Source organism: Pseudomonas sp. LAIL14HWK12:I10 (assembly GCF_900184205.1).
Classification (GTDB): domain Bacteria; phylum Pseudomonadota; class Gammaproteobacteria; order Pseudomonadales; family Pseudomonadaceae; genus Aquipseudomonas; species Aquipseudomonas kermanshahensis.
Genome location: NZ_FXWU01000014.1, coordinates 64,702 through 113,923 on the forward strand (window position 1 = coordinate 64,702; position 49,222 = coordinate 113,923).

Below are 49,222 nucleotides of genomic sequence, written 5' to 3' on the forward strand. Positions count from 1 at the left end.
CCTGTATGACTACCAGGGCCGTGGGCGCACCTACACCCTGACCTGGAGCATGGCTTACTGACAGCTATGGCGGGTTTCAGGTAGGAGCAGCCTTGCGCTGCGAAGAGGCCGGTGCAAACAGCGAAAATCTATGCTGTTGTCACTGGCCTCTTCGCAGCGCAAGGCTGCTCCTACCCGAATCGTGCAGGTCGCGAGTGGTGTGGACTACAGTGACGGACAGCTCCCTTTGCCGAGGTGTCCGTCATGCGTCGATCGCTGTGCCTGCTGTCCCTGTGCCTGGCCCTGCCGCTGCAAGCCCAGGAGAAGGTCGTCAACCTCTACAGCTGGGCCGACTATGTCGCCCCGCAAACCCTCCAGCGCTTCGAGCGCGAAACGGGCTACAAGGTACGCTACGACACCTTTGACACCACCGAGGTGCTGGAGACCAAGCTGCTGACCGGTGGCAGCGGCTATGACGTGGTGGTGCCGTCATCCACCGTGCTGGCCCGGGCGCTCAAGGCCAAGGCCCTGCAGCCGCTCGATGCCCAGGCCATGCCCGGCTATGCCAACCTCGACAAGGACTTGCTGGCCAAACTGGCCGAGGCCGACCCCGGCAACCGCTACGCGGTGCCTTACACCTGGGGCACGCTGGGCCTGGGGGTGAATGTCGAGGCCGTGCGCCAGCGCCTGGGCGATGTGCCGCTGGACAGCCTCGACCTGTTGTTCAAACCGGAGTACGCCAGCCGCCTGAAGGATTGCGGCATCGCCATGCCCGACTCGCCGCAGGAAGTGATCGGCCTGACCTTGAACTACCTGGGCAAGGACCCTTACAGCCAGAACAAGGCCGACTTGGACGCCGCGCAGGCACTGCTGAACCAGCTGCAGCCCTCTGTGCGCTATGTTGCCAACGGCCGGCAGATCAGCGACCTGGCCAATGGCAGCGTGTGCCTGGCGCTCACCTACAACGGTGATGCGGCGATGGCCGCCGACCAGGCACGCCGTGCTGGCAAACCGTTCGAGCTGATCTACCGCATCCCCCAGGAAGGCACCTTGGTCTGGCAGGACAACCTGGTCATCCCCAAGGACGCGCCACACCCCGAGGCAGCCCGCGCGTTCATCGCCTTCATGCTCAAGCCGGACTCGGTCGCCGCGCTGACCAACACGCTGTTCTTCGCCAATGCCAACCAAGCGGCCACCCCCTTGGTCGACGCTGCCGTGCGCAACGACCCGGACATCTACCCGCCAGCCCAGGTGCGTCAACGGTTGTACGCCGACCGCAGCATGGCGCTGTCCGACTTGCGCCAGCGTAACCGCCTGTGGATGGCCTTCCGCAGCGGCCAATGAGCCCGGCGGGGCTGCGCTGCAGCCCCTTGGGGTCCATACTGAAACATAAGGAATTATCTCCAGCCGCTTTCACACTTTTGCCGCGAACCCCTCGCGCCTTAGGCTATCCAACGCACAAGGCGCGGCATTTCGTACAGGAGGTGAAGCATGAACCTAGCACTGCCAATCCTGGCCATCGGCCTGGCGTTGTGCCTGCCCGCGCGCGCAGCGCCGGTTGCGCCCTTGCAACTCGCGGCCAGCAACAACAACCCCTACAACAGCCCGATCCAGCGCGCCAACCCCAATAGCCGCCAGGGCAGCATGCCGGCCACACCGCCCGTGCGTGGCCCGTCCACCGACCCCTACCAGCGCACGCCCTCGCTGGACAACCGCGGCATTGGCAACGGCGACAACCTGCGCCGCCAACAGCAAGCGCCCAATCTGGAACCCACCCGGCCGCCGCGCGATAACCCACGCGCGCCGTAAGCCCCGTCGAAAGGAATTCTGCATGACCCGAGCTACCTGGCTGACCACCTTGACCGCTGCCGCGCTGCTGCCCCTGTTGGCGCACGCGGCTTCCGAGCAGCAGTTCCCCAGCGAAGAAGGGCCATTGACCGTCAGCACCGTCGCCGATGGCCTGCGCAACCCTTGGGCATTGGCTTTCTTGCCCGGCGGCAAGGACATGCTGGTGACCGAGCGCCCCGGCAACCTGCGGGTAGTCAACGCAGAAGGTAAGGTCGGCCCGCCCATCAGTGGCGTGCCTCAGGTCTGGGCCGAAGGGCAGGGCGGGTTGCTGGACGTGGTGTTGTCGCCGGAGTTCGGCAAGGACCGCACCGTTTACCTGTCCTATGCCGAAGCGGGCAATGATGGCAAGGCAGGGACGGCGGTCGGCCGCGGTCAGTTGTCCGAAGACCGCGCACGGCTAGAAAACTTCACCGTGATCTTCCGCCAGCAGCCCAAGCTCTCGGTAGGCAACCATTTCGGTTCGCGGCTGGTGTTCGACCGAGACGGTTACCTGTTCATTGCCCTGGGCGAGAACAACCAACGGCCGACTGCCCAAGACCTCGACAAGCTGCAAGGCAAGGTCGTGCGGATCTTGCCTGACGGCGAAGTGCCCAAAGACAACCCCTTCGTCGGCAAAGACAACGTGCGCTCCGAGATCTGGTCGTTCGGCCATCGCAATCAGCAGGGCGCAGCACTCAACCCTTGGACTGGCAAGCTCTGGACTCACGAACACGGCCCGCGGGGCGGCGACGAAATCAACATTCCCCAGCCCGGCAAGAACTACGGCTGGCCGGTTGCCACTCACGGCATCAATTACTCGCTGCTGCCGATCCCGGAGGCCAAGGGCAAGCACGTCGATGGCATGGTCGACCCGCACCATGTCTGGGAAAAGTCCCCTGGCATCAGCGGTATGGCGTTCTACGACAGCCCGACGTTCAAAGCCTGGGACCACAACCTGTTCATTGGGGCGCTGGCTACTCAGCAATTGATCCGTCTGCAGCTCGAGGGCGACAAGGTGGTGCACGAAGAGCGTTTGCTGGGGGACCTCAAGGCGCGTATCCGTGATGTGCGGGTAGGCCCGGATGGGTATCTGTACGTGTTGACCGATGACAAGGACGGGGCGCTGTTGAAAGTGGGGTTGGGCGAGGGCTGAAGCGCTAGCTTCTGCCATGCACGGTTCGTGTAGGAGCAGCCTTGCGCTGCGAAGAGGCCGGTGGTGACACTTTAGATAGTTGTGGCCTGCACTGGCCTCTTCGCAGCACAAGGCTGCTCCTACACAGGAGCGGGGCTGGCTTGCTGAGGATGGGGCCAGTACCGATAATGCGGCATGACCGCCCAACCGCAGACCCTCTACCAACAAGCCCTGACCGACCACGGCTATGTCCATGACCCCGCCCAGGCCCACGCAGTCGATGCGTTGCAGGCCTGTTTCGAGGCGATCGAACAGGGCCGCCTGACCCAGGGTGTCTACCTCTGGGGCCCTGTCGGCCGGGGCAAGACCTGGCTGATGGACCAGTTTCACCGTTGCCTGCAACACCCCAGCCGGCGCCAGCACTTTCACCATTTCATGGCCTGGGTGCACCAGCGGTTGTTCCAGCTCAACGGCACCGCCGACCCGCTGCTGGCCCTGGCCCGTGAACTGGCCCGGGAGATTCGCGTACTGTGCTTCGACGAGTTGTTCGTCAATGACATCGGTGACGCGATTATCCTCGGCCGCCTGTTCCAGGTGTTGTTCGACCAAGGCGTGGTGATTGTTGCCACCTCCAACCAACCGCCCGACCAACTCTACCGCGATGGCTTCAACCGTGACCGCTTCCTGCCCGCGATTGCCGCCATTGAACGGCACATGCGGGTGTTGTCGGTGGCCGGCGAGCAGGACCATCGCCTGCATCCGGGCGCTGTGCGGCAACGTTACTGGGTCACTGAGGCCGGCGAGCGCGGCGTGCTGGGTGAAGTGTTCCACCAACTCAGCCCGGCTGACCCCGGCAGCGAGCAGCCGCTGGCCATTGGCTCAAGGCAGATAAACGTCATCCGGCGCAGCGAGCAGGCCATCTGGTGCCGCTTCACCGACCTCTGCGAGCAGCCCTTGGCGGCGATGGAGTTCATGGCCCTGTGCGACCGTTACCCGTCAATTCTGCTGGAAGGCGTGCCAGCGTTAGGTGGCGAGCAACGGGCCGGGCGGATTGCGCGCGGTACCGAGGATGGTGCGGCGCGGGTCGCGGCAGGGGACCGGGAGCTGCCGGCGCTGTCGCCCAAGGACGATGCGGTGCGCCGGTTCATTGCCCTGGTCGACGAATGCTACGACCGCCGAGTGGCGTTGTACCTGGAGGCGCAGGTGCCGCTTGACGCGCTTTATACCCAAGGGTACTTGGCGTTCCCGTATCAACGCACCTTGAGCCGCTTACGCGAGATGCAATTGCAACGCTTCGGCTAAGCCCCTGTGGGAGCGCATAAGTTTAGATTTTGCCCAAGGCAGTTTCGCCCACTCAGTAGGTTGGGGGCTAGCCCACTCAGCGCCCCAACCACTCGATCAGCGTCCGGTTGAACCGCATCGGCTCTTCGATCTGCGGCGCGTGACCCATACCCTCGAACGTCACCAGTTCACCCTGGGGGATCAGCTTGGCCACCTGTGGTCCCAGCACCTGGTATTTGCCCAAGCGTGCCTTGACCTCTGGCGGCGCGATGTCGCTGCCGATGGCCGTGGTGTCCTGGTCACCGATCAGCAACAGGGTCGGCATCTTCAGGTCCTTGAACTCGTGGTACACCGGCTGGGTGAAAATCATGTCGTAGATCAACGCCGAGTTCCACGCCACTGCTTCATGCCCCGGCCCTTGGTTGAGGCCCACCAGCATCTGTACCCAGCGCTCATACTCCGGCTTCCAGCGCCCGGCGTAATAGGTCTTGCGCTCATACTCACGCACCCCGGCGGCATCGAGCTTGAGCTCCCGTGCATACCACTGGTCCACCGTACGGTAGGGGACGCCCAGGGCCTTCCAGTCTTCCAGGCCAATCGGGTTGACCATCGCCAGGCGTTCGACTTGCTGCGGGTACATCAGCGCATAGCGGGTCGCGAGCATGCCGCCGGTGGAGTGGCCAAGCACAATGGCCTGCTTGACGCCCAGCTGGTCGAGCAAGGCGTGGGTGTTGTCCGCCAATTGCTGGAAGCTGTACTGGTAATACGCAGGTTTGCTTGAGGTGCAGAAGCCGACCTGGTCGGGGGCGATGACCCGGTAGCCGGCTTTGCTCAGTGCATTGATGGTGGTTTCCCAGGTAGCGGCGCAGAAGTTCTTGCCATGCATCAGCACCACGCTGTGGCCATTGGCCTGGCCTTGGGCGGGTACGTCCATGTAGCCCATCTGCAGGGCTTGGCCCTGGGAGCTGAAGTCGAAATGCTTGAGCGGGTGAGGGTAGCTGAACCCTTCGAGTTGTTTGCCGTAGGTGGGCGACTCGGCAGCAAGGGCCGGGCCGCCGACAAGGCAGGCAAGGGCCAGGGCGGTTGCGCGCAGCATGGGGGCACTCCGTGTAGGGCCATGTAGGAATAAGCGACTGTAACAGCCAGTTGACCGCCTGAAGCGGCAAAGGTGTTACCAGGCGTGAAACCAGCCCAGGGTGATCATCGCCACCACGGCGTAACGGCCGGCCTTGGCCAGGGTCACCAGCAGCATAAAGCGCCAGAAGGGCTCACGCATGATCCCCGCGATCAGGGTCAGCGGGTCGCCGATCACTGGCATCCAGCTGAGCAGCAGCGACCACTGCCCCCAGCGCTGGTAGCGGTGTTGCGCGCGTTCGAGCTGGCGGGCGCTGAACGGGAACCAGCGCTTGTCACGCAGGTGCTCGATGGCCCGGCCCAATACCCAGTTGACCACCGAACCGAGTACATTGCCCAAGGTGGCCACCAGCAACAAGGTCGGCCAAGCTTCGGGCTGGCGCAGCAGCAAACCAACCAGCACGGCCTCCGATTGCAGCGGCAGCAGGGTGGCGGCGCCGAAGGCGCTGAGGAACAGCGCCCACTCGCTGAGCATCAGTAGTTGGCGACCACGGTGTCCTGGCCATCCTGGGTCACACCGATGACCTGGTAGGCGTCTTTGTGGTCACCCATTTCCATCCCCGGCGAGCCCATGGGCATGCCGGGGACGGCCAGGCCCTTGAGGTCGTTGCGTTTGGCCAGCAGGCGGACCTGTTCGGCCGGCACATGGCCTTCGACGAACTTGCCGTCGATCACCCCGGTATGGCACGACGCCAGGCGCGGTGCCACGCCCAGGCGTTGCTTGACTGCGCTCATGTTCGGTTCGACGTGGTCGTTGACGGTGAAGCCGTTGTCGCGCAGGTGGCTGATCCAGGCCTTGCAGCAGCCGCAGTTGGGGTCGCGGTAGACATCGATGGCCTCGGCGGCCTGGGCCAGGCCAGTGATAGCCAGCAGCCCGAGGGTCAGCAGGTGTTTGTGCAGCATGGTGAAACACTCCTTTAGAAACGCAGGCGGATACCGGCCACCAGGCGGGTCTGGCCGGTGTCCTCGCCGTCTTCGCGGGCCTGGTCGGCGCGGTTGCCGTGCAAGCGATTGAAACTGACCCCGACGTACGGCGCGAAACCACGGCTGATTTCATAGCGCAGGCGCAGGCCGATTTCGCTGTCGGCCAGCCCCGTGCCTTGCTCGCGGCGCGCATCGTCGCGGCCAAAAACGTTGGCTTCCAGGGTGGGTTCGAGTACCCAGCGGTTGGTCAGCAGCATAGCGTAAGCGGCTTCCAGGCGCAGCGCGGTCTGTTGCCGCTCGCCGACGTAGGCAGTGGCCTCCAGCTCAACGCCATACAGCGGCGTGCCCTGGATACCGAAGGCTCCCCAGGCCTGCCCGCTGGCGGGCTTGAAGTCTTGGCGCAGGCCGCCGACCAGTTCCCACCAAGGGCTGATGGCGTGGCCCCAGAGCGCCTGCAGTTCGGCCTTGTGGGTCTTGCCCTGCTCGCGTTCGCCCTCGCTGCGCAGCCACAGGCGGTCGATGTCGCCGCCGACCCAGGCGCTGGCGTTCCAGTTCAACGCGCCGCTGCTGTCGAAGTGCTGGTATTCAAGCTGGTCGACGATCACCGCCCCGTTCAGCGCCCGGTCATGCACCTGGTGCCCTGGCAGCGGCGGGAAAGCCGCGCGACGGTCGGCGTCACTGATCACCGGCAGCGGCGTACGCGGTGGTTGCGCAGGCGGCGTTGCGTGGTACATCTGGCTATGATCCATGGGCATGGCGCCGTGGCCCATGTGCTGCAGGCCGGCGGCCATGGCGCGTTCACTGGCGAGCAGCGCCACCAGGGCCACACCGGTGACGATGCGACGGTTATTGAGCTCATTCATCGACGCGTACCTCGCGGAACATGCCGGTCTCCATGTGGTAGAGCAAATGGCAGTGGTAGGCCCAGCGGCCCAGGGCGTCGGCAGTGACTCGGTAGCTGCGACGGCTGCCAGGCGGGATGTCGACGGTGTGCTTGCGCACCATAAAGCGCCCCTGTTCGTCTTCCAGGTCGCTCCACATGCCATGCAGGTGGATGGGGTGGGTCATCATGGTGTCGTTGACCAAGGTGATGCGCACCCGCTCGCCATAGGCCAGGCGTAACGGTGCGGCATCGCTGAACTTGACCCCGTCGAACGACCAGGCAAAGCGCTCCATGTGGCCGGTCAGGTGCAGCTCGATGTCGCGTGAGGGTTCGCGGCCATCCGGGTCGGGGTAAGGGCTGCGCAGGTCGGCGTAGGTCAGCACGCGCCTGCCGTTGCCGCGCAGGCCGATGCCTGGGTCGGCGAGGTTGGGCCGTGGGGCCATGGTCTGCATGTCTACCAGTGGGTTGCCGGTCTCGCTGGGTGGGTGTTGCTGCAGGGCGGCCATGCTGGAATGGTCCATGCCGGCCATGTTGCTGTGGTCCATGCCTGCCATGGCGCCGTGGCCCATGTCGGCCATGCTCAGTATGGGGCGCGGGTCGGGTTGCGGCACGGGCGCCTGCAGGCCGTTGGTGCGGGCCAGGGTGCCGCGCGCGTAGCCACTGCGGTCCATGCTCTGGGCATACAGCGTGTACGCGGGCAGGTCGCCGACGGTCACCAGCACGTCGTAGGTTTCGGCCACGGCGATGCGCAGTTCGTCCACGCTCACGGGTGTCACCGGCAGGCCGTCGGCGGCGATCACGGTCAGTGTCAGGCCGGGGATGCGGAAGTCGAAATAGGTCATGGCCGAGGCGTTGATCAGCCGCAGGCGCACGGTTTCGCCCGGCTGGAACAGGCAGGTGAAGTTGCCATCCGGTGGTTGGCCATTGAGCAAGTAGGTGTAGGTGGCTGCGCTGACATCGGCCAGGTCCGTGGGGCTCATGCGCATGCGGGCCCAGCTCATGCGCTCGGCGACAGTGGTGCTCCAGCCATGGTCGGCCACGTCATCGATGAAATCGCCGAGCGTACGTTTGTGGTAGTTGAAGGCGTCGGACTGTTTTTTCAGGGTCGCCAACAGCTGTTCAGGGGGCTGGTCCGACCAGTCGCTGAACAGCAGCACATGGTCACGCTGGTACTGATGCGCCTCGGGTTCGCGGGGTTCGATCACGATCGCCCCATACACCCCGGCCTGCTCCTGCAGCCCGGAATGGCTGTGGTACCAGTAGGTGCCGCTTTGGCGCAGGGTGAACTGGTAAAAGTAGTCGCCGCCGGGCTCGATACCGGCAAAGCTCAGGCCTGGCACACCGTCCATGTTGGCCGGCAGGAGGATGCCATGCCAATGGATCGAGGTGCTTTGGGCGAGGCGGTTACGCACGCGCAGGCTGACGGTGTCACCTTCGCGCCAGCGCAGCAGCGGGCCGGGTAGGCTGTCGTTGACGGTCAGGGCGGTGCGCGGGCGGCCGGTGATGTTGACTGCGGTCTGGCCGACCGACAGCTCGAAGTGCTGGCCGGCCAGGTCGCGGCCGTCGGCGGCCTGGGCCAGTGGCCGCCAAAGCCCCAGGCCCGCCAGCGTAGTGGCGGCGCCCAGGCCTTTGACGAAGGTACGGCGGGAGGGGTTGCGCAACATGGCGTGGCCTCATGCGAGAGAGCCTTGATGTTGGCCGTTGCTGGCTGTCAGCCAGCTGAGCTGCGCATTACAGCGTTGTCAGGCGGCGGCCTCGTCGTGGCGCAGGTCACGCATCAGCAGGCCGTACGCCAGCGGGACCTGCTCCGGAATCGGCAGGTACACCACATGGCCGTCACCCGGCGCTACCTCGATGGCCTGCTGCTGGCGGTCGCACAGGCGGTGCAGGTCGAAATGGTAGTTGCCGCGCGGGGTCATCAGCTCCAGGTGGTCGCCCACGGCGAAGCGGTTCTTGACCTTGATCTCAGCCAGGCCGTCCACACGCGCGCCGGTCAGTTCGCCGACGAACTGCTGGCGGTCAGACACCGAGTTGCCACGCTGGTAGTTCTGGTACTCATCGTGCACATGCCGGCGCAGGAAGCCTTCGGTGTAGCCGCGCTGCGCCAGGGATTCGAGGTTGCCCATCAGGGCGCGGTCGAAAGGTCGGCCTGCCACGGCGTCGTCGATGGCCTGGCGGTAGGACTGCACCGCGCGGGCGCAGTAGAAGTGCGACTTGGTGCGGCCTTCGATTTTCAGCGAGTGCACGCCCATGCTGGCCAGGCGTTCGACGTGCTGGATGGCGCGCAGGTCCTTGGCGTTCATAATGTAGGTGCCGTGTTCGTCCTCGAACGCCGGCATCGCTTCGTCCGGGCGGTTGCTTTCCTGCAGCAGGAAGACCTGATCGGTAGGGGCACCGAGGCCCAGGGTCGGTTGCACTTCGCGCACGATGTCGCCGGTGGCATCCTCGCTGGCCGGCGTAGCGTCGTATTTCCAGCGGCAAGCATTGGTGCAGGTGCCTTGGTTGGCGTCGCGCTTGTTGAGGTAGCCCGACAGCAGGCAGCGGCCGGAGTAAGCCATGCACAGGGCACCGTGGACGAACACTTCCAGTTCCATGTCCGGCACGTGGTGGCGGATGTCTTCGATTTCTTCGAGCGACAGCTCCCGCGACAGGATCACCCGGCTCAGCCCCAACTGCTGCCAGAACTGCACGCTGGCCCAGTTGACGGTGTTGGCCTGCACCGACAAATGCACCGGCATCTGCGGGTAGTGCTGGCGCACCAGCATGATCAGGCCGGGGTCGGACATGATCAGCGCATCCGGCGCCATCGCAATCACCGGTGCGAGGTCCTTGAGGAAGGTTTTCAGCTTCGCATTATGCGGGGCGATGTTGATCACCACGTAGAAGCGCTTGCCCAGGGCATGAGCCTCCTGGATGCCCAGCGCTAGGTTGGCGTGATCGAATTCATTGTTGCGCACCCGCAGGCTGTAACGCGGCTGGCCGGCATAGACGGCGTCGGCGCCGTAGGCGAAGGCGTAGCGCATTGTCTTGAGGGTGCCAGCGGGGGCCAGCAGTTCGGGCTTGGCGGGAAGGGTCATGTGCGCACCGGGGCAAAAGGCCTGAATGCTATGGCTTGGCGGTTTTGCCGGCATTGACCTGAATCAACGGCGCGACGGCACTTTTACCCCTACGCCGCGCACTAACGTTCAGGACACTTGAGGATCCTTCATGAACGAAACCGCTTTGCAGAACAGAGCCTTGGCCGTGCTACTGGCACTGGTGACCATCGCCTTCGTGTGGATCTTGCTACCTTACTACGGGGCGATCTTCTGGGCGGTGATTCTCGGCATCCTGTTCGCGCCGCTGCAGCGCAGCCTGCTGATACGGTTTGGCAGGCGGCGCAACCTTGCCGCCGCCACGACGCTGTTGATTTGCCTGGTGGTGGCTGTATTGCCTGTGATCATCACCAGTGCCTTGTTGGTGCAGGAGGGGGCGACGTTGTACCAGCGCATCGAGAGCGGGCAATTGGACATTGCCGGCTACGTCGAGCATGGCATGAACATGCTGCCGGGGTTCGTGCAGCACGGCCTGGACAGCTTGGGCATCGGCAACCTGGAAGGGCTGCGCGAGAAGATCACCAAGTGGGCCACCCAAGGCAGCCAGGCGTTGGCCAGCCAGGCCTACAGCTTTGGGCAGGGCACATTCGAGTTTCTGGTGAGCTTCGGCATCATGGTCTACCTGCTGTTCTTTTTCCTGCGTGAAGGGGCCGAGGTCGCGCGTCGCGTGCGCCTTGCGGTGCCGCTGCCCGAACACCAGAAGCGCCGCTTGCAGCTGAAGTTCAACCGTGTGGTGCGGGCAACGGTCAAGGGCAACGTGTTGGTTGCCATTACCCAGGGCGCGCTTGGCGGCTTCATATTCTGGGTGCTGGATATCCCCAGTGCGTTGGTGTGGGCGGTGATGATGGCGTTTCTGTCGCTGCTGCCAGCGGTGGGGGCGGGGATCGTGTGGGCGCCGGTGGCGGCGTATTTCCTGTTGAGCGGGGCGATTCTGCCGGGGGTGATCCTCACGGCGTTCGGGGTGCTGGTGATCGGCCTGGTGGACAACGTGCTGCGCCCGATTCTGGTGGGCAAGGACACGCGCATGCCGGATTACCTGATTCTGGTGTCCACCTTGGGTGGGTTGGCGGTGTTCGGGCTCAATGGGTTTGTGATCGGGCCCTTGATCGCCGCGTTGTTCGTGTCGAGCTGGGCCATTTTTGTCGCCACCAAGCCGCAGGTGCAGTTGCCGCAGTAGGGCTGCTTTGCAGCCCATCGCCGGCAAGCCGGCTCCCACAGGTGCGGCGCTAACCTTGGCGTCTGCACAGATCCTGTGGGAGCCGGCTTGCCGGCGATGAGGCCTGTTACAGCCAGATCGCATCCCAGTGTGAGTAATCCCCAATTCGCTCTACCAAACCCGCCCGCTTAGGGTTCAAGACGATGTAACGTGCCACTGCCTGCACATTCTCCTCCCTTCGCAAGGCTCGATCATGAAAGCCTTTCTGCCAGAGCCGCCCACTGCGCCCTTGCAGTCTGTTGATCGCCAGCGTGCTACGAGACTTCACCCGGCGCATCAGGGTTTTCAGGCTCACCGGCCCCAGCTCAACCAGCCAATGAAAATGGTCAGGCATCACCACCCATGCCAGAGATTGAGCTGCGCCTTCGTCCTGCGCCTGGCGCAACTGAGCGACCAGCAAGCGGGCAGACTGAAGCTCATTCAGAAGCGGGGCTCTGTGTAGCGTTGTGCTGGTTAATAGGTATAACCGGTTGGGCTCTGAAAACCGACCGAGTCTCAATTGGTTAGAGCGAGGACTGTCCATGTTGCCTACTCCTGATGGTTTGCTCATCAGGCTAGTGACAGTGGGCTGTTGGTGCAGGCTGAATTGAGGCCCAATATTTCAAATTTAATGGACGCCGCTCCCATCGCCGGCAAGCCCCCCACAGGGATAGCGCTGGCCTTGAACACTGCGCATTTTTTGTGGGAGCCGGCTTGCCGGCGATGGGCTGCAAGGCAGCCCCGTTTGGGTCGGGTCAGGATGCCTGCGGCATCTCGCCCTTGGCCAGACGCCGGTTGATGTCGGCAATCACTTCGGGCAGCTCATTGATGGTGTCGATCAGGTAGTGCGGGCGGGAGCTGGCGAACAGCGCGTGAATGCGCGTGCGCTCGCGCTCCAGTTTCTCGGCACTCAATGCCCGGTAGCCTTCCCAGGTCAGCCCCAGGGCGTTGCCGGAGCACACCAGTGCCACCGTCCACATGCCTGCACGGCGGCCTTCGAGGATGCCCGGTACGGTGTCATCGACCTTCACGCAGGCGGCCACGTCATCGATGCCCAGGGCAATCACGTTGGCCAGGGCCTGGGCCGGCCAGGGGCGGCCGTTCGGGGTTTCGTCGGTGGCCACCACATGGTCGGCGACATAGCCGTTTTGGGCGGCCAGCTCCACCACCTTGTCCATCACCACCTTCGGGTAGCCCGAACACGAGCCAATCTTCAGGCCGTCCTGGCGCAGGCCGGTGAGGGTGTCCAGGGCGCCCGGGATAAGCGCCGAGTGCACGGCGATCTTCTCGATCTGCAGCGGCATGAAGCGGTTGTAGATGGCCGTGACGTCATCGTCGGTGGGCGTGCGGCCGAACACCTTGCGGTAGCGTTCGGCGATTTCCGGCACGTTGCACAGGGTGCGGATGTGGTCCCACTTGCCCATGCCCATCGGGCCTCGGGCTTCTTCGATGGACACCTGTACGTCGAACTCTGCGAAGGCTTCGACGAAGATCTGGGTGGGGGCGAACGAGCCGAAGTCGACCACGGTGCCGGCCCAGTCGAGGATGGCGGCTTGCAGCTGGGTAGGGTTGCTGTAGTTCATGTGCGCTATTTCCTGAATTGGGGTGGGCAAAGGGTCAGATGTCCAGCACTTCCATTTCCCGCAGCACCTCGGCCACGGCGTTGACCGCAGCCTGCATGCCCTCCGGCCCGACCACGCCGATGCAGCCGACGCGGAAGGTCTCGACCTGGGTCAGCTTGCCGGGGTAGAGGATGAAGCCCTTGGCCTTGACCCGCTCGTAGAAGTCTTTGAACTGGTAGCGGGTATCGTTTGGGGCATGGAAGGTGACGATGATCGGCGCCTGGATCTCGGCCGGCAGGAAGCTGCGCAGGCCGAGGGCGGCCATGCCGTCGAGCAGGGTTTTGCAGTTGTCGGCGTAGCGCTGGTGGCGCGCAGGCAGGCCACCTTCTTCGTTGTACTGCTGCAGCGCTTCATGCAGCGCCGCGACCACGTGGGTGGGCGGGGTGAAGCGCCATTGGCCGGTCTTGGCCATGTAGGCGTGCTGGTCATGCAGGTCCATGGCCAGCGAGTGGGCGTTGCCTTCGGCAGCGGCCAGGGCGGTTTTTTCGGCGAAGACGAAGCCCATGCCCGGCACGCCTTCCAGGCACTTGCCCGAGGCGGCGATCAGTGCGTCGAAGGGGACCTCGCGGGCATCGATCGGCAGCGCGCCGAACGAGCTCATGGCGTCGATGATCAGGCGCTTGCCGTGGCGTTTGATCACCTGGGCGATCTCGGCCAGCGGGTTGAGGATACCGGTGCTGGTTTCGCAGTGGATCAACGCCACGTGGGTGATGGCTGGGTCGGCGGCCAGCAGGCGGTCGACATCGGCGGCGGTGGTCGGTTGGTCTTCGGCGGTTTCGAAGGTGCTGTAGGTGCGGCCCAGCACCTTGCAGATTTTCGCCAGGCGTTGGCCGTAGGCGCCGTTGATCAGCACCAGCACCTTGCCATTGCGGGGTACCAGGGTGCCGATGGCGGCTTCCACGGCGAAGGTGCCGCTGCCTTGCAGGGGCACGCAGTGGTGGCTGACGCTGCCGTCGATGATCGCCAGCAGTTGCTCGCAGACGCTGGCGGTGAGTTGGTTGAAGGCGTTGTCCCAGGAGCCCCAGTCCACCAGCATGGCTTGGCGGGTGCGCAGCGACGTGGTCAGGGGGCCGGGGGTCAGCAGGATGGGTGCGTTGCTCATTCCGTGGTTCCTCACAAGCGGCGGGTGGTCAGCCGAAAAATCTGGCGCTGAAACTACGGGGACTAGGTTGCAATTGGCTAAGCTATCAATCAAATTGTTTGTTGTTATGCCAGCCATAAGTCAGGCCGATAAACATGAACCTGTTCCAGCTCCGCGCTTTCGATGCCGTCGCCCGTGAGGGCAGCTTCACCCGTGCCGCCGCGCGGCTGTTCATCAGCCAGCCGGCCGTGACTGGGCACGTCAAGGCGCTGGAGGAGCACTACCAGATCACCCTGCTCAGGCGCACGGCGCGGCGGGTGGAGCTGACCGAGGAGGGCACGCGGCTGGCGGCCATCACCCGGGCCATGTTCGGCCTGGCCGAAGAAGCCCAGGCGATGCTCGAAGCCAACCGACAGTTGCTGACGGGGCGCCTGGAGGTGGCGGCGGACGGCCCGCACCGCGTGATGCCGATGCTCGCCCAATTGCGCGAGCGCTACCCGGGCATCACCGTCAACCTGCGCTTGGGCAATGCCCAGGAAACCTTGGCCGCGCTGTTGTCCGAGCACGCCGATGTCGCGGTGCTGACCGAAATCGAACCGCGCAAGGGCCTGTACCTGCAAAGCCTGTGCGAGTCTCGGCTGTGCGCGTTGCTGCCAGCGGGGCATGCGTGGGCGGACGGTGAAGGCGACTTGCCGTTGACCGCGCTGAATCAGCAGATCATGGTGCTGCGCGAGCCCAGTTCGACCACCCGCCGTACGTTCGACAAAGCCTGTGCCGCTGCCGGGGTGCAGCCCCGTGTGCTGCTGGAGCTCGACAGCCGTGAAGCGGTGACCGAGGCGGTGGCGTCGGAACTTGGGGTTGGCGTGGTGTCGTCGACCGAGGTGGCCCATGACCCGCGCGTGGTGGCGCGGCCGCTGGCGGGTGACGGCCTGGTCAACCAGCACATGATCGGCTGCCTGGAGCGGCGCCGCGAACTGCGGTTGATCCAGGCGTTTCTGGGTTTGGCGGCCACCCTGTGAGGCAACGCTGGCGTTTTTCCTGCCCCGGCCTAAGATGGCCGGCATAGACCCACCTGGATGGCCGATGAGCGATAAAGACACCATCTCCATGCAACTGGTGCGTGAAGCCCTGTTGCAGACCTGCCCGGCCGGGCAGCCCGATGTCGGCGTGTTGCAGCGTGCCGGCATCGACCCGGCGCAGCTCGAGTTGCCCCAGGCACGTGTCTCTGCCGATGCCTATGCGCGGCTGTGGCGGTTGCTGGCGCGTCGCTGCAACGACGAGTTTTTCGCCATGGACCCGCGCGGGCTGCCGGTGGGCAGCCTGGCCTTTCTGACGCGTGCGGCCATGGCACAACCCACCCTTGGGGCTGGCCTTGAAATCGCCATGGGCTTTCTGTCGCTGATGCTCGAAGACCTGCAGCCAAGCCTGGTGCGCCAGCAAAGCCTGGCCGAAATCGTCATCAACGAGCCGCGTGAGCAACCGCGCCGGGCCTTTACCTATTTCACCTTCTGGATGATCGTGCACGGCGTCGCGTGTTGGCTGGCGGGGCGGCGCATTCCGATCCTGGCCATCGACCTGCGCTGCGCCGAGCCGCCGTTCTGTGACGATTACCGGGTGATGTTCTCGGAAAACCTGCAGTTCGAACGCCCGCGCTCGCGCATCATCATTGCGGCCGACTGCCTGGACCTGCCGCTCAAGCGCACACCGCAGGAATTGCAGCGGTTTCTGGCCGAGGCGCCGGGCAACATCCTGGTCAAGTACCGCGACCCGGCCAGCCTCGCCCGGCGCATCCGTGGCCAACTGCTGGCCCTTGACCCAGCGCAGTGGCCGGATGCCGAAAGCCTTGCGCACGGCTTGTGCCTGTCTGGCGCGACCCTGCGGCGGCGCTTGGCCGACGAGGGCCAGACTTATCAGCGGCTCAAGGACAGCGCCCGCCGTGAGCTGGCCATTGCCTGGCTGGCGCAAACGGAGCCGGCTCTGGGCGAAATCGCTGAGCGGCTGGGGTTTGCCGACAGCAGTTCGTTCTACAAGGCTTTTCGCAAGTGGTTTGGTTGTAACCCGGGGCACTACCGGGCGTTGATCCAGGCAGAAGGCCAGGGCGAAGCGCGAGGCGATTGAAGCGTTTCCAGCTTATGGGTAGGGCATACAGGCACAAGCATGTACGGCCCATCGCCTACCACTGGAACCGCCATGCCCACGCCAACTGCCACTCAGCAATCGCCTGCTGTGCAAGCGAAGCTGTCGACTGCAACGGATGACTTCATCAAGGGCCAGTTACCCGACTGGCTGAAGCGCGCCACACCCGCACAGATCAATACGCTGCGCAGCCGTTTCAGTGAGCACAAGAAAAGCCAGGAGTTACTGCACGACGCAATCGGTGGCTTGCCTGCGCTGCGTGAATTTGCCGAGGCGCATTTTCAAACGCTGCTGCCAGACACCTTGCCGCAAGGCGTGCGTTTGGCTGATTTGTCCTGGATCAAAGTGGCCAACGCAGCCCAGCCGGATCTGAACAGGTTTACCTACCCCCGCAAGTACACCTACGAACCCGCGCTGGCCCGCCTGATGCAGGGCTTGCAAGCCGGTGCTGATTTTGTGTTGAGCAAGGGCCTGGGCTTTGAAGGTAGCACCACCCTGTTGGTGGAAGCCGATGAGGCGTTTATCGAACGCTGCCGGCAACTGGATGTGGGCAGGCGCTACCAGGATGAACTTGACCAGGTCTACAACCCGCAGAACCTGAACCTGCTTGCCGCGGACAAACGCAACGGCTTCAGCCTGGCCGTCGAGCTTGCTGCGCTCAAAGGGCACCTTACCGCGTGGGAGCATGCAGCCCTGCGCGATGTTGCGGCGTTTGCCCCGAATACCTATGGGCAGCCCAAACCGCACAGTGTCAGCACGCTCGATATGCTCGAGCAAACGCTTTCCAATACCTTGCTGATTGAGCTGCATACCCCCACCAATGTCAGCCAGGGTGTGCTGCTCTACCTGCCAGGCGATTCGCATAATGCCTTGCGCCGCTATGGCTCGATCACCGAGATGCAGCAGACGCTTGCCGTCGAATTGCAGCAAGCGGGCTTTCGCCAGGCGTTGGCGCAACAAGTGAGCCTGAAGCAGCGTCCTGGGTTTGTGCGGACACTCGGCTTGCGCTTGCAGGACACCCAGCCGGACCTGTCGCTGACGCGGGGTGAAATGGTCGAGGACGCCTTTCTTACGCTGGCCAGGCTGCAAGTGCTGCAGGCAAAAGACGACGCCCGGTTGCTGCTGGTGCCCACCGCCGACGTCGACAACGCTGCAGACGAGCACAGCCTGCAGATGTGGAAGGCGCTGGGCATCGGCGTGGTCAACCTAGCCGGGCTGTTCGTGCCAGCAGTGGGCGCGTTGCTGTTGGGGCAACTGGTGGTACAGACCTTGTCCGAGGTGTTCGAGGGCGTCAGGGATTGGTCGCGGGGCCATCAGCATGAGGCGCTGCAGCATTTTCTGAGCGTCGCCGAGGTGGTGGCGCTCGCCGGCGCCACGGTCGCCGGGGTGGCGGTGGTGCGCAGTGTGTTCGTCGACAAGCTCGAACCCGTCGCGCTGGGCACGCAGCAGGTGCGGCTCTGGAACAACGACTTGGCGCCTTACGAAACAACGCCTGAAGACCGAAGCCTGCAACCCGACGGTTTGTATGGCGCGGGCAAGCGCCGCTGGCTGCGTTTGCAGGCCCGCTATTACGAAGTGCATCGCCCTGTGGCCAACGGTTCTTGGTGCTTGCGCCATCCGCTGGACGACAGTGCCTATGGGCCGGCGCTGGTGCACAACGGCGAGCGCGGCTGGCGCTTGCAGCTCGACCAGCCACTGGCGTGTGACGACAGCGCCCGCATGCTCGATTGCCTGTGGCCACAGGACCCGCCCGTCGACAGGCAGACGGCTGAGCAGATCCTGAAGGTGGCCGGTATTGACCAGGATGAGTTGCGCGGTGTGCTGGTGGAGAACCGTCCGGCCCCCATCACCCTCGCCGACACGCTGCGCCGTTTTGCTGCAGACGCACGTATCGAGGCCTTCGCTCGCCATTTAAGCAACGAAACGCGCCTGCCCCGTGATGAAGAGCTGCTGACCTGGCTAAGCGCGCAGCGCGAAGTGGCAGGCCCCCAAGCCGGCCTACGCGACAGGTTGCTGCAACAGCTGCCGGCCATGCGTTGGCGTGCGTTCGAACATTTGGCCTATGCCCCGCGCTCTGCCGCATCGGTGGCCGGCCTGGTGTTGCGCGAGTTCCCAGGTTTGCCGAAGGGTTACATTCCTGAGGTATTGAAAGACTGCAGTGCAGTCGAGTATGCCATTGCCCGTCGCGAGCAGCGCTTACCACTGCCACTGGCCAGCAAAGCGCGAGCGCTGCTGCGCGCCGCACGCCTGACCCGTGCCATTGAAGGTTTCTACCTGGCCAGTGCCAGTTGCAGCGAAACCGATGAGCTTGCCGTCGCCTTGATGCGCAAACTGCCAGCGTGGCCCGCCGGGCTTGCGCTGGAGGTGCGCGAGGCGACCCCGCAGGGCCGGCTGGTGGCCAGCTTTGTTCCAGAGGGCCAGGAAACGGCGCGTATTAAGTTGGTTCGCATTGATCGGTATTTCCACCTGTACGATGCGCAAGGGCAAGCCCTGGCACAGACCCACCCGGTACCTGCCACGGTTTTCGAAGCCTTGGTCGCGGCGTTGTCGCCAGCCCAGTTACAAGCACTCGGCCTTGAAGGGAGTGACCCCGCCCTGGCCTTGCGAGAAAAGCTGCGAGCACAGTTGCCAGCCTCACACCAGGATTGTGTGGCACTGCTTGGGTGGACGCCGCAACAGCGCTGGTTCAACCCGGGCCAGCGCCTGGCCGATGGTCGCGTGGGCTATCTGCTCAGCGGCCGTGGTGCGGTGGTACAGACACCGCGGCAAACCTTGCTCACCGGCTTGCGCCGGCTTTTCCCGGGCTTGGACGACAACCAGCTGAGCCAGGAACTGGAGCACCTGCTGCAGGGCGAGGAGATGCCGTTTGCACGGCTGGCAGGTTTGCAGGATGACCATGAGCAATTGAATCGGGCGGTCAACCGTTGGGTATCCGCAGAGTTCAGCAACAGCAGGCGGGCCAGTCGGCAGTTGATCGCCGATCGGGTGCTCCGTGCCTGGCGTGGACAAGGGGAGCGCTTGTCACTGGGCTTCGGCGAACTGGCCAGCCTGCCGGCACTGCCGGGGCATGTGCAATTTCGCTTCGTCACGTCGCTGGTCATTAACGACACCGCCATCAGTAGTGTGCCGAGTGACTTTCTGCACAGCTTCACCCACGTGAACTACCTGAACCTCAGTGGTAACCGGTTGTTGAGTGTTCCGCCCGGACTCAGCTACCTGCCCCAATTACGGACACTACGGCTGTCGCGTAACTTGATCCGCCTGAGTGCGTCGGCTGTCGAGACACTTGCCGGGCTGTCCGAACTGTCACGGCTGGACCTGAGCTACAACCCGCTGGGGGCGCTGCACTTGCGCTTCAATCGGCTGCAGCAGCTGATGCACTTGAACCTGCGACATTGCCGGCTCGGTATCTGGCCGCAGTACATCGAGTTGTGCCAGAACCTGCAGGTGGTCGACCTCCGTGACAACCAGCTCAGCGCGGTGGCTGATGAAACACTGCAGATGCCGCAAGCCTTTCGGCAGGTGTTTCTGGTGGACCGCAACCGCTTGAGCAACCGCCAAGTCATGGCCCTTTACGCGCCAGAGACGATACCCGAAGTCGCGGACGCCGCGATGGACCCCGCCTACGTGCGCGACCTGTGGCTTCAGGACTCGCCTGAGTCACAGCAAATCGAGCGAGGCTTGGCATGGGCAGCAATGGCCACGCATCGCAACAGCGACGCTTTCGTTCAAGTGTTGGGGCAATTGGAGCATGCCTCGGATTACGAGCAGGCACGCCCGCACATCGCCGGGCAGGTTTGGTCACTGCTGGAGCAGATGCAACGCGATGACACGCTGCGCGATGCCGTGTTCGAGCAGGCTGCCGACACACCCTCGGGCGAAAGGCGCGCAGTGGATGTGTTCAGCCGGATGCAACTGCATAGCTTGCAGGCACGTGCTGCGGCTAATGCCCATCGGCTCGAGCGCATCAACGAGCATATCGGCTTGGGGCTCAGCCTGTTCCGGTTGGACTTCCTGGCAGTGATTGCACGGGAGACGGCCGCACAGGTGAATGAGCAGCGGGAAATCGCCCGGCTGGATGACCCCGCGTTGATGGGCTTGGCGGATGTCGATGTCCGGGACATCGACATGCTCTATCGCGTCAGGCTGAGGGAGGCCCTGAACCTGCCTGGCCAACCCCAAACCCTGCGTAACGCCGAGGCGCTGGGTGTCAGTGAGGCATCGATAGAGGATGCCAGGCAACGTATCGAGCGGGTGGGCGATATCGAGACGTTCGCCGAAGACTTGAGCCAGCGTGGCTTCTGGCAGCGCTACTTACGTAGCCAGCACGCAGAAGATTTTCTCGCCTTGGAGCGTGCTCATAGTGAGCGTGTCCGCAGGTTGCACGCCGAGCAGGCAGACGCACCTGCGCCAGTGCGTGCGCAGGCCTTGGAGAACCTGGAAATTGAGCACGAGTCAGCCCTGCACCGTCACAGCGTGGCACTGACGCGCTTCGAGCTGAGGACCAACCTGGCCCGCCAGGGCTGACATTAGCTGCGCCATCAGCCCTTGAACGTGCCTGCAGGGGCGGTTTTCCGGATTCAGGCAGAGGGTGGTGAGCCGCAGAGTTAGCGGCTCATCCTCCACTGTGATCACCACCATGACCGACCCGACCCCAGACCTCCCGCGCCAACAGGCAACCGATGCGTTCATCGCGCAAACGCTGCCTGATTGGCTGAAAAACGCCGATCACGAACAGTTGCTGGCCCTGCGCAGCCGCTTCGACGCGCACATTCAGAGCCAACAGAAGATTCAGCAGACGTTTGCCCGGCTGCAGTCGATCGACACGTTCGCCACAGCGTTGCTACAAGAGCGGTTGCGCGTCGCCATGGAACTGAACATCACGTTAGCCAAAGCGCAATGGCGAGAGCAGCGTTTCAAGAAAGTCGATGATGCGCCAGCCAAGCAGTTCGAACCCTACTTCCTGCGCCAGCCGGCCTTGCAGAGACTTATGCAGAATTTCAAGGCTGGTGAGTCGTTTTATCCAGATACTGGCCTGGTGTACCCGCACGATCCAGTAACGGGCGATGCGGAGGAGGTGTTGACCACCTCGGCTGACACACTGGTCGAGACCTGCCGGGTGCTGGATATTGGCAAACAGTACCAGCAGCACCTAGACACGCTGCTCAATGCCGACTGTACGGCCCTGATTGCCGAAGACAAGCGCTTGCAACTGGCCTTGGCGATTGAAATCGCGGCGTTGAAAGAGCAGCTACCGGACGATGACCTGGCGATGCTGCGGCGGATCTTGCAAGGCAAGCCACCGACGCACGCGCGCAGCAACCGCGCCTATGTCGGGGCTTTGACCGTGCTTGGCTGTCGGGTGGAGGGCGCTATGGCATTCGAGTGCAGGGATGTCGCCCCCTTGGTCGGCTCTGGGTCTTCCGTCGTGACCGGTGTCATCGTGTATCTGCCAGACGACCCTGAACAGTCGCTACGTGCCTATGGCACTTGGCGCGAGGCCAGCTTGGACCTTGGCAGGCGTTTGCGCGAGCCCGGCTATCAGCGGGCATTTAGCCAGCGCATCGCGTTAGCCGACCGGCCTGAGTACCTCACCACCTTGAGCAAACGCCTGGCCGATAAAAAGACCGATGCCCAGTGCGATTGCGAAGCGATCCATGAGGCGTTGTTCGCGACATTGGCAGCCCAGCAGTTGCAGCGGATTCGCGACAACGCGGGGTTTATCGCGGTGCCCACCGCGCAGGTCGATGCCCGGGTCAGCGCCCAGCGCCTGAAAACGCTGGAAGCGATAGGGATGGGCCTGCTCAACCTGGCCGGCCTGTTCGTGCCTGTGATCGGTGAGGTGCTGGCGGCCGACATGATCGGCCAGACGCTGAAGGAGGTGTGCGAGGGGGTCGAGGACTGGCATCAGGGGCATCGCCATGAAGCCATCGAGCACCTGCTGGGCGTCGCCGAAACGCTGGCGGTCGGCGCTGCCTTGGCTGGCGGTACAGCCGTGGTCGCCCGAGGCTTCACCCGCAGCGCGCAGGTCGATCAATTGTTGCCGGTCCTCAACGATGGTGGAGCGCCGCGGCTGTGGAACGGGGATATCAGCCATTTCGAGGACAAGGCGCCGCCCACCGACCTGCTGGCCCTGGACAACGGCTTGCTCGCCAAGGGGGAGGGGCGCTGGTGGCGCAACGGCGATACCTACTACCAGGTCAGGCCGGTGCCTGGGCGCAGTGCCTGGCAGCTGCGCCACCCGCAACGTGAGGCAAGCTTCGGCCCACTACTGGAATTCAACGGCGAGCGCAGCTGGCGCTTGCCGACCGAGCGACCCTTGGCATGGCAAGGGGAGGGGCTGCTGTTGGGGCGCCTTTGGCCGCCGGCGGCAGCGCTGAGCGATCAACGTATCGGGCAGATCCTCAAGGTGGCCGATGTCGACCAGGAACACCTGCGCGGGCTGTTGGTGGAGGCGCGGCCGTTACCGGTGGCGTTGCGTGACACGGTCGAACGGTTTGCCGTTGAGGCGCGCATCGAGGCGTTCTTCACGCAATTGGCCGATGGCCAACCCGCAGATGCCCCACTGTGGCAGTGGTGTATGGACAGCTTGCGCATCGAAGCGTTGTCTTTGGAGGAGCAACGCCTAGAACTGCTGGATGACGTGGCAGATTTGAGGGAGCAACTGCTGGAACATTTTTCGCGCCAATACCTGGCAGCAGACCCTTTGTTACCGTTGATCCGGCGAGACTTCAACGGCCTGCCTGACGCCTACGCGCTCGATGTGCTCAAGTCGGCAACCGACACCGAGCGCCAGTGGATGCTGAGGGAAGACCGCATCCCCTTACCGGTTGCCGAAAAGGCCCGTGAGCATTTGCAACTGTCGCGGCTGACGCGCATGCGTGAAGGCCTGTACCTCAAGGGCAGCTATCACCCCGATACGGTCAAACTGGTGTTTGCGCTGTTGCGCCAGCAGGCCAACCTGACCGGGGCGGTCGACTTGCAATTGCGCGAAGGCTCAGATGTCGGCCGGTTATTGGCGCAGTTGCAGCCAGACAAGGGCTCGGAATATGTCACCACGGTGTTGGTGAAGTGCCCTGGCGGGTTCAAGTGCTATGACGCGCAGGGGCGTGAAGTGGATATCGACCTGCGCGACCCCGTCGATATCGCCGACGTGTTGGCCAGGCACCTGGCCCCTGGTGATCGTGCTCGCCTGACCTGGGATGGCAGCCAGGCCCCCGAGCAAATCCGCAATGCGCTGCGCAGCTGGCTACCTCGCGAGCGTCAGGCGCAAGCCGACCTCATCGGGTTGCGCGAGATCAAGCCTACGCGCAGCCCTTTGCGAAGGCTTGCCGATGGGCGAGTCGGTTACCTGCTCAACGGGCGTGATGAACTGCCTGATTCGATCCGGCAAGACCTAGTCGGAGCGGTGGGGGATTTGTTCCCCTCTTTCCGCGCACTGGAAGTGGACCGCTACGTGTCGGTATTGCTCGAATCGCCGGAGACCGCGTATGCCGCGATGATCCGGCTGTACAGGGAATATATGGGAATGGACCGGGCTCTGCATGCCTGGATGTTGGACGTGCCTCCCGGCAACTTGCGTGGCGCGCGTCATCATGTGGCCAGCATGTTGCGCCGCAGTTGGCGCCTGGAAGGGCTGCGCATCGATGCCCAAGGCGCGAGTCGGGAGTATCGGCGCTTGAGCCTAGTCGGGATTGAGGTCGGGAGCTTGCCCACATTGCCTGTCGGCACACAGTTCGGTCATGTCACCGACCTGGGCTTGATCGGCCTGCGCCTGCAGACGTTGCCACAAGGTTTTCTGCGCTGCTTCACGGGGCTGCGATTACTCAATCTCAGCAATAATGCCCTGACGACGCTGCCAGCGGAGATCGCCGAGCTGAATCTGCTGAGCAGCCTGCGTGTGTCACACAACCGCATCCGCATGACCGAGGCGTTAGCGACCAGCCTGAGTGGGTTGTCGCAGTTGGACACGCTGGACCTGAGCTTCAACCGCTTGGGCGGCGTCAGCCTGCAATTGGGTGAGTTGGCACACCTCAGGGTGCTGAACGTGCGGCGGACCAACCTGCAGACCGTACCCGTCGGGCTTGAGCGTTGTGTACAGCTGGAGTCGGCCAACCTGCGTGACAACCGCATCGCCCACGTGCGGCAAAGCCTGTTCGCCATGCCCTTGCAGCGTCGTCGCGCGGTACTGCTGGAGAACAACCCGCTGGCACTGGCCGAGCGTGAACGTTTTCATGCCGTCAACCCACTGCCGGCCCTACCGCCAGAGCCTGCCGAGAACTTTGCGCAAGCCCGGGCGCAATGGCTGGAGCAATTGGATGAGCCCGCCAGGGCTGGCCGCGAGCTGCAGTGGAATGCATTGCAGGCCCTTGATGAAAGTTCTGAGTTTTTCAGTTTGCTGAGGGCGTTGACCCTGACCAGCGACTTCCGGCGCGAACCACAGGACCTGGCGCGCCGGGTATGGACGGTGATCGCGGCGGCCAGCGAGGATGCTGCCTTGCGTGATGAGCTGTTTGAAACGGCCTCTTCACGTGGCTGTGTGGACAGCGTGATCTCGTGTTTCAGTGCGCAGGAGGTGGGCGTCATGGTGGCGCAGGCGATGCGCGCCGAAGGGGCTCCGGCGCAGCAAGGCGCCTTGCTTGAACTGGCTTCAGGCCTGTTCCGGCTGGAGCAAGTCGAGGCCCAGGCGCGTTTGGATATCGAGCGACGCGTGGTGCTGGAGGAGGACAGGTTGCGCGGCGCCGGGTTGGCCGAGGCTGATGCGGCACAGCGGGCCCGTGACAGCGTGGATGAGATTGAGGTCAGCTTGGCTTACCGAATTGGCCTGGCACGTGTGTTGAGCCTGCCGGGTCAGCCAAAAACCATGCAGTTCGAGGCACTGGGTGGCGTCAACCAGCAGCAGCTCGACAATGCCGCGGCTTCAGTGCGCTGGGCAGAAAGTACCGATGCACTGGTGAATTACATCAGTGATCGGGATTTCTGGGTCAGGTACCTGCGGGCACGCCATGACGATGAATTCGTCCAGATCAGGCAACCGTTCGATGAGCAAATGGAGGCAGAAAGCCCGCTGGATGCAGCGCGTGGGAGGCAGATCCAGCTTGCATACGATGAGGCTGAACGGCGGTTGATCCTGCGCCTGACGCGCAAGGCCCTGAGCGAACAGGCCTCAGGCCAAACCGCTCATCACGATTGAGCAATTAGGCCATTGCCGAGCGGCAGGTGTAGCGACACCATCGTCAGATAACGGGTGCACTCCAACAATAAAAAGCCAGGAGTCTGATGATGCGTAACTACGCCGAGGCCGCTCGTGCCTTCGACCATGCACAGGCCGCCGCTGATGCCCTGCAGGGCGATCTGTCTGCGCTCAACGCCTGCGTCGAATGCTGCGACCGCCATGTGGGCAGCGACAAGCTCGCCCTGCTGTGGGTGAACCGCGACGGCGAAAGCCAGCCGTTCACATTCGATACGCTGTGCGAGCAGGCCGCGCGTTTTGCCAACGTGCTCAAGTCCCAGGGTGTAAAAGCGGGAGACCGCGTTGCCGGCCTGATGCCCCGTACCCCGCAGTTGCTGGTGACCATCCTGGCCACGTGGCGCCTGGGTGCTGTGTATCAGCCGCTGTTTACTGCGTTCGGGCCCAAGGCCATCGAGCATCGCCTGGAACAGTCCGGGGCCAAGGTGGTGGTCACCGACAGCCAGAACCGCGCCAAGCTGGATGAGGTGCACGGTTGCCCAACAATCATCAGCGTGCTGGCTCGCGTCGGCGAGCTGGACTTCCAGCAGAGCCTGGACAGCGCCGCCGAGCACTGCCCGCCGGTCATGCGGACGGGCGACGACCCTTTCCTGTTGATGTTCACTTCCGGCACTACAGGCCCGGCCAAACCCCTCGAAGTGCCGCTGCGCGCGATCGTTGCCTTCCAGGGTTACATGCGCGACGCCATCGACCTGCGGCCTGAAGACAACTTCTGGAACCTGGCCGACCCGGGTTGGGCCTATGGGCTTTACTACGCGGTCACCGGCCCGCTGGCGCTGGGCCATGCCACCACCTTCTACGATGGCCCGTTCAGCGTTGAAAGCTGCGCGCGGATCATCGACCAGTTTGGCATCACCAACCTGGCCGGTTCGCCAACCGCGTACCGCCTGTTGATCGCGGCAGGCAGCGAATTTTCCGCACCGATCAAAGGCCGCCTGCGGGTGGTCAGCAGCGCCGGCGAGCCGCTCAACCCAGAGGTGATCCGCTGGTTCGCCGACGAGCTAGGGGCAACCATCCACGACCATTACGGGCAGACCGAACTGGGCATGGTGTTGTGCAACCACCATGGCCTGGAGCACCCGGTGCACCTGGGGTCTGCCGGCTTTGCCATCCCTGGGCACCGCATCGTGGTGCTGGACGAGCAGGGCGCGGAGCTGCCGCCTGGCCAGCCCGGCATCCTCGCCGTGGACCGCGAGCAGTCGCCGTTGTGCTGGTTTGGTGGCTACCACGGCGTGCCGACCAAAGCCTTCGTCGGCAAGTATTACCTCAGCGGCGACACGGTCGAACTCAATGCCGATGGCAGCATCAGCTTCGTGGGCCGCAGCGACGACGTGATCACCACCTCCGGCTACCGGGTTGGCCCGTTCGACGTGGAGAGCGCGCTGATCGAGCACCCGGCGGTGGTCGAGGCGGCCGTGGTCGGCAAGCCCGACCCTGAACGCACCGAGCTGATCAAAGCGTTCGTCGTCCTGGCCAAAGGCGTGGAGGGCACCCCCGAGCTGGAAGAAACCCTGCGCCAGCACGTGCGCAAGCGGCTGTACGCCCACGCCTACCCCCGCGAAATCGAATTCGTCAGCGAGCTGCCCAAGACCCCGAGCGGCAAGCTGCAACGCTTCATCTTGCGCAACCAGGAAATCGCCAAACAACAGGCCCAACTGGCCGCTCACGCCAGTGCCTAAAGGAACGACACCATGCAAATAGCCAACAAACACTTTATCGTCAGTGGCGCCGCATCCGGGCTGGGTGCCGCCACCGCACAGATGCTGATCGAGGCCGGTGCCAAGGTCGTGCTGGTCGACCTCAATGCCCAGGCGGTCGAAGCCAAGGCGCGTGAGCTGGGCGACAACGCCCGCTTCTCGGTCGCCGACATCAGCGACGAGCAGGCCGCCAAGGCTGCCGTCGACGCCGCCGTCAGCGCGTTTGGCAGCCTGCATGGGCTGGTCAACTGCGCCGGTATCGTCGGCGCCGAGAAAGTCCTGGGCAAACAAGGCCCGCATGGCCTGGCCAGTTTCGCCAAGGTCATCAACGTCAACCTGATCGGCAGCTTCAACCTGCTGCGCTTGACTGCAGCAGCGATGGCCGAGGGGCCGGCGGATGAGAGTGGCGAGCGCGGGGTGATCATCAATACCGCCTCTATCGCTGCTTATGACGGGCAGATCGGCCAAGCTGCGTACGCGGCATCCAAGGGTGCCATCGCCAGCCTCACCCTGCCAACGGCCCGTGAGCTGGCGCGTTTCGGCATCCGCGTGATGACCATCGCCCCGGGCATTTTCGAAACCCCGATGATGGCCGGCATGACCCAGGAAGTGCGTGACTCGCTGGCCGCCGGGGTGCCGTTCCCGCCGCGTCTGGGCCGCCCTCAGGAATACGCTGCACTGGCCCGCCACATCATCGAGAACAGCATGCTCAACGGCGAGGTGATCCGCCTCGACGGCGCGCTGCGCATGGCTGCCAAGTAAGGAGTAATGAACATGACCCTCGCCAACGACCCAATTGTCATCGTCAGCGCCGTGCGCACGCCCATGGGCGGCCTGCAGGGCGACCTCAAGAGCCTCACCGCACCGCAGCTGGGGGCCGCAGCGATTCGCGCTGCGGTCGAGCGCGCCGGCATCGAAGCCACCAGCGTCGAACAGGTACTGTTCGGTTGCGTGCTGCCGGCAGGCCTGGGCCAGGCCCCCGCGCGCCAGGCAGCGTTGGGCGCCGGCTTGGACAAACACACCACCTGCACCACCTTGAACAAGATGTGTGGTTCGGGCATGCAGGCCGCGATCATGGCCCATGACCTGCTGCTGGCCGGCAGCGCCGATGTGGTGGTGGCGGGTGGCATGGAGAGCATGACCAACGCGCCCTACCTGCTGGACAAGGCCCGGGGTGGCTACCGCATGGGCCATGGCAAGATCATCGACCATATGTTCATGGATGGCCTCGAAGACGCCTACGACAAGGGCCGTTTGATGGGCACCTTCGCCGAGGATTGCGCCCAGGCTGGCGCTTTCAGCCGCGAAGCCCAGGATGCCTTTGCCATCAGCTCGTTGACCCGCGCCCAGGACGCCATCAAGCAGGGCCGTTTCAGCGCCGAGATCGTTCCGGTGGAAGTCACCGAGGGCAAGGAAAAACGCGTCATCAAGGATGACGAGCAACCGCCCAAGGCGCGCCTGGACAAGATCCCGCAGCTTAAACCGGCCTTCCGTGAAGGCGGTACGGTGACGGCCGCCAACGCCAGCTCGATTTCCGACGGCGCTGCTGCACTGGTGCTGATGCGCCGCAGCGAAGCCGAAAAGCGCGGCTTGAAACCTTTGGCCGTGATCCATGGCCATGCGGCCTTTGCCGATGCGCCCGCGCTGTTCCCCACCGCGCCGATCGGGGCCATCGACAAACTGATGAAACGCACCCGCTGGAACGTGGCCGAGGTGGACCTGTTCGAGATCAACGAAGCGTTTGCCGTGGTGACCCTGGCGGCCATGAAACACCTCGACCTGCCACACGACAAGGTCAATATCCATGGCGGTGCCTGCGCCTTGGGCCACCCGATCGGCGCCTCGGGCGCGCGCATTCTGGTGACCTTGCTGTCGGCCCTGCGCCAGAACAACCTGCGCCGCGGCGTGGCGGCCATCTGCATCGGCGGTGGCGAGGCCACGGCCATGGCCGTCGAATGCCTGTATTGAGGTGAACCATGTTGGTAACTGACGAGCAACAACAGATCGCCGACGCCGTGCGTGACTTTGCCCAGGAGCGCCTGCGCCCGTTCGCCGAACAGTGGGACAAGGCCCACCGCTTCCCGCGGGAAGCCATCGACGAGATGGCTGCCCTGGGCCTGTTCGGCATGCTGGTGCCGGAGCAGTACGGCGGCAGTGACACGGGCTATGTGGCGTACGCCATGGCCCTGGAAGAAATTGCCGCAGGCGATGGTGCCTGTTCGACCATCATGAGCGTGCACAACTCGGTGGGCTGCGTGCCCATCCTGAAATTCGGTACCGAGCAGCAGAAGCAGCAGTTTCTGGCACCGCTGGCCAGCGGCGCGATGATCGGCGCCTTCGCCCTCACCGAGCCTCAAGCCGGCTCCGATGCCAGCAGCCTGAAGACCCGCGCACGCCTGGACGGCGACCACTACGTGCTCAACGGCAGCAAGCAGTTCATCACCTCCGGCCAGAATGCTGGCGTGGTCATCGTCTTCGCTGTCACTGACCCGGAGGCGGGCAAGCGTGGCATCACGGCGTTCATCGTGCCGACCGATTCGCCGGGCTACCAGGTTGCCAGGGTCGAGGACAAACTCGGCCAGCATGCCTCGGACACCTGCCAGATCGTCTTCGACAATGTGCGGGTGCCGGTCGCCAATCGCCTGGGCGAAGAGGGGCAGGGTTACAAGATTGCCCTGGCCAACCTTGAAGGGGGCCGTATTGGCATTGCGTCGCAGTCGGTCGGCATGGCCCGGGCGGCCTTCGAGGTGGCCCGCGACTATGCCAAGGAGCGGCAGAGCTTCGGCAAGCCGCTGATCGAGCACCAGGCCGTGGCCTTCCGCCTGGCCGACATGGCCACGCGCATTGCCGTGGCCCGGCAGATGGTGCTGCACGCCGCGGCCTTGCGTGATGCCGGGCGGCCGGCCTTGACGGAGGCGTCGATGGCCAAGCTGTTTGCCTCGGAAATGGCCGAAAAGGTCTGTTCGGACGCCTTGCAGACCCTGGGCGGTTATGGCTATCTGAGTGACTTCCCGCTGGAGCGGATCTACCGCGACGTTCGGGTCTGCCAGATTTACGAAGGCACCAGCGACATTCAGCGCATGGTCATTGCGCGCAATCTTTGAAGGAGCAGTCTGCATGGCATTCGAAACCATCCTGTTGGACATCCACGGCAAGGTCGGCCTGATCACCCTCAACCGGCCGCAGGCGCTCAATGCGCTCAATGCTCAGATCGTCGGCGAGATCAACCAGGCCCTGGACCAGCTCGAGCGTGACCCGAGCATCGGCTGCGTGGTGCTGACCGGCTCGGCCAAGGCCTTTGCCGCAGGTGCCGATATCAAGGAAATGGCCGACCTCCAGTACCCTCAGATCTACGTCGACGACCTGTTCAGTGACGCAGACCGGATTGCCAATCGGCGCAAACCGATCATTGCGGCGGTATCGGGCTTTGCCCTGGGCGGTGGGTGTGAGCTGGCGATGATGTGCGACTTCATTCTGGCAGCGGACAATGCCCGGTTCGGCCAGCCTGAGATCAACCTTGGGGTGTTGCCGGGCATGGGCGGCACCCAGCGGCTGACCCGCGCGGTGGGCAAGGCCAAGGCCATGGAACTGTGCCTGACGGGGCGCTTGATGGGCGCCGAGGAGGCCGAACGTGCCGGGCTGGTGGCGCGTGTGGTACCGCAGGCTGAGCTGGTCGAAGAAGCCCTGAAGGTGGCGGCGACCATCGCCAGCAAGTCGATCCCGGTGAGCATGATGGTCAAGGAAAGTGTCAACCGGGCCTTTGAAGTGACCCTGAGTGAGGGGGTGCGTTTCGAGCGTCGGGTGTTCCATGCGGCCTTTGCCACTGAAGACCAGAAGGAAGGCATGAGCGCTTTTATCGCCAAGCGCGAGGCACAGTTCAAGGATCGTTGATCCCGCCTTCACAGGCGTGACTGGCCCGAAATAGATGTAGGAGCAGCCTTGTGCTGCGAAGCGCCGCGCGAGCGGCGCTCTATCTCATGGCCGCTGCATAACCCAAGGCAGCCACCTGTCAGCCCAGACGCGCCTGTACCCCCTGCCACCCGAGCACCGACCAGCGGATTCTGCTCAATCGAATCAAATTCGCCTCCGATTGCAGTTGCTCCACGCGACGTGGCGCCTTAGACTGCCGCCCCCTGTAAAAGAGTGCCGGTTGGCGCTTGAAGAATTCCGCTGCCGATGCACTGGCGTCGGCGGCACCCGAATCGCCCAAATGCACATTTTTCATAGAGAAATCGATGACCAAGGAACAGTTGCTGGCCATGTCGGCCGATGACTACATGAACGCTGATCAGCTCGCCTTCTTCACTGGCCTGCTGCAGTCGATGAAAGTCGAAACCCATGAGCGCATCGAGTTGAGCCGTGCCACCATCGAGGGCCTGGACACTCCGTCGGACCCTGCTGACGTGGCTTCGGTAGAAGAAGAGCGTAGCTGGTTGGTCAATGCCATCGACCGCGACCAGCGTTTGCTGCCACAGCTTGAAATGGCGTTGGACCGTATCGCTGACGAGAGCTTCGGCTGGTGCGATGACAGTGGTGAGCCGATTGGCCTGAAGCGTTTGCTGATCAGCCCGACCACCAAGTACTGCATCGAAGCTCAGGAACGCCACGAGCAGCTCGACCGCCACCAGCGCCAGGTCTGATCGCGCGCAGTGCGTGAAGCCCCACGGAGCAATCCCTGGGGCTTTTTGCGTTTGTGCGTGATAGGCCCAGATTTGTTGCCTGTGGCGTAACACTGCTGTACCGAGATGCGCTGTTTCCGACGTGCAGGCAGGCGTATCATGGCTTTATCGTTAGGGTGCTAATTAAATTCCGGAGGGGATGATGAATAGCCGTGTCGATGTTGCCGTGATGATTGGCTCGGGGGTACCTGCCACTCTGCAGGCGTTGGGTAAGCGTATTTGTTGGGTGGTGCTGGTCAATGGCGAGCGCCGTGGCACGGCGTTCGCCACCCGTGACGAGGCCTTGGAGTGCCAGGCGGCCTGGATGCAGCAACTCAGAAAAGGCCTGGCCGCCTGACGGCCGTCATTGCTCCAGATGGCGGGCCAGTTCACACGCGTCCTGATGCCGGCAGCGAAACCCTTTGACCCGGCCGGTGGCGCTTTCGGTGACATGAAAGAAGCGGACACCTGCGGGTATGACAACGTAACGTGGCGTTGCATGAGTGCTGGCGATGTAAGAAATGTTCTTTGCCTCTCGACGGATTTCGGTGTTTTCGTGCATATTCCTTCCCCAGTAATGCGCTGATGGATTTCAGAGCCCGTTCTGTCGAGCGCTCTGCAACTACCTATCGCATCTTTTCTGGCGGGTTTGTTGTCAGGCATTACGCTTCCCACGTTGGGAATTTGCCGAAAACCTGCACTTAGGCCATATCTGGCAAGCCAGAGTAAAGATTCCTGCAGGCTGCAGTGCCAGCGGATACAGACATCAGCGCATCGCTTTATTACTCTTTTCGCCTATCGATATGTAATGGCCGTGCCTCACCGAGCGTGTGTGGGGGCGGGATGTAACCGATTGAGGATCACTTCATTGGCAGTCAGCACACTTGATACCCACGCCTTGTTCGCCTTGGGCGATTTGCGCGGTAAATTGGCCCAGCTGTTCCAGGGCCGCTTTGTTTATGTCACCGAACAAAGTCCTGAAGGCCTGTACATGGCCGAAATCGACACCGAAAGCGCATTGGTGGTCGATGACAAACAGCGTCTGGAACTGAAGGTTGGCGATCACTTCCGCGCTGCGGTATTGCCCAGCCGCGAGGGTGGCAAGCTGGAAATGCGCTTTCGAGACATCAAGTTCAATGTCTACGGTGTTGGCGACTACGCCTTTGTTTCCGTGCCTGAAGGCGAGGGCGTCGTGTTGCGCGAAGGCAATGGCGTGATGCTGGTCTTTGCCGCGCAACAGCAAGTGCAGGAAGGGCTGGGTAAGCTGCTCAAGGCAGTGACTGGCAAAGTCGCGAAGTGGCGCAAGGGTGAGCTGACCACATTCAAGGCCAGTGAATGACCGAGCGCGACAACGCGCCTGTGTCGCGTGCCGAGTTTCATCACCAGCACCAGGCGGATGCGCTGGCGCAAGCCGAACGGCTGTTGGCCCAACGTGAAGCGCTGCAAGGCGCTTGGCTGAACTGGGTGGCAGGCGAGCTCTATCGACTCAGCCCGCCACCGTATGCCGCCATGGTGCGGCGTGAGCTGCAGCGCCTCAGCCAGGGGTGAGGCTGCAACCGGTCAATGGCCGCGGTCGCTGCCGCTACTGACTTCTTCAGGTACCGCCTCTTTGGACATCCGCTTGCGAAACAGCGCAGCCCTGGCCAGCAAGAGTGTGGTGACCGGCACCGTGATCGACAACAGGATCGGGATCAGCCAGGCGTGCAGAACGGGCCCTTCTTTAAGCCACGAAAAGTAGATGATCGAGGCCAGGGCAACACACCATGCGCCAATGGTGGAGGCCAGTGCGGGTGGGTGCATGCGCTGAAAGTAATCCTTCAGGCGCACCAGGCCCACGGCACCGATCAGGGCGAACAGGCTGCCGATCAGCAGCAGCGCAGCGGTGACCAGTTCAAGCCAGAAGGGCAGTTGTAGCGCTTCGGTCATTCGATCACCTCACCACGTAGCAGGAACTTGGCCAGGGCGAACGAGCCGACAAAGCCGAACAGTGCAATCAGCAGGGCACCTTCGAAGTAGGTGTCGCTGGCATAACGGATCCCCAGCACCAGCATCGTCAGCATGGCCAGGATGTACAGGTAGTCCAGTGCCAGCACCCGGTCCTGGGCGGACGGGCCGCGGAACAACCGGATCAGTGCCAAGGCCATGGCCAGGGCGAAGATGAACAGGCTGGCGAGTACAGCGTTGGCGAGCAGGCCTGTCATTGGAAAATCTCCATCAGCGGGCGTTCGTAGGTGTGCTTGAAATGCTCGATGAAGGCGGCTTCATCCTCAAGGTCGAACACATGCAGCAACAGCACACTGCGGTCCAGCGCCAGTTCGGACCAGACCGTGCCAGGTACCACCGTGGTGATCATCGACAGGGCAGCCAAGCCATGGGCATCGCGCAAGGCCAGCGGAATGTGCACGAATGCCGAGCGCGGCGGCTGCTTGCCCGCCCGCAGAACGCCACGGGCCACCAGCAGGTTGGACACGATCACATCCAGGCCGACCCGGCCAATCAACTTGGCAATTACCCAAGGCCGCTGCACATGGGCGTGCTGAGGGCGTAGGGGGGCCATCAACAGAGGCGCAAAAATGCCGAGGATGGCACCCAGCAGCAGGTTGCCGGCGCTGACCGACAGGTTCAGCAGCAACCACAGGCCGAACAGCGAGACCGACAGCAGTGGGGCGGGAAACAGGCGCTTCATGGCAGCACCTCCACGTCGAGGGAGGTGGGGCCGGGAATGGGCCGAGCGGCCATCACCGCTTTGATGTAGGTATCGGGTGCCTGCAGGCTGGCCGCCGTGTCCTGGGTGTAGCGCAGCAGCGGCTCGGCCTTGAGGCTGAGGATGATGCACAGGCCCAGCAGGATGACGATTGGCAGGCATTCATAACGACGCAGCAGCGGCGAGGGGCGCTCTTCGGGCTTCCAGAAACGCTGGATGCCCACGCGGCCGAAGGCGATCAACGACGCCATGCCGGACAGCACCAGCAGTGCCACCAGGCCCCAACCTGCCGCTGTCAGCGGTTGCTCCGGCGCTATACCCAGCCCCAACGGGTTGAACAGCGCGTTGATCAGGTTGAGTTTGCCGACGAAGCCCGACAGTGGTGGCATGCCGATGATCAGCAGCGCGCAGGCGATGAAGCTTAGGCCGAGGAAGGCCATGGTCCAGGGGATGATCTGGCCGATCACCACCTTTTGTTCGTCATCGAGGTTGATGCCCTTGGGTGGGTGCAGCGATTCCAGGGGCGAAGGCATGGCATCTTCTTCGTCATCCAGCGGCGCTTCATTGGCTGAGCGCGAGCGCTCGACCAGTTCGGCGAGCAGGAACAACGCGCACAACGCCAGGGTCGAGTTGACCAGGTAGAACAAGGCCGCACCCGTTAACGCCGGCTGAGCAAAGCCAACGGCCGCGAGCAGGGTGCCGGCGGACACCAGGATGCTCAGGGCAGCCATGCGTTCCAGGCGCTGTGCGGCCAGTATCGAGACCGCGGCCACAGCCAGTGTGACCAGCCCCCCGTACACCAGCCACTCGCCGCCAAACTGCGCGGAGGCGCCGGCCTGCCCGGAGAAGAGCAGCGTCCACAGGCGCAGCACGGCATACAGGCCGACCTTGGTCATGATCGCGAACAGCGCGGCAACCGGTGCGCTGGCCGAAGCGTAGGCCGGCACCAGCCAGAAATTCAGCGGCCAGATACCGGCCTTGGCCAGAAACGCCATGGCGAGGATTGCGGCGCCCGCATGCAGCAGGCCTCGGTCGGCCTCTGGCACCAGCGGGATCTTCAGCGCAAGGTCGGCCATGTTCAGGGTGCCTGTCACGCCATAGAGCATCGCCGCGCCCACCAGGAACAACGACGAAGCGAACAGGTTGATGGCGATATAGTGCAGGCCCGCCTTGACCCTGGCACGCCCCGAGCCATGCAGCAGCAAACCGTAGGATGCGGCCAGCAGCACCTCGAAGAACACGAACAGGTTGAACAGGTCGGCGGTCAGGAAGGCACCGTACAGCCCCATCAGCTGGATTTGAAACAGCGCGTGGAAGCTGGCGCCGGCACTGTCCCACCGGGCCCGGGCAAACAGCAGAGCGCTGAAGCCGATGATGCCGGTCAGGGTCAGCAGCAAGGCAGACAGGTGGTCCACCACCAGCACGATGCCAAACGGTGCAGGCCAGTTGCCCGGCAGGTAGACACCGATCGATTCGGCTTGGCCCTGGGTACGGACCCACAGCAGCAGGCTGACCGCGATGGCCAGGCCGGCGAAGGTGGACAGCAGGTTAAGCCGCGCCTTGATCCGCCGGTGTTTCTCGCCCAGCAACAGCATGATTGCCGCCGTGATGAGGGGCAGCAGGATGGGCGCGACGATCAGTTGACTCATACCACTCATTCGTCACGCTCCCGGCCATCGACGTGGTCGGTACCGGTCAAGCCGCGCGAGGCCAGCAGCACGACCAGAAACAGCGCGGTCATGGCGAAGCTGATGACGATGGCGGTGAGCACCAAGGCTTGCGGGAGCGGGTCGGTGTAGTGCAGCAAGTCTTGGGTGACGCCGTCCTTGATGATCGGTTCCTTGCCGATGAACAGGCTGCCCATGCTGAAGATGAACAGGTTGACCCCGTACGACAACAGGCACAGGCCCATGATCACCTGGTAGGTCCGTGGGCGCAGGATCAACCACACCCCAGAGGCGGCCAGTACACCGATGGCGACTGCAATGACTTCTTCCATCAGGCGGCTCCTGCTTGGCTGGATTTCGACGGGTTGCCCGGGCGGTAGGCACGCACCGATTGGTGCGCCAAGGCAGTGAGGATCAGCAGGGTCGAGCCGACCACCACGGTGTACACGCCGACGTCGAAGAACAGCGCGCTGGCCACATGCACATCACCCAGCACGGGCAGGTGCAAGTGGGCGGTGTGCGTGGTCAGGAAGGGGTAGCCGAGCAGCATGGCGCCTACCCCGGTCAGGGTCGCGCAGAGCAGGCCAGTGCCCATCCAGCGCAGTGGGCGTAGGCTCATCTGCGCTTCGACCCACTGGGTACCGGCGACCATGTACTGCAGGATGAACGCCACCGACATCACCAGGCCTGCGACAAAGCCGCCGCCCGGCTGGTTGTGGCCGCGCATGAACAGGTACATCGATACCAGCAGGGCGATCGGCAGCAACAGCCGCACCAGCACCGCAGGCACCATCATGAAGCCTAGCGCGGTGTCCGTAGCGTGGCGCGGGTTGATCAGGTCGGTGACCAAGTCGGGCGCCAGCTGGCGTTGCTGGGCGGGTAGCTGCATGCTCTCTTTGGGTGGGCGGAAGCGTCGCAGCAGGGCGAATACGGTCAGGGCCACGGCGACCAGCACGGTGATTTCACCGAGGGTGTCGAAGCCACGGAAATCGACCAGCATCACATTGACCACATTGGTGCCGCCGCCCTGGGGCAGGGCGCGGCTCAGGTAGAACGAAGAAATGTCGTTGGGGGTCGGCCGGGTCAGCATGGCATAGGACAGAACCGCCATGCCGCCGCCCACCAGCACTGCCAGCAACAGGTCGCGCAGGCGACGCATGCGGGCGCGCTCCAGGCTGCCGGGCAGCGGCGAAACGCCCTCGATACGGCGCGGCAGCCAGCGCAGGCCGAGCAGGATCAGCACGGTGGTGACCACTTCCACAACCAGTTGAGTCAGGGCCAGGTCGGGCGCCGAGAACCAGACGAAGGTGATGCAGGTCATCAGGCCGCAGACACTGACCATGATCAAGGCGGCCAGGCGGTGATACTTGGCTTGGTAGGCGGCGCCGATGGCGCAGGCGATGGCGATCAGCCAGAGTGCGACGAATACACCGGAGCCCGGGATTTTCGGGCGCTCGCCCCAGGTCAGGCCGCTGTAGAGCATGGGCGTGAGGCCGGCCAGAAACGCCGCCAGCACCAGCATGAACAACTGCGATTGCAGGCGGCGCGTGGTCAGCAGGTTTTCGATTCGCCGGGCCAACAGCATCAGGTGGACCTGGCCATGCTCGAACAGGCGCTTGCCATTGAAGCGCTCGATCAGCGGCGGATAAGGGAAGCGCCCCAGGCGCAACTGCTTGCGCAGCAGCAGGTACAGCACGATCCCGCCGCTCATGGCGATCAGGCTCATGATCAAGGGTGCATTCCAGCCGTGCCAGATGGCCAGGCTGTATTCCGGTAACGTACCGCCCACCACCGGCAGGGCTGCCGCCGCCAGCAGCGGGCCTACCGACTGCGCGGGGAAAATACCGACCACCAGGCAGGTGAGCACCAGCAACTCGACCGGCGCACGCATCCAGCGCGGCGGTTCGTGGGGGGTATGGGGCAGGTCCTGGGCGGGTGGCCCGAAGAACACATCGACCGTGAAGCGCAGGGCGTAGGCCACGCTGAATGTACCGGCCAGGGTGGCGATTACCGGTAGGGCGGTTTCGACCCAGGCGGTGGAGCTGATGAATACCGTTTCGGCGAAGAACATCTCTTTGGACAGGAAGCCGTTCATCAGCGGCACGCCGGCCATCGAAGCGCTGGCTACCATGGCCAGGGTCGCGGTGTAGGGCACCAGGCGGATCAGGCCGCTAAGCCGTCGGATATCGCGTGTGCCGCTCTCGTGGTCGATGATGCCGGCGGCCATGAACAGCGAGGCCTTGAAGGTGGCATGGTTGAGAATATGGAACACCGCGGCGACCGCTGCCAGTGGGCTATTGAGGCCTAGCAACAGGGTGATCAGGCCCAGGTGGCTGATGGTGGAGTAGGCCAGCAGGCCCTTGAGGTCGTTCTGGAACATCGCGGCGAAGGCGCCGAGCAGCAACGTGATGGCGCCGGCGCCGCCGACGATCCAGAACCACTCCTCGCTGCCTGACAGCACAGGCCAAAGCCGCGCCAGCAGGAACACCCCGGCCTTGACCATGGTTGCCGAATGCAGATAGGCGGAGACCGGCGTAGGTGCTGCCATCGCGTGGGGCAGCCAGAACTGGAAGGGGAACTGCGCACTCTTGCTCAAGGCGCCAATCAGGATCAAAGGCAGCAGCACTGGGTACAGTGCGTGCTGGCGGATGAGGTCGCCGGCAGCCAGGACCTTGTCCAGGTCGTAGCTGCCGACCACATGGCCCAGTAGTAGCGCCCCGACCAGCAAGCACAGGCCGCCGGCACCGGTGACCATCAGCGCCATGTAGGCGCCGCGGCGGGCGTCGGCGCGGTGGTGCCAATAGCCGATCAGCAGGAACGAGAACAGGCTGGTCAGCTCCCAGAAGAACACCAGCTGGATCAGGTTACCGGAGATCACCAGGCCCAGCATGGCGCCCATGAACGCGAGGAAGAAGGCGAAGAAGCGCGGTACCGGATCCTGCGGCGACATGTAGTAGCGGGCGTACAGCGACACCAGTGTGCCGATGCCCAGTACCAGCAGCGAGAACAGCCAGGCGAAGCCGTCCATGCGCAATACAAGGTTCAACCCCAGGCTGGGCAGCCAGAGGAATTCCTCGCGAATCACGCCACCATGGGCAACTTGGGGGTACAGCAGTGCTACCTGGACCGTACCGACCAAGGCGACAAGCCCGGCGAGTATGGACTCGGCGTTTCGTGCGTTGTGCGGCAGCACGGCTGCCAGGCAACTGCCCACGAACGGCAGAAGCAATAGCACTATCAAGGACATAGCGTTCTATTCTGGAGAGGTTTGCCAAGGATCATACGTGCCGAGCAGTTGATCACCAACACGCAAGCTGTCGCAGAATCGTACAAATACGGTGTTACAAGGTATTTTTTTATAACAGTTTTTTACAAAGCATAGCTGGAGTTGGCCGGTTTACAGGCCTGTTTGGTGCTCGGCTTCATCCTGCGCTTCGCGCGTTGTGGCGCTTTCGCGGGGGCGGCGCACCTTCAATTCGCTGACCACCACGGCGATCACGATCAGCAGCCCGCCAATCAACGCCACACCGGGCAGACGCTCGCCGGCGATGCGCCCAACGATCCCGGCCCACACAGGCTCGCCCGCATAGATCAGCGTGGCGCGGGTGGGTGAAACGGACTTTTGTGCCCAGTTCATGGCCAGCTGGATCACTGCGCTCATGGCGCCGAGCCCCACCGCACTCATCACCAACAGCCAGGAGAAGTCGGGGAGGCGCTCCTGGGTCGGCACGATCATCAGGAATGACAGCAACGACGCGGTGGCCAGCTGCACCACGGTCACGCGGCGCACATCGACCTGGCCGGCATAGCGGCTGATCAGGATGATCTCGCCGGCGATGGCGATGGCGCTGACCAGGGTCACCATCTCGCCTTCGCTGAAGTGCAAGCTGCCGCCTTCCGGCCCTGCCAGCAACATCAGGCCAAGGAATGCCAGGCAGATGCCGACGCTCGGCATCAGGCCGGGGCGACGGCCAAGCACCAGCCATTGCAACAACGGCACGAAGGGTACATACAGCGCGGTGATGAACGCGGACTGGCTGCTGCTGATGGTTTGCAGGCCCATGGTCTGCAAGCCGTAGCCAAGCATGATCGAGACGCCGATCAGTACGCCCGCCTTGAGTTCGGTAAAGGTCAGCCCCGACAGCGCGCGTGCCGAGATCGCGCCAACGAACAACGCCGCCGCAGCAAAGCGCAGGCCGACGAAGAACATCGGGCCGCTGACCGTCATCACGTTATGCACCAGCAAGAAGGTGCCACCCCACAGCATGGTGATGAACACCAGCATCAGTTCGGCTTTGCTCAGGCGCAAAGAAACGCGTGTATTGGGCTTGCAGGTGGGTTGGCTCATGGTCTTGCGCACTCGGAGGGGGCGGCGCACAATCTGCGCAAAGTGGGCAGTATACTGCGCAGTCACGATCAGCGAGCAATACAGTGCACAAAAACTCCACGCACCGGGCATCGGTGTTACAGCATGTTAGCCTCAACGTACGCAGCCTGCGTCACGCAGCGGGTATGAGCCAGTCTGCCTTGGCCGAGCGTTCTGGCGTCAGCCGACGCATGTTGGTGGCGATCGAGGCGGGTGAGAAGAATGTCAGCCTTACCACGCTCGATTTGATCGCCGAAGCCTTGGGGGTGGCGTTCAGTACGTTGATCCAGGCGCCCGAGCGGCGCGACCCCAGCCGCATCGACGAACTGGCCTGGGCCGGTGAGCATCCGCAAAGCAAGGCAGTGCTGCTGGGTAGCAGCACCGCCCGGCGTGAGGTCGAACTCTGGGAGTGGACCCTGGCACCGGGCGAGTGCTATGTCAGCGAGGCCGATGCCGATGGTTGGAGCGAGCAGATCTATGTGGCCGAAGGGCAGCTCACATTAGTCATCGAACAGGCCGAGTATTGCCTGCAGGTTGGCCAGTTTCATGTCTTCCCCAGTAACTGCCGCTACGCCTACCGCAACGATGGCGTCGTGGCGGTGCGCTTTGTGCGCAATGTAGTGATCTGACACTCGCCTTAAAGGCGGGGCGCGATCATTTGCCGAGCAGCTCATCGGTCTTCACCACCTTGGCGTAGGCAAACGCCAGGGCCGCCATTGCCGAGTCGTGTACATGGGCCGCCGGCACCTGTTTGCCATCGAACGCCAGCGGCAAGGTCGCGCAGGCGTCGTGAGCCACAGTCACGTCGTAGCCATAATCGGCGGCGGCGCGGGTCGCTGCATCGATGCACATGTGGCTCATGCTGCCGACGATGGTCAGTGCCTCGATCCCTTGCTGGTCCAGCGTGTGCTTGAGGTCGGTACCGAGAAACGCATTGACCTTGTGCTTGAGCACCACCGGCTCGCCCGCCTTGGGTTGCACCTTGGCGTGGATGGCCGCGCCGGGGGAGTTCGGTGCGAAGAACGGCGCATCGGCACTTTCGAACTCATGCCGCACATGCACCACCAGGTCGCCCCGCTCACGCGCGGCCGCCAATAGCCGGGCGGCGTTGTCGGCTGCCTTGACTGCGCCGTCGAGGGTCCATTTGCCACCGGGGAAATAGTCGTTCTGGATGTCGATGATGATCAGCGCTTGCTTGCTCATGTTGCCTCCTGCGGCAGTGGTCGTTGGATGACGATAGTTATAGGCTGTGCGCTTCGACCTGAGGATTGGCACGACCGACACAATGAGGGCAAAAACTGACAACCCTGCGCGCCTGGATATCGGCCTGCTGCTTTACCCAGGGGCGCAGCGTGCGGCCGTGCATGGCCTGACCGACCTGTTCACGGTGGCCAACCGGGTTGCCGCCGAGTTGGGCGCTGTCGAGCTGCCGCAGATCCGCGTCAGCCACTGGCAGGTCGATGAAGCGGGGTTGTTGCAGTGGGTTGAGGATAGCGGCTCTGAGGCGGCCACGGCGCTGAGGGTGATGATCATTCCGCCAAGCCTGGACTCGGCGCCACACGCTGAGCTGCTTGCGCGCCATCGCCTGCCCTTGAATCAGCTCCATGGGCGCGGCACGGTGCTGGCGTCGGTGTGCATCGGCGTGTTTTTCATCGCGGCCAGTGGGCTGCTCGACGGGCGCCCGGCCTGTACCCATTGGAACTACGTGCAAGCGCTTGCACAGCGTTTTCCATTGGTGCGGGTGGAGGCGAACCAGCCGCTGCTGGACGACGGTGACATCATGACGTCGGCCGGGCTGATGGCCTGGACCGAGCTGGGCTTGCGCCTGCTGGAGCGGTTTATGGGGGCGACGGTGGCGCGCGAGACAGCTCGCTACCTGGCTGTCGAACCCGTGGCGGCGCCGTTGCCGGGGGCATTGTTCAACCCCCGCCTGGACCATGGCGATGAGGCAGTGCTCAAAGTGCAGCACTGGTTACAGGGCAATGGTGGGCAGGATGCCGACCTGGCCGCCATGGCCGCTTGTGCAGGCCTTGAGGAGCGGACCTTTCTACGGCGCTTTCGAGCTGCCACCGGTTTACGCCCGACCGAGTATTGCCAACAAGTACGGGTAGGGCGCGCCTGTCGGTTGCTGGAATTTACCCGGCGCAATGTCGAACAAATTGCCTGGGGTGTGGGTTATCAGGACCCGGGCGCTTTTCGCAAAGTGTTTCAGCGCATCACCGGTTTGACGCCCAGTGAATATCGACGACGCTTTGCGGTTTCAGGTTGAACCAGCGGCCGCTCGTGCGGCAGCAAAAAACACTTGACCTTGACTTAACTTGAGGTTTTACCCTGCTCAGCATCACGCCATTGGCGTCCGGAGCAAGGAGACTTTTCATGACGGCTACGCCTCATTCTCTGTGGTTTACCCAGATGATCGAATACGAAGTGCCTGCGCTGCAGCAAGTGGCGCTGGCCCAGGCCCTGGTGGTACGCAGCGAAGCATTGGCCGCAGGTTGTGAGGGCTTGCAGGGCGTGAGCATCCAGGCCAGTGACGATGGCAGCCGGGTCCTCCAGTACCTGCAATGGCAATCGCGCCAGGCCTGGGCGGCGGCCGCAGACTGTTTCGTTGAAGAACCCTTTCTCGACCTGCTGTGCCAGCACCAGGCGCGGGGCGTCAACTTCGCGGCCTACCAGACATTGCGTAGCCTGGTCCGCAATGCCGACGGTGGCCTGCACTGCCAGGTCGGTGAGCCTTAGGCATACCAGGGCGCGTAGTGTGGGTAGCGGTCCAGGCGTGCGCCAATGACCATCTCGCTGATCCATGACGCGAGAATCGAGCTGTAGGCTTTCTGGCTTTCTTCGCTGGACAAGGCGTGGTCGGCACCGTCGACAATGCGGTGGGTCAGCGAATGGGCGCTGATGAATGCCGAGCGGTAGCTCATCAGTGTGCTGTGGGGTACATAGTCATCATGTTCGGACTCCACCAGTAACACATCGCCGCCGAATTCGGCGCACGCGGCCAGTGCGCGGTTATCCGCCGGGCCAAGCTGGCGCTGGCGGTAGGCGTTCAGCCGCTGCCGATCAAGGGTTTGCTTGGGGGTTTCCCACTCATCGTCCCAGTACAGGGCAGGCACCCGCATTGCCAGCCACCTTACTGCCCGCAACCGCGTCAACAAGGTGGCCAGGTAACCGCCATAGCTGCTGCCAATGATGGCGATGGAATTGCTGTCCACGCTGGGGTGACTGACCAGGCGGTCGTAGGCTGCCAGCAGGTCGTTGAGGTTCTGTTCGCGGCTGACGGTCAGGCGTTGGCTTTCGGTCTTTTCGTGCCCGCGCAAGTCGAAGGTCATGCACACGCACCCCAGCCCGGTAATGTGTCGGGCGCGGGCCAGGTCGCGTTGCTGGCTACCGCCCCAGCCGTGGACGAAGAGTATGCCGGGCATCTTGCTGCCAGGGCTGACCAGGGTGCCGACGATGCTGTCATTCTCGACGTGCAGCTCAATGGTCTCACTCTGAATGCTCATGTTCGCGAATCCGCGCAAATTTGCTGAGTTGTCCGAGTTCACTGTCGATTCCTTGGTAGAAGAGAGTGGCGTCAGTGGGCAGGTCGGGCGTGCCGAACACTTCATGGGTGGAAGCACGCACCCGCTGCAGTGTCGGCTCAGCAGCGAAGGCCTGCAGGGCCAGCAGTTCTGCACTGCTGGCACCGCCCAGACGCCAGGATTGTTCAAGCACGCCGCTGCGTACATGGCCTTGGGCGTTGGTGCCGCGGGCAATGTCGTAGTTACGTCTTGACGCCACGAAGCCTGGGAAGTGCTGCTCCGCGGCACGTTCGTAGACCATGGCCTGGTTGATCGCCAGGCGCAGGTGGTCTTCCAACGGCAGTTGCAGCAACGCCTGGTAATCACCGCGCACTACGACCAGATCGGAGCCGCCATAGACCTCTGTGCCCTGGTGGTCGTGCGTCAGTTGCTGAGTGCCGTGGTAGCTACAGGTCAGGCCGGCGACACGCACTTGGCCAACACTGAAGGTCTGCACCTCGCTCAGGTCTTCTTCGAGCACCAACCCCCAGACGGCCAGGTCTTGGTCGTCCATGTCGGCCAGCAACGGCTCCAGCGCATCCAGTGTGTCGATGACCTGCTGCCCCCGCCCGGCACAGGCCAGCACCGGCTTGATCCGTAGAGGGCCATCGAGCAGGAGCAAGCGTGCGGCATTGCGGGCGTCGGCCTTGCTGAATACGGTGTAGCCCCGCAGCAGGGCATCGCTGGCCTGGAGGGCGAAGGCGTCGGTCCAGCCTGGGGGAAAGCTGGCGGCGGCCGGCAGCGGGTGGGAAATCGCCTTGGTCGCCATATAAGGAAAAGCGACCAGCCCGCCGAACAGGTCCTGTTCGGTGCGGATGCCCAAGGCTGCATGGCGCTGCGGGTCGATCAGCGTTTCGGTCGGCAGGTAGTAGTAGCGGTCGCTGGGCGTGGAGGGCGGGTCGAGATGCACGTGTGCGCAACCCAGCAATTGCGCCAGGCCATCGGCAAGCTTGAGGTGTACAGCATGTTCATGGTCAGGCGTGTGCTGGCGGGTGTCGAGCAGCACAACGGCGGTTTTCGCGTCACCGGCAGCGGGCATAGGGGGTGGCCTGTCTGCAATGAATGTACTTGGTGTGAAGCCGGGGTTTTTGGGAAGTTCAGCAGGATGTGATCGGTGGTCCTGGTTCTGCTGTAGGAAATGTCCTGATTGCAGAGGGCGTGATGGGCAATGCATGCCGCAGGCCGGTCGCCGTGATTGCAGGGCAGGGGTGGCTGTACCATTATCGATAGTCTGAAATCAGTAGAGATGTTTTCGCAGGAGTGCGCATGAACGTTCAGACCACGATAGAGCAAGCTGTGCCGGAGCGCCTGGCGCGGGTGCGTCAGGCCATGGCCGCAGAGGGGGTCGATGCGCTGCTGGTGCCCTCGGCCGACCCTCATCTTTCCGAGTATCTGCCTGGTTTCTGGCAGGGGCGCCAATGGTTGTCCGGTTTTCAGGGGTCGGTCGGCACGCTGGTGGTCACGGCGGGGTTTGCCGGGCTCTGGGTTGACAGCCGCTATTGGGAGCAGGCCGAGCATGAGCTGGCAGGCAGTGGCATCGAGCTGATGAAGCTGCTGCCAGGCAAACCGGGCGCGCTGGAATGGCTGGGTGAGCATGTCGAGCCACAGGGTGTCGTGGCAGTGGACGGTGCTGTCATGGCCTTGGCGTCGGCGCGTTTGCTGGGTGAGCGTCTGAAGGCCCGGGATGTGCGGCTGGTGACGGACAAGGACGTGCTTGGCAAGGTTTGGGAGGGGCGCCCGTCGCTGCCGAGCAACCCGGTCTACCAACACTTGCCGCCGCATGCCACGCAGAACCGGGCAGACAAACTCGCCCAGTTGCGTGAGGCTTTGAAGGCCAAAGGCGCTGACTGGCATTTCATAGCCACCCTGGATGACATCGCCTGGCTCTTCAATCTGCGTGGCAGTGATGTGTCCTACAACCCGGTGTTTGTTTCCTTTGCCCTGATCAGTCAGCAGCAGACGACGGTGTTCGTGGGCCAGGACAAGGTCGATGAGCATCTGCGCCAAGTGTTGGCGGTTGATGGCATTGAGGTACGTGACTATGCCGAAATCGGTCAGGCCCTGGGCGCCGTGCCTTCAGGCAGTCGCCTGATGGTCGACCCGGCGCGTGTCACCTGCGGTCTGCTGGAAAACCTGCCCTCAGGCGTTGAGCTGGTCGAGGGGGTTAACCCCACCACGCTGAGCAAGTCGTGCAAGGGTGAGGATGATCTTGTGCATATTCGCCGGGCCATGGAGCAGGATGGCGCCGCCTTGTGCGAATTTTTCGCCTGGTTCGAGGCGTCTCTGGGCCATGAGGTCATTACCGAGCTGACGGTCGATGAGCGATTGAGCGCCGCCCGTGCCCGCCGTCCAGACTTCGTGTCCTTGAGTTTCTCGACCATTGCCGCCTTTAATGGCAATGGCGCGATGCCTCATTACCGCGCCACCGAGCAGTCGCATGCCATCATCGAAGGTGACGGTTTACTGCTGATCGATTCCGGGGGGCAGTACCTGGGGGGGACTACCGACATTACTCGGATGGTGCCGGTGGGTAACCCTACGCTTGAGCAGAAGCAGGATTGCACGCGTGTGCTCAAGGGCATGATTGCGCTATCGCGCGCCACCTTCCCCCGCGGGATCCTCTCGCCGCTGCTCGATGCCATTGCCCGGGCACCGATCTGGGCCGATCAGGTGGACTATGGCCACGGCACCGGCCATGGCGTGGGTTACTTCATGAACGTACACGAAGGGCCGCAGGTGATTGCCTATCAGGCGGCGCCCGCGCCCCAAACGGCCATGCAGGCGGGCATGATCAGTTCGATCGAGCCGGGTACTTACCGGCCGCGTGAGTGGGGCGTGCGCATTGAGAACCTGGTGGTTAGCCGGGAAGCGGGCAAGAGTGTGTTCGGCGATTTCCTGAACTTCGAGACCTTGACGCTTTGCCCGATCGACACACGCTGCCTGTTGCCCGAGTTGCTTGCCAAGGAAGAGTTGGCGTGGCTGAACGGTTACCACGCGAGTGTGCATGAGCGTCTTGCGCCGCTGTTGAAGGGCGAGGCGCTGGCATGGCTGCAGGCGCGTACCGCGCCGCTGCGATGACGAATAAAAAGGGCAGCGCTCGCGCTGCCCCTTTGAACTCAATGCCTGGTAGTCATCACTTGCAGATGACGATCATGCTGCGGCTGGTATAGCCAGCTGGATTGATACCGAACAGGTAATCGCCTTGCTCTTCGTCGGTATCGCCGGAGCGAGCAATGACTTTGTAACCGCGGGTGCTACAGGAGGTGGCGGCCTTGCTGTAGCAGTTATCCCACGATGAGGAGAGGCCGGAGCAATTGATATGCAGGCCTTTCTTCCCCTTTTTGACCTCAGTCTTGGCCGTGGCGGCACATCCAGCAATAGCCAAAATGGCCAGAATGAGCAAAATACGTTTCATTCCCTTCCTTAAATGCAGGGCGGATCATTTGTCGGGCCCTGTCGTTGTCACTGCTGTCTTCCTGAAAATCCCCAGCGTCCGTCTTCGGTCCACCAGATCGCGTAAAGTTATTGATTCTGTGTGACAGCTTAATCAGCGAGACGGGCCGCTACAATCACTAATCCCGTCTCAAATGAAAATAGTTCTCATATCAGTCTGCGGCGACGGGTGGGGTTGGCGTCTGGCGCATCGACAGCGTGGTGCCTACCGACGCGACGATGATGGCGAGAATCGCGAGCCATTGGGTGGTGCTCAATACCTCGCCGAGGAACAGAAGGCCTGAAAGTGCGCCAAACGCCGGCTCGATGCTCATCAGGGTGCCGAAGGTGCGTGCAGGCATGCGGGTCAGGGCAACCATTTCCAGGCTATAGGGCAGGGCGGTGGACAGTATCGCGACACCCAGTGCCATCGGAATGACCGCTGGGGTGAGCAGTGCGCTGCCGGCATGAATCACCCCGATCGGGGCAACGAACAGCGCGGCGACCACGACGCCGAGGGCGGCGCTCTGGATGCCGTGCTCGGCGCCGGCGCGTTGCCCGAACAGGATATACAGCGCCCAGCACACCCCCGCACCCAAGGCATACGCCGCGCCTACCGGGTCCAGAGCCTGGCCGCCATCGCCCGCTGGCAGCAACAGTAGAAGCCCGGCGATCGCCATCGCGATCCAGAGAAAGTCGATAGGGCGGCGCGAGGAGAAGATCGCCACCGCCAGTGGCCCCGTGAACTCCAGTGCCACGGCGATACCGATAGGTACTGTTTGTAGTGCCATATAGAAGAGGAAGTTCATGCCCCCAAGTGCCATGCCATAGATGATGACATTGCGCAGAGTGGTGGCGGTCATGCGGACGCGCCATGGGCGCAGTATGAGCAGCATGATGATACTGGCGAAGATCAGGCGCAGGGCTGTGGTGCCTTGGGCGCCGATGATGGGGAACATGCTTTTGGCCAGTGACGCACCGGACTGTATGGATGCCATGGCGATCAGCAGCAGGCCGATAGGGAAGAGGGTGGCGGCCAGGCTGCGGGGTTGGGTGTTCATCTCTGCGCGGCGATCCTTGGGCGGGTAGGGGTGTGCACTATAGTGCGCACTTACGTGGGCAGAGGGCAAGATGTCACGCTTTTGAAATTAAAGGTTGACGGGGTTTCGAATCCCCTTATAATGCGCCCCACTTCCAGCGTGATTGGAACGAGAAACTCCTTGAGTATCAACGAGTTAATCGATTCAGGTAGTGTTGAAAGGGCTTCGATCGAAAGATCGTCAGCGGTTGAAAAGGTGGTTGACAGCGCTTCTAAACGCTGTATGATTCGCCTCCCGCTACGAGAGATCGCAGCGAGCCAAGTGTTTGAAGCTAAACGAGTTTCTCGCGAAAAACTTCAAAATAAACGCTTGACAGGCTCTGAGGAAAGCGTAGAATGCGCGCCTCGGTTGAGACGAAAAGCTCTTAACCAAACGCTCTTTAACAAATTGAATCAAGCAATTCGTGTGGGTGCTTGTGAGTATGGACTGATAGTCACAAAGATTATCAGCATCACAAGTGACCATGCGAGAAATCACATAGTCATTTGAGATTGCT

The 49,222-nt window shown here is 63.2% G+C and carries 45 protein-coding genes; 23 read left to right on the forward strand and 22 right to left on the reverse strand.

Annotated features, from left to right (window positions below):
- Nucleotides 1–243 precede the first annotated feature (243 nt).
- The 4 genes from QOS90_RS24310 to zapE all read left to right on the forward strand — a co-directional run bounded on the left by QOS90_RS24310 (nucleotide 244) and on the right by zapE (nucleotide 4,240).
- Entirely contained in the window at nucleotides 244–1,323 is a 1,080-nt protein-coding gene (locus tag QOS90_RS24310) for an extracellular solute-binding protein (RefSeq protein WP_085274169.1), read from the forward strand.
- Between the two features lie 147 nt (nucleotides 1,324–1,470).
- The gene (locus QOS90_RS24315; RefSeq protein ID WP_027596572.1) at nucleotides 1,471–1,788 is read left to right on the forward strand and encodes a hypothetical protein; all 318 of its coding nucleotides are present in this window, start codon (nucleotides 1,471–1,473) and stop codon (nucleotides 1,786–1,788) included.
- Nucleotides 1,789–1,810: 22 nt separating this feature from the next.
- On the forward strand, nucleotides 1,811–2,959 hold the full coding sequence (locus QOS90_RS24320; protein ID WP_085274170.1) for a PQQ-dependent sugar dehydrogenase: 1,149 nt from the start codon (nucleotides 1,811–1,813) through the stop codon (nucleotides 2,957–2,959).
- Between the two features lie 174 nt (nucleotides 2,960–3,133).
- Nucleotides 3,134–4,240: a cell division protein ZapE gene (gene zapE / locus QOS90_RS24325; RefSeq protein WP_027596570.1), complete on the forward strand. Its 1,107-nt coding sequence runs from the start codon at nucleotides 3,134–3,136 to the stop codon at nucleotides 4,238–4,240.
- Nucleotides 4,241–4,316: 76 nt separating this feature from the next.
- On the opposite strand, the gene QOS90_RS24330 is transcribed toward zapE, so the two are convergent.
- The 6 genes from QOS90_RS24330 to trhP all read right to left on the reverse strand — a co-directional run bounded on the left by QOS90_RS24330 (nucleotide 4,317) and on the right by trhP (nucleotide 10,237).
- Nucleotides 4,317–5,315 (reverse strand): alpha/beta fold hydrolase, encoded by a 999-nt coding sequence (locus QOS90_RS24330; protein ID WP_085274171.1) that lies wholly within the window; start codon nucleotides 5,313–5,315, stop codon nucleotides 4,317–4,319.
- Nucleotides 5,316–5,390: 75 nt separating this feature from the next.
- Nucleotides 5,391–5,828 (reverse strand): YqaA family protein, encoded by a 438-nt coding sequence (locus tag QOS90_RS24335; RefSeq protein WP_085274172.1) that lies wholly within the window; start codon nucleotides 5,826–5,828, stop codon nucleotides 5,391–5,393.
- The gene (locus tag QOS90_RS24340) at nucleotides 5,828–6,256 is read right to left on the reverse strand and encodes a DUF411 domain-containing protein (RefSeq protein WP_027596567.1); all 429 of its coding nucleotides are present in this window, start codon (nucleotides 6,254–6,256) and stop codon (nucleotides 5,828–5,830) included. The genes QOS90_RS24335 and QOS90_RS24340 overlap by 1 nt, the downstream gene beginning before the upstream one ends.
- Before the next feature lie 14 nt (nucleotides 6,257–6,270).
- The gene (locus tag QOS90_RS24345; protein WP_085274173.1) at nucleotides 6,271–7,140 is read right to left on the reverse strand and encodes a copper resistance protein B; all 870 of its coding nucleotides are present in this window, start codon (nucleotides 7,138–7,140) and stop codon (nucleotides 6,271–6,273) included.
- The gene (locus tag QOS90_RS24350) at nucleotides 7,133–8,824 is read right to left on the reverse strand and encodes a copper resistance system multicopper oxidase (RefSeq protein ID WP_085274174.1); all 1,692 of its coding nucleotides are present in this window, start codon (nucleotides 8,822–8,824) and stop codon (nucleotides 7,133–7,135) included. The genes QOS90_RS24345 and QOS90_RS24350 overlap by 8 nt, the downstream gene beginning before the upstream one ends.
- Nucleotides 8,825–8,902: 78 nt before the next feature.
- A complete protein-coding gene (gene trhP / locus QOS90_RS24355; protein ID WP_027596564.1) occupies nucleotides 8,903–10,237 on the reverse strand; it encodes a prephenate-dependent tRNA uridine(34) hydroxylase TrhP in 1,335 nt (444 codons plus the stop codon).
- A 130-nt stretch (nucleotides 10,238–10,367) separates the two neighbouring features.
- Here trhP and QOS90_RS24360 point away from each other — a divergent pair, with 130 nt between their 5' ends.
- Complete coding sequence (locus tag QOS90_RS24360; RefSeq protein WP_027596563.1) at nucleotides 10,368–11,432, forward strand: AI-2E family transporter; 1,065 nt, start codon at nucleotides 10,368–10,370, stop codon at nucleotides 11,430–11,432.
- A gap of 106 nt (nucleotides 11,433–11,538) precedes the next feature.
- On the opposite strand, the gene QOS90_RS24365 is transcribed toward QOS90_RS24360, so the two are convergent.
- From QOS90_RS24365 to QOS90_RS24375, 3 genes are all read right to left on the reverse strand, one after another.
- Entirely contained in the window at nucleotides 11,539–11,994 is a 456-nt protein-coding gene (locus QOS90_RS24365) for an REP-associated tyrosine transposase (RefSeq protein WP_085274175.1), read from the reverse strand.
- Nucleotides 11,995–12,205: 211 nt separating this feature from the next.
- A complete protein-coding gene (phnX, locus tag QOS90_RS24370; protein ID WP_027596561.1) occupies nucleotides 12,206–13,033 on the reverse strand; it encodes a phosphonoacetaldehyde hydrolase in 828 nt (275 codons plus the stop codon).
- Between the two features lie 34 nt (nucleotides 13,034–13,067).
- Entirely contained in the window at nucleotides 13,068–14,174 is a 1,107-nt protein-coding gene (locus QOS90_RS24375; RefSeq protein WP_085274176.1) for a 2-aminoethylphosphonate--pyruvate transaminase, read from the reverse strand.
- A 134-nt stretch (nucleotides 14,175–14,308) separates the two neighbouring features.
- On the opposite strand from QOS90_RS24375, the gene QOS90_RS24380 reads away from it, so the two are divergent.
- The 11 genes from QOS90_RS24380 (at nucleotide 14,309) to QOS90_RS24430 (ending at nucleotide 32,252) form a co-directional block, all read left to right on the forward strand.
- Complete coding sequence (locus tag QOS90_RS24380; RefSeq protein ID WP_085274177.1) at nucleotides 14,309–15,172, forward strand: LysR substrate-binding domain-containing protein; 864 nt, start codon at nucleotides 14,309–14,311, stop codon at nucleotides 15,170–15,172.
- Nucleotides 15,173–15,236: 64 nt separating this feature from the next.
- Nucleotides 15,237–16,271, forward strand: a complete 1,035-nt coding sequence (locus tag QOS90_RS24385; protein WP_085274178.1) for an AraC family transcriptional regulator — start codon at nucleotides 15,237–15,239, stop codon at nucleotides 16,269–16,271.
- A 72-nt stretch (nucleotides 16,272–16,343) separates the two neighbouring features.
- Nucleotides 16,344–20,816 (forward strand): NEL-type E3 ubiquitin ligase domain-containing protein, encoded by a 4,473-nt coding sequence (locus QOS90_RS24390; RefSeq protein WP_159455788.1) that lies wholly within the window; start codon nucleotides 16,344–16,346, stop codon nucleotides 20,814–20,816.
- A gap of 67 nt (nucleotides 20,817–20,883) precedes the next feature.
- Complete coding sequence (locus QOS90_RS24395) at nucleotides 20,884–25,482, forward strand: NEL-type E3 ubiquitin ligase domain-containing protein (RefSeq protein ID WP_143491105.1); 4,599 nt, start codon at nucleotides 20,884–20,886, stop codon at nucleotides 25,480–25,482.
- 89 nt (nucleotides 25,483–25,571) lie between these two features.
- On the forward strand, nucleotides 25,572–27,218 hold the full coding sequence (locus QOS90_RS24400) for an acyl-CoA synthetase (RefSeq protein WP_085274195.1): 1,647 nt from the start codon (nucleotides 25,572–25,574) through the stop codon (nucleotides 27,216–27,218).
- A gap of 12 nt (nucleotides 27,219–27,230) precedes the next feature.
- Complete coding sequence (locus QOS90_RS24405; RefSeq protein WP_085274181.1) at nucleotides 27,231–27,998, forward strand: SDR family NAD(P)-dependent oxidoreductase; 768 nt, start codon at nucleotides 27,231–27,233, stop codon at nucleotides 27,996–27,998.
- Nucleotides 27,999–28,010: 12 nt separating this feature from the next.
- Entirely contained in the window at nucleotides 28,011–29,204 is a 1,194-nt protein-coding gene (locus QOS90_RS24410; protein WP_085274182.1) for an acetyl-CoA C-acyltransferase, read from the forward strand.
- A gap of 8 nt (nucleotides 29,205–29,212) precedes the next feature.
- Nucleotides 29,213–30,340, forward strand: a complete 1,128-nt coding sequence (locus QOS90_RS24415; RefSeq protein ID WP_027596554.1) for an acyl-CoA dehydrogenase — start codon at nucleotides 29,213–29,215, stop codon at nucleotides 30,338–30,340.
- A 13-nt stretch (nucleotides 30,341–30,353) separates the two neighbouring features.
- Nucleotides 30,354–31,127, forward strand: coding sequence for an enoyl-CoA hydratase (locus tag QOS90_RS24420; protein WP_027596553.1), 774 nt, complete (start codon nucleotides 30,354–30,356; stop codon nucleotides 31,125–31,127).
- A 344-nt stretch (nucleotides 31,128–31,471) separates the two neighbouring features.
- Nucleotides 31,472–31,876: a TraR/DksA family transcriptional regulator gene (locus QOS90_RS24425; RefSeq protein WP_027596552.1), complete on the forward strand. Its 405-nt coding sequence runs from the start codon at nucleotides 31,472–31,474 to the stop codon at nucleotides 31,874–31,876.
- A gap of 181 nt (nucleotides 31,877–32,057) precedes the next feature.
- Nucleotides 32,058–32,252: a hypothetical protein gene (locus QOS90_RS24430; RefSeq protein ID WP_027596551.1), complete on the forward strand. Its 195-nt coding sequence runs from the start codon at nucleotides 32,058–32,060 to the stop codon at nucleotides 32,250–32,252.
- A gap of 6 nt (nucleotides 32,253–32,258) precedes the next feature.
- Here QOS90_RS24430 and QOS90_RS24435 read toward each other — a convergent pair whose 3' ends face one another.
- Nucleotides 32,259–32,456 carry a hypothetical protein gene (locus tag QOS90_RS24435; RefSeq protein WP_081717569.1) on the reverse strand — a complete coding sequence of 66 codons (198 nt, stop codon included), beginning with the start codon at nucleotides 32,454–32,456 and terminating at the stop codon, nucleotides 32,259–32,261.
- 306 nt (nucleotides 32,457–32,762) lie between these two features.
- On the opposite strand from QOS90_RS24435, the gene QOS90_RS24440 reads away from it, so the two are divergent.
- The gene (locus tag QOS90_RS24440; protein WP_027596550.1) at nucleotides 32,763–33,233 is read left to right on the forward strand and encodes a hypothetical protein; all 471 of its coding nucleotides are present in this window, start codon (nucleotides 32,763–32,765) and stop codon (nucleotides 33,231–33,233) included.
- Nucleotides 33,230–33,442 (forward strand): hypothetical protein, encoded by a 213-nt coding sequence (locus QOS90_RS24445; RefSeq protein ID WP_027596549.1) that lies wholly within the window; start codon nucleotides 33,230–33,232, stop codon nucleotides 33,440–33,442. Before QOS90_RS24440 ends, QOS90_RS24445 begins: the two co-directional genes overlap by 4 nt.
- 12 nt (nucleotides 33,443–33,454) lie before the next feature.
- On the opposite strand, the gene QOS90_RS24450 is transcribed toward QOS90_RS24445, so the two are convergent.
- From QOS90_RS24450 to QOS90_RS24480, 7 genes are all read right to left on the reverse strand, one after another.
- Nucleotides 33,455–33,820, reverse strand: coding sequence for a Na+/H+ antiporter subunit G (locus QOS90_RS24450; RefSeq protein WP_027596548.1), 366 nt, complete (start codon nucleotides 33,818–33,820; stop codon nucleotides 33,455–33,457).
- Nucleotides 33,817–34,095: a K+/H+ antiporter subunit F gene (locus QOS90_RS24455; protein WP_003259015.1), complete on the reverse strand. Its 279-nt coding sequence runs from the start codon at nucleotides 34,093–34,095 to the stop codon at nucleotides 33,817–33,819. Before QOS90_RS24455 ends, QOS90_RS24450 begins: the two co-directional genes overlap by 4 nt.
- Nucleotides 34,092–34,580, reverse strand: a complete 489-nt coding sequence (locus QOS90_RS24460; RefSeq protein WP_027596547.1) for a Na+/H+ antiporter subunit E — start codon at nucleotides 34,578–34,580, stop codon at nucleotides 34,092–34,094. The genes QOS90_RS24455 and QOS90_RS24460 overlap by 4 nt, the downstream gene beginning before the upstream one ends.
- Nucleotides 34,577–36,256, reverse strand: a complete 1,680-nt coding sequence (locus QOS90_RS24465) for a monovalent cation/H+ antiporter subunit D (RefSeq protein ID WP_027596546.1) — start codon at nucleotides 36,254–36,256, stop codon at nucleotides 34,577–34,579. Before QOS90_RS24465 ends, QOS90_RS24460 begins: the two co-directional genes overlap by 4 nt.
- The gene (locus QOS90_RS24470; protein ID WP_003250128.1) at nucleotides 36,253–36,597 is read right to left on the reverse strand and encodes a Na+/H+ antiporter subunit C; all 345 of its coding nucleotides are present in this window, start codon (nucleotides 36,595–36,597) and stop codon (nucleotides 36,253–36,255) included. The genes QOS90_RS24465 and QOS90_RS24470 overlap by 4 nt, the downstream gene beginning before the upstream one ends.
- Nucleotides 36,597–39,512: a monovalent cation/H+ antiporter subunit A gene (locus tag QOS90_RS24475; protein WP_085274183.1), complete on the reverse strand. Its 2,916-nt coding sequence runs from the start codon at nucleotides 39,510–39,512 to the stop codon at nucleotides 36,597–36,599. Before QOS90_RS24475 ends, QOS90_RS24470 begins: the two co-directional genes overlap by 1 nt.
- A 150-nt stretch (nucleotides 39,513–39,662) precedes the next feature.
- A complete protein-coding gene (locus tag QOS90_RS24480) occupies nucleotides 39,663–40,613 on the reverse strand; it encodes a DMT family transporter (RefSeq protein WP_027596544.1) in 951 nt (316 codons plus the stop codon).
- Nucleotides 40,614–40,696: 83 nt separating this feature from the next.
- Here QOS90_RS24480 and QOS90_RS24485 point away from each other — a divergent pair, with 83 nt between their 5' ends.
- The gene (locus QOS90_RS24485) at nucleotides 40,697–41,260 is read left to right on the forward strand and encodes a helix-turn-helix domain-containing protein (RefSeq protein ID WP_085274184.1); all 564 of its coding nucleotides are present in this window, start codon (nucleotides 40,697–40,699) and stop codon (nucleotides 41,258–41,260) included.
- 25 nt (nucleotides 41,261–41,285) lie between these two features.
- Here QOS90_RS24485 and QOS90_RS24490 read toward each other — a convergent pair whose 3' ends face one another.
- Entirely contained in the window at nucleotides 41,286–41,834 is a 549-nt protein-coding gene (locus QOS90_RS24490; RefSeq protein WP_085274185.1) for a cysteine hydrolase family protein, read from the reverse strand.
- 82 nt (nucleotides 41,835–41,916) lie between these two features.
- Here QOS90_RS24490 and QOS90_RS24495 point away from each other — a divergent pair, with 82 nt between their 5' ends.
- Nucleotides 41,917–42,900 (forward strand): GlxA family transcriptional regulator, encoded by a 984-nt coding sequence (locus QOS90_RS24495; protein WP_085274186.1) that lies wholly within the window; start codon nucleotides 41,917–41,919, stop codon nucleotides 42,898–42,900.
- 107 nt (nucleotides 42,901–43,007) lie between these two features.
- Nucleotides 43,008–43,370, forward strand: coding sequence for an antibiotic biosynthesis monooxygenase (locus QOS90_RS24500; RefSeq protein WP_085274187.1), 363 nt, complete (start codon nucleotides 43,008–43,010; stop codon nucleotides 43,368–43,370).
- Here QOS90_RS24500 and QOS90_RS24505 read toward each other — a convergent pair.
- Both QOS90_RS24505 and QOS90_RS24510 read right to left on the reverse strand, forming a co-directional pair.
- Entirely contained in the window at nucleotides 43,367–44,137 is a 771-nt protein-coding gene (locus tag QOS90_RS24505) for an alpha/beta hydrolase family protein (RefSeq protein ID WP_085274188.1), read from the reverse strand. The two genes, QOS90_RS24500 and QOS90_RS24505, sit on opposite strands and share 4 nt — an antisense overlap.
- Nucleotides 44,121–45,233 carry a DUF3182 family protein gene (locus QOS90_RS24510; RefSeq protein ID WP_085274189.1) on the reverse strand — a complete coding sequence of 371 codons (1,113 nt, stop codon included), beginning with the start codon at nucleotides 45,231–45,233 and terminating at the stop codon, nucleotides 44,121–44,123. Before QOS90_RS24510 ends, QOS90_RS24505 begins: the two co-directional genes overlap by 17 nt.
- A 227-nt stretch (nucleotides 45,234–45,460) precedes the next feature.
- On the opposite strand from QOS90_RS24510, the gene QOS90_RS24515 reads away from it, so the two are divergent.
- Entirely contained in the window at nucleotides 45,461–47,272 is a 1,812-nt protein-coding gene (locus QOS90_RS24515) for an aminopeptidase P family protein (RefSeq protein WP_085274190.1), read from the forward strand.
- A 55-nt stretch (nucleotides 47,273–47,327) separates the two neighbouring features.
- Here the strand turns inward: QOS90_RS24515 and QOS90_RS24520 are convergent, their stop codons facing one another.
- The gene (locus QOS90_RS24520; RefSeq protein ID WP_027596536.1) at nucleotides 47,328–47,609 is read right to left on the reverse strand and encodes a hypothetical protein; all 282 of its coding nucleotides are present in this window, start codon (nucleotides 47,607–47,609) and stop codon (nucleotides 47,328–47,330) included.
- 190 nt (nucleotides 47,610–47,799) lie between these two features.
- Complete coding sequence (gene rhtA / locus QOS90_RS24525; RefSeq protein ID WP_027596535.1) at nucleotides 47,800–48,687, reverse strand: threonine/homoserine exporter RhtA; 888 nt, start codon at nucleotides 48,685–48,687, stop codon at nucleotides 47,800–47,802.
- Nucleotides 48,688–48,846: 159 nt separating this feature from the next.
- Between rhtA and QOS90_RS24530 the strand changes: the two genes are divergently transcribed.
- Entirely contained in the window at nucleotides 48,847–49,215 is a 369-nt protein-coding gene (locus QOS90_RS24530; RefSeq protein WP_283600569.1) for a hypothetical protein, read from the forward strand.
- Nucleotides 49,216–49,222 lie beyond the last annotated feature (7 nt).

Coding starts and splice junctions, on each gene's coding strand:
- QOS90_RS24405 (WP_085274181.1), top strand. CDS start 27,231: ATGCAAATAGCCAACAAACACTTTATCGTCAGTGGCGCCGCATCCGGG.
- QOS90_RS24390 (WP_159455788.1), top strand. CDS start 16,344: ATGCCCACGCCAACTGCCACTCAGCAATCGCCTGCTGTGCAAGCGAAG.
- QOS90_RS24320 (WP_085274170.1), top strand. CDS start 1,811: ATGACCCGAGCTACCTGGCTGACCACCTTGACCGCTGCCGCGCTGCTG.
- QOS90_RS24490 (WP_085274185.1), bottom strand. CDS start 41,834: ATGAGCAAGCAAGCGCTGATCATCATCGACATCCAGAACGACTATTTC.
- QOS90_RS24420 (WP_027596553.1), top strand. CDS start 30,354: ATGGCATTCGAAACCATCCTGTTGGACATCCACGGCAAGGTCGGCCTG.
- QOS90_RS24465 (WP_027596546.1), bottom strand. CDS start 36,256: ATGAGTGGTATGAGTCAACTGATCGTCGCGCCCATCCTGCTGCCCCTC.
- QOS90_RS24480 (WP_027596544.1), bottom strand. CDS start 40,613: ATGAGCCAACCCACCTGCAAGCCCAATACACGCGTTTCTTTGCGCCTG.
- QOS90_RS24510 (WP_085274189.1), bottom strand. CDS start 45,233: ATGCCCGCTGCCGGTGACGCGAAAACCGCCGTTGTGCTGCTCGACACC.
- QOS90_RS24365 (WP_085274175.1), bottom strand. CDS start 11,994: ATGGACAGTCCTCGCTCTAACCAATTGAGACTCGGTCGGTTTTCAGAG.
- QOS90_RS24515 (WP_085274190.1), top strand. CDS start 45,461: ATGAACGTTCAGACCACGATAGAGCAAGCTGTGCCGGAGCGCCTGGCG.
- QOS90_RS24380 (WP_085274177.1), top strand. CDS start 14,309: ATGAACCTGTTCCAGCTCCGCGCTTTCGATGCCGTCGCCCGTGAGGGC.
- QOS90_RS24475 (WP_085274183.1), bottom strand. CDS start 39,512: ATGTCCTTGATAGTGCTATTGCTTCTGCCGTTCGTGGGCAGTTGCCTG.
- QOS90_RS24375 (WP_085274176.1), bottom strand. CDS start 14,174: ATGAGCAACGCACCCATCCTGCTGACCCCCGGCCCCCTGACCACGTCG.
- QOS90_RS24470 (WP_003250128.1), bottom strand. CDS start 36,597: ATGGAAGAAGTCATTGCAGTCGCCATCGGTGTACTGGCCGCCTCTGGG.
- QOS90_RS24350 (WP_085274174.1), bottom strand. CDS start 8,824: ATGTTGCGCAACCCCTCCCGCCGTACCTTCGTCAAAGGCCTGGGCGCC.
- zapE (WP_027596570.1), top strand. CDS start 3,134: ATGACCGCCCAACCGCAGACCCTCTACCAACAAGCCCTGACCGACCAC.
- QOS90_RS24345 (WP_085274173.1), bottom strand. CDS start 7,140: ATGAATGAGCTCAATAACCGTCGCATCGTCACCGGTGTGGCCCTGGTG.
- QOS90_RS24315 (WP_027596572.1), top strand. CDS start 1,471: ATGAACCTAGCACTGCCAATCCTGGCCATCGGCCTGGCGTTGTGCCTG.
- QOS90_RS24505 (WP_085274188.1), bottom strand. CDS start 44,137: ATGAGCATTCAGAGTGAGACCATTGAGCTGCACGTCGAGAATGACAGC.
- QOS90_RS24495 (WP_085274186.1), top strand. CDS start 41,917: ATGAGGGCAAAAACTGACAACCCTGCGCGCCTGGATATCGGCCTGCTG.
- QOS90_RS24430 (WP_027596551.1), top strand. CDS start 32,058: ATGAATAGCCGTGTCGATGTTGCCGTGATGATTGGCTCGGGGGTACCT.
- QOS90_RS24400 (WP_085274195.1), top strand. CDS start 25,572: ATGCGTAACTACGCCGAGGCCGCTCGTGCCTTCGACCATGCACAGGCC.
- QOS90_RS24410 (WP_085274182.1), top strand. CDS start 28,011: ATGACCCTCGCCAACGACCCAATTGTCATCGTCAGCGCCGTGCGCACG.
- QOS90_RS24455 (WP_003259015.1), bottom strand. CDS start 34,095: ATGACAGGCCTGCTCGCCAACGCTGTACTCGCCAGCCTGTTCATCTTC.
- QOS90_RS24385 (WP_085274178.1), top strand. CDS start 15,237: ATGAGCGATAAAGACACCATCTCCATGCAACTGGTGCGTGAAGCCCTG.
- QOS90_RS24460 (WP_027596547.1), bottom strand. CDS start 34,580: ATGAAGCGCCTGTTTCCCGCCCCACTGCTGTCGGTCTCGCTGTTCGGC.
- phnX (WP_027596561.1), bottom strand. CDS start 13,033: ATGAACTACAGCAACCCTACCCAGCTGCAAGCCGCCATCCTCGACTGG.
- QOS90_RS24360 (WP_027596563.1), top strand. CDS start 10,368: ATGAACGAAACCGCTTTGCAGAACAGAGCCTTGGCCGTGCTACTGGCA.
- QOS90_RS24500 (WP_085274187.1), top strand. CDS start 43,008: ATGACGGCTACGCCTCATTCTCTGTGGTTTACCCAGATGATCGAATAC.
- rhtA (WP_027596535.1), bottom strand. CDS start 48,687: ATGAACACCCAACCCCGCAGCCTGGCCGCCACCCTCTTCCCTATCGGC.
- trhP (WP_027596564.1), bottom strand. CDS start 10,237: ATGACCCTTCCCGCCAAGCCCGAACTGCTGGCCCCCGCTGGCACCCTC.
- QOS90_RS24450 (WP_027596548.1), bottom strand. CDS start 33,820: ATGACCGAAGCGCTACAACTGCCCTTCTGGCTTGAACTGGTCACCGCT.
- QOS90_RS24415 (WP_027596554.1), top strand. CDS start 29,213: ATGTTGGTAACTGACGAGCAACAACAGATCGCCGACGCCGTGCGTGAC.
- QOS90_RS24435 (WP_081717569.1), bottom strand. CDS start 32,456: ATGCACGAAAACACCGAAATCCGTCGAGAGGCAAAGAACATTTCTTAC.
- QOS90_RS24340 (WP_027596567.1), bottom strand. CDS start 6,256: ATGCTGCACAAACACCTGCTGACCCTCGGGCTGCTGGCTATCACTGGC.
- QOS90_RS24310 (WP_085274169.1), top strand. CDS start 244: ATGCGTCGATCGCTGTGCCTGCTGTCCCTGTGCCTGGCCCTGCCGCTG.
- QOS90_RS24330 (WP_085274171.1), bottom strand. CDS start 5,315: ATGCTGCGCGCAACCGCCCTGGCCCTTGCCTGCCTTGTCGGCGGCCCG.
- QOS90_RS24425 (WP_027596552.1), top strand. CDS start 31,472: ATGACCAAGGAACAGTTGCTGGCCATGTCGGCCGATGACTACATGAAC.
- QOS90_RS24520 (WP_027596536.1), bottom strand. CDS start 47,609: ATGAAACGTATTTTGCTCATTCTGGCCATTTTGGCTATTGCTGGATGT.
- QOS90_RS24335 (WP_085274172.1), bottom strand. CDS start 5,828: ATGCTCAGCGAGTGGGCGCTGTTCCTCAGCGCCTTCGGCGCCGCCACC.
- QOS90_RS24445 (WP_027596549.1), top strand. CDS start 33,230: ATGACCGAGCGCGACAACGCGCCTGTGTCGCGTGCCGAGTTTCATCAC.